The 57671-nt window shown below is 73.2% G+C and carries 45 protein-coding genes (1 of these 45 running past the window's edge); 35 read left to right on the plus strand and 10 right to left on the minus strand.

What is annotated here, in order from left to right:
- Positions 1-395 precede the first annotated feature (395 nt).
- A complete protein-coding gene (locus ACIRPK_RS24250; protein WP_403041516.1) occupies positions 396-1094 on the plus strand; it encodes a class III extradiol dioxygenase subunit B-like domain-containing protein in 699 nt (232 codons plus the stop codon).
- Between the two features lie 7 nt (positions 1095-1101).
- Here the strand turns inward: ACIRPK_RS24250 and ACIRPK_RS24255 are convergent, their stop codons facing one another.
- Positions 1102-1332, minus strand: a complete 231-nt coding sequence (locus ACIRPK_RS24255) for an antitoxin (protein WP_403041519.1) — start codon at positions 1330-1332, stop codon at positions 1102-1104.
- Positions 1333-1458: 126 nt separating this feature from the next.
- Here ACIRPK_RS24255 and miaA point away from each other — a divergent pair, with 126 nt between their 5' ends.
- The 5 genes from miaA (at position 1459) to hflX (ending at position 8102) form a co-directional block, all read left to right on the plus strand.
- Entirely contained in the window at positions 1459-2397 is a 939-nt protein-coding gene (gene miaA / locus ACIRPK_RS24260) for a tRNA (adenosine(37)-N6)-dimethylallyltransferase MiaA (protein WP_403041521.1), read from the plus strand.
- Positions 2398-2615: 218 nt separating this feature from the next.
- On the plus strand, positions 2616-3095 hold the full coding sequence (locus ACIRPK_RS24265; RefSeq protein ID WP_403041524.1) for a hypothetical protein: 480 nt from the start codon (positions 2616-2618) through the stop codon (positions 3093-3095).
- 27 nt (positions 3096-3122) lie between these two features.
- On the plus strand, positions 3123-3995 hold the full coding sequence (gene dapF, locus ACIRPK_RS24270) for a diaminopimelate epimerase (RefSeq protein WP_403041526.1): 873 nt from the start codon (positions 3123-3125) through the stop codon (positions 3993-3995).
- A gap of 291 nt (positions 3996-4286) precedes the next feature.
- A complete protein-coding gene (locus tag ACIRPK_RS24275; protein ID WP_403041529.1) occupies positions 4287-6506 on the plus strand; it encodes a RelA/SpoT family protein in 2220 nt (739 codons plus the stop codon).
- Between the two features lie 171 nt (positions 6507-6677).
- Positions 6678-8102 carry a GTPase HflX gene (gene hflX / locus ACIRPK_RS24280; protein WP_403041698.1) on the plus strand — a complete coding sequence of 475 codons (1425 nt, stop codon included), beginning with the start codon at positions 6678-6680 and terminating at the stop codon, positions 8100-8102.
- Between the two features lie 171 nt (positions 8103-8273).
- On the opposite strand, the gene ACIRPK_RS24285 is transcribed toward hflX, so the two are convergent.
- Positions 8274-9356, minus strand: coding sequence for a trypsin-like serine peptidase (locus ACIRPK_RS24285; RefSeq protein WP_403041532.1), 1083 nt, complete (start codon positions 9354-9356; stop codon positions 8274-8276).
- 177 nt (positions 9357-9533) lie between these two features.
- On the opposite strand from ACIRPK_RS24285, the gene ACIRPK_RS24290 reads away from it, so the two are divergent.
- The 5 genes from ACIRPK_RS24290 to ACIRPK_RS24310 are packed head-to-tail and all read left to right on the plus strand — an operon-like array spanning position 9534 to position 17198.
- The gene (locus tag ACIRPK_RS24290) at positions 9534-11366 is read left to right on the plus strand and encodes an IucA/IucC family protein (RefSeq protein WP_403041701.1); all 1833 of its coding nucleotides are present in this window, start codon (positions 9534-9536) and stop codon (positions 11364-11366) included.
- The gene (locus ACIRPK_RS24295) at positions 11258-11881 is read left to right on the plus strand and encodes a GNAT family N-acetyltransferase (protein ID WP_403041703.1); all 624 of its coding nucleotides are present in this window, start codon (positions 11258-11260) and stop codon (positions 11879-11881) included. Before ACIRPK_RS24290 ends, ACIRPK_RS24295 begins: the two co-directional genes overlap by 109 nt.
- A 6-nt stretch (positions 11882-11887) precedes the next feature.
- Positions 11888-13288: a lysine N(6)-hydroxylase/L-ornithine N(5)-oxygenase family protein gene (locus ACIRPK_RS24300; RefSeq protein WP_403041534.1), complete on the plus strand. Its 1401-nt coding sequence runs from the start codon at positions 11888-11890 to the stop codon at positions 13286-13288.
- Positions 13289-13307: 19 nt separating this feature from the next.
- Positions 13308-15086 (plus strand): IucA/IucC family protein, encoded by a 1779-nt coding sequence (locus ACIRPK_RS24305; RefSeq protein ID WP_403041536.1) that lies wholly within the window; start codon positions 13308-13310, stop codon positions 15084-15086.
- A gap of 12 nt (positions 15087-15098) precedes the next feature.
- Positions 15099-17198: an ATP-dependent DNA helicase gene (locus ACIRPK_RS24310; RefSeq protein WP_403041538.1), complete on the plus strand. Its 2100-nt coding sequence runs from the start codon at positions 15099-15101 to the stop codon at positions 17196-17198.
- Positions 17199-17267: 69 nt separating this feature from the next.
- Here ACIRPK_RS24310 and lexA read toward each other — a convergent pair whose 3' ends face one another.
- Positions 17268-18005 carry a transcriptional repressor LexA gene (lexA, locus tag ACIRPK_RS24315; RefSeq protein ID WP_403041705.1) on the minus strand — a complete coding sequence of 246 codons (738 nt, stop codon included), beginning with the start codon at positions 18003-18005 and terminating at the stop codon, positions 17268-17270.
- Positions 18006-18396: 391 nt separating this feature from the next.
- Here lexA and nrdR point away from each other — a divergent pair, with 391 nt between their 5' ends.
- Together nrdR and ACIRPK_RS24325 are read left to right on the plus strand one after the other, a co-directional pair.
- Positions 18397-18885, plus strand: a complete 489-nt coding sequence (nrdR, locus tag ACIRPK_RS24320) for a transcriptional regulator NrdR (RefSeq protein WP_403041540.1) — start codon at positions 18397-18399, stop codon at positions 18883-18885.
- A gap of 131 nt (positions 18886-19016) precedes the next feature.
- Positions 19017-21872: a vitamin B12-dependent ribonucleotide reductase gene (locus ACIRPK_RS24325; protein WP_403041542.1), complete on the plus strand. Its 2856-nt coding sequence runs from the start codon at positions 19017-19019 to the stop codon at positions 21870-21872.
- Positions 21873-21928: 56 nt separating this feature from the next.
- Here the strand turns inward: ACIRPK_RS24325 and ACIRPK_RS24330 are convergent, their stop codons facing one another.
- Positions 21929-22309, minus strand: a complete 381-nt coding sequence (locus tag ACIRPK_RS24330) for a winged helix-turn-helix transcriptional regulator (RefSeq protein WP_403041544.1) — start codon at positions 22307-22309, stop codon at positions 21929-21931.
- A gap of 70 nt (positions 22310-22379) precedes the next feature.
- Between ACIRPK_RS24330 and ACIRPK_RS24335 the strand changes: the two genes are divergently transcribed.
- Positions 22380-23018, plus strand: a complete 639-nt coding sequence (locus tag ACIRPK_RS24335; RefSeq protein ID WP_403041546.1) for a nitroreductase family protein — start codon at positions 22380-22382, stop codon at positions 23016-23018.
- Between the two features lie 155 nt (positions 23019-23173).
- Positions 23174-23605, plus strand: a complete 432-nt coding sequence (locus ACIRPK_RS24340) for a hypothetical protein (RefSeq protein ID WP_403041548.1) — start codon at positions 23174-23176, stop codon at positions 23603-23605.
- Positions 23606-23671: 66 nt separating this feature from the next.
- Here the strand turns inward: ACIRPK_RS24340 and ACIRPK_RS24345 are convergent, their stop codons facing one another.
- Positions 23672-24469, minus strand: a complete 798-nt coding sequence (locus ACIRPK_RS24345) for a helix-turn-helix domain-containing protein (RefSeq protein ID WP_403041550.1) — start codon at positions 24467-24469, stop codon at positions 23672-23674.
- A gap of 73 nt (positions 24470-24542) precedes the next feature.
- On the opposite strand from ACIRPK_RS24345, the gene ACIRPK_RS24350 reads away from it, so the two are divergent.
- From ACIRPK_RS24350 to ACIRPK_RS24420, 15 genes are all read left to right on the plus strand, one after another.
- On the plus strand, positions 24543-24782 hold the full coding sequence (locus ACIRPK_RS24350; RefSeq protein ID WP_403041552.1) for an RNA polymerase subunit sigma-70: 240 nt from the start codon (positions 24543-24545) through the stop codon (positions 24780-24782).
- A 3-nt stretch (positions 24783-24785) separates the two neighbouring features.
- Positions 24786-25340 carry a Clp protease N-terminal domain-containing protein gene (locus tag ACIRPK_RS24355; protein WP_403041554.1) on the plus strand — a complete coding sequence of 185 codons (555 nt, stop codon included), beginning with the start codon at positions 24786-24788 and terminating at the stop codon, positions 25338-25340.
- A 216-nt stretch (positions 25341-25556) separates the two neighbouring features.
- On the plus strand, positions 25557-27152 hold the full coding sequence (locus tag ACIRPK_RS24360; RefSeq protein WP_403041557.1) for a sensor histidine kinase: 1596 nt from the start codon (positions 25557-25559) through the stop codon (positions 27150-27152).
- Positions 27149-27550, plus strand: coding sequence for a roadblock/LC7 domain-containing protein (locus ACIRPK_RS24365; protein ID WP_403041559.1), 402 nt, complete (start codon positions 27149-27151; stop codon positions 27548-27550). The genes ACIRPK_RS24360 and ACIRPK_RS24365 overlap by 4 nt, the downstream gene beginning before the upstream one ends.
- Entirely contained in the window at positions 27547-27915 is a 369-nt protein-coding gene (locus ACIRPK_RS24370; RefSeq protein ID WP_403041562.1) for a DUF742 domain-containing protein, read from the plus strand. The genes ACIRPK_RS24365 and ACIRPK_RS24370 overlap by 4 nt, the downstream gene beginning before the upstream one ends.
- Positions 27896-28522, plus strand: coding sequence for a GTP-binding protein (locus ACIRPK_RS24375; RefSeq protein ID WP_403041564.1), 627 nt, complete (start codon positions 27896-27898; stop codon positions 28520-28522). The genes ACIRPK_RS24370 and ACIRPK_RS24375 overlap by 20 nt, the downstream gene beginning before the upstream one ends.
- Positions 28519-29766, plus strand: coding sequence for a cytochrome P450 (locus ACIRPK_RS24380; RefSeq protein WP_403041566.1), 1248 nt, complete (start codon positions 28519-28521; stop codon positions 29764-29766). Before ACIRPK_RS24375 ends, ACIRPK_RS24380 begins: the two co-directional genes overlap by 4 nt.
- A 261-nt stretch (positions 29767-30027) precedes the next feature.
- Positions 30028-31230, plus strand: a complete 1203-nt coding sequence (locus ACIRPK_RS24385) for a cytochrome P450 (RefSeq protein WP_403041568.1) — start codon at positions 30028-30030, stop codon at positions 31228-31230.
- Between the two features lie 246 nt (positions 31231-31476).
- Complete coding sequence (locus ACIRPK_RS24390) at positions 31477-32832, plus strand: ABC transporter substrate-binding protein (RefSeq protein ID WP_403041570.1); 1356 nt, start codon at positions 31477-31479, stop codon at positions 32830-32832.
- Between the two features lie 126 nt (positions 32833-32958).
- Positions 32959-33984: a carbohydrate ABC transporter permease gene (locus ACIRPK_RS24395; protein WP_403041573.1), complete on the plus strand. Its 1026-nt coding sequence runs from the start codon at positions 32959-32961 to the stop codon at positions 33982-33984.
- The gene (locus tag ACIRPK_RS24400) at positions 33981-34961 is read left to right on the plus strand and encodes a carbohydrate ABC transporter permease (RefSeq protein ID WP_403041575.1); all 981 of its coding nucleotides are present in this window, start codon (positions 33981-33983) and stop codon (positions 34959-34961) included. The genes ACIRPK_RS24395 and ACIRPK_RS24400 overlap by 4 nt, the downstream gene beginning before the upstream one ends.
- A 152-nt stretch (positions 34962-35113) precedes the next feature.
- Entirely contained in the window at positions 35114-38194 is a 3081-nt protein-coding gene (locus tag ACIRPK_RS24405) for an Ig-like domain-containing protein (protein ID WP_403041577.1), read from the plus strand.
- Between the two features lie 147 nt (positions 38195-38341).
- Positions 38342-39946 (plus strand): DUF4153 domain-containing protein, encoded by a 1605-nt coding sequence (locus ACIRPK_RS24410; protein ID WP_403041579.1) that lies wholly within the window; start codon positions 38342-38344, stop codon positions 39944-39946.
- Positions 39947-40072: 126 nt separating this feature from the next.
- Positions 40073-40756 (plus strand): ribonuclease HII, encoded by a 684-nt coding sequence (locus ACIRPK_RS24415; RefSeq protein WP_403041581.1) that lies wholly within the window; start codon positions 40073-40075, stop codon positions 40754-40756.
- A 339-nt stretch (positions 40757-41095) separates the two neighbouring features.
- Positions 41096-41491, plus strand: a complete 396-nt coding sequence (locus ACIRPK_RS24420) for a hypothetical protein (RefSeq protein ID WP_403041583.1) — start codon at positions 41096-41098, stop codon at positions 41489-41491.
- Between the two features lie 114 nt (positions 41492-41605).
- Here the strand turns inward: ACIRPK_RS24420 and ACIRPK_RS24425 are convergent, their stop codons facing one another.
- From ACIRPK_RS24425 to ACIRPK_RS24440, 4 genes are all read right to left on the minus strand, one after another.
- Positions 41606-44029 carry a PQQ-dependent sugar dehydrogenase gene (locus ACIRPK_RS24425; RefSeq protein ID WP_403041585.1) on the minus strand — a complete coding sequence of 808 codons (2424 nt, stop codon included), beginning with the start codon at positions 44027-44029 and terminating at the stop codon, positions 41606-41608.
- 11 nt (positions 44030-44040) lie between these two features.
- Positions 44041-45045 carry a chitinase gene (locus tag ACIRPK_RS24430; protein ID WP_403041588.1) on the minus strand — a complete coding sequence of 335 codons (1005 nt, stop codon included), beginning with the start codon at positions 45043-45045 and terminating at the stop codon, positions 44041-44043.
- 276 nt (positions 45046-45321) lie between these two features.
- The gene (locus tag ACIRPK_RS24435; protein ID WP_403041708.1) at positions 45322-45957 is read right to left on the minus strand and encodes a hypothetical protein; all 636 of its coding nucleotides are present in this window, start codon (positions 45955-45957) and stop codon (positions 45322-45324) included.
- Positions 45958-46377: 420 nt separating this feature from the next.
- On the minus strand, positions 46378-48588 hold the full coding sequence (locus ACIRPK_RS24440) for a DEAD/DEAH box helicase (RefSeq protein WP_403041591.1): 2211 nt from the start codon (positions 48586-48588) through the stop codon (positions 46378-46380).
- A gap of 221 nt (positions 48589-48809) precedes the next feature.
- On the opposite strand from ACIRPK_RS24440, the gene ACIRPK_RS24445 reads away from it, so the two are divergent.
- Positions 48810-50357: a DUF4192 domain-containing protein gene (locus tag ACIRPK_RS24445; RefSeq protein ID WP_403041594.1), complete on the plus strand. Its 1548-nt coding sequence runs from the start codon at positions 48810-48812 to the stop codon at positions 50355-50357.
- A 29-nt stretch (positions 50358-50386) separates the two neighbouring features.
- Here the strand turns inward: ACIRPK_RS24445 and ACIRPK_RS24450 are convergent, their stop codons facing one another.
- On the minus strand, positions 50387-51700 hold the full coding sequence (locus ACIRPK_RS24450; RefSeq protein ID WP_403041597.1) for an alpha/beta fold hydrolase: 1314 nt from the start codon (positions 51698-51700) through the stop codon (positions 50387-50389).
- A 525-nt stretch (positions 51701-52225) separates the two neighbouring features.
- Between ACIRPK_RS24450 and ACIRPK_RS24455 the strand changes: the two genes are divergently transcribed.
- From ACIRPK_RS24455 to ACIRPK_RS24470, 4 genes are all read left to right on the plus strand, one after another.
- Complete coding sequence (locus tag ACIRPK_RS24455; protein ID WP_403041600.1) at positions 52226-54613, plus strand: glycogen debranching N-terminal domain-containing protein; 2388 nt, start codon at positions 52226-52228, stop codon at positions 54611-54613.
- A 147-nt stretch (positions 54614-54760) separates the two neighbouring features.
- Positions 54761-55510: an NUDIX domain-containing protein gene (locus ACIRPK_RS24460; RefSeq protein ID WP_403041602.1), complete on the plus strand. Its 750-nt coding sequence runs from the start codon at positions 54761-54763 to the stop codon at positions 55508-55510.
- A gap of 245 nt (positions 55511-55755) precedes the next feature.
- Positions 55756-57045: an ATP-binding cassette domain-containing protein gene (locus tag ACIRPK_RS24465; protein ID WP_403041605.1), complete on the plus strand. Its 1290-nt coding sequence runs from the start codon at positions 55756-55758 to the stop codon at positions 57043-57045.
- 2 nt (positions 57046-57047) lie between these two features.
- Positions 57048-57671: the 5' portion of a hypothetical protein gene (locus tag ACIRPK_RS24470; RefSeq protein WP_403041606.1), read on the plus strand. It continues 180 nt past the right edge of the window; only the first 624 of its 804 coding nucleotides appear in the window; it begins with the start codon at positions 57048-57050; its stop codon lies off the right edge, out of view.

The raw sequence follows: 57671 nt of genomic DNA on the forward strand, positions 1-57671 counted from the left end.
CCGACCACTGCTCATCAGAAAGATCTCCACGCCCCACACCATGATCATCACAGCGCGAGGACTGGACCGGAACCCCGTTCTAAAACACGGCCTAGCCCTCCGGGACCGGGGCTCGGCCGCGTCGACCTTTTGCAGGTGGTTCGGAAGGCAGGGGCTCGGGGCTCTGCTGGTGTGCGGCTCCGCCGCGTGGGCGCCGCCGACCTTGGCAGGTGGCTCAGCACAGCAGGGGCTCGGGGAACTGCGACGCCGGCCTCGTAGAAGGTGATCGTCGCGTAGGTGGTCAGGCACGTTCGTCTGTGACCCCGGCGTCAGATCTCCTCGCCCACGCGGCGGAGCCGCACCTCAGCAGAGCTGAGCGTCCTGCCTCCCGAGGCGGATGTCCTAAGGTGAACGGCATGCTCGTAGCCGCTGCCGTCGCCCCCTGTCCGCCGTTGCTGGTGCCCGAGGTCGCCTCGGGTGCGGCGCCCGAACTGGAGTCGCTGCGGGCCGCCTGCCTGGCGGCGGTGCGGGAGTTGTCGGCCTCGGAGCCCGACCTGATCGTGCTGGTCGGCGGCGGTCCGGAGGGCGGGGTCTGGACCGAGGGCGGGGTCGGTTCGTTCCACCGGTACGGCGTCCCCCGGGTGGTGCGGCTGCCGTCGGGCGGAGTGGACGGGCCGGAGCTGGCGCCGTCGCTGGCCGTCGGGGCGTGGCTGCTGGAGCAGGCGGGGGTGACCACCCCCACCCATGCGTGTGCCGTCCCGGCCGACGCACCGACCGAGCGGCTGCTCGGCCTGGGCGGCGGGCTGGCCGAACTGGCCGACCGGGTCGGTCTGCTGGTGCTCGGCGGCGGGAGCGCCTGCCGCTCGGTCAAGGCGCCGGGCTACCTGGACGACCGGGCCGAGGGCTACGACACCGAGGCGGCCCGGGCTCTGGGTGCGGCGGACGTGGCCGCGCTCGCCGGGCTCGACCCGGTGGTCTCGGCGGAACTGCAGGCGGACGGACGGGCGCCCTGGCAGGTCCTCGCGGGAGCTGCTCAGGGCGCCGGGTTGAACGGGAGGCTGCGGTACGACGAGGCCCCGTACGGGGTCGGCTACTTCGTGGCCTCCTGGAGCTGACGCCCGGTCAGCTCCGACCCTCGTCCTTGGGCTTCGCGGCGAAGTGGTCCACCGCGCCCTTGGCCTTGCTGGTGCCGGTCTCGATCTTGTTGCTGTACTTGCCCTTGGTGGCCTTGTCCGCTGCGGCACCGGCCTTCTCGACCACCTGGTCGATCTTCTCGTTGTGCTTGCCCGCGAGCTCGCTGGCCTTGTCCTTGAGCTCCTCGGCCTTGCCCTTGAGGTTGTCCATCAGGCCCATGTCCGGTGCTCTCCTTCAGCTGGGTCCGCCCGGCGGACGGAGAAAATAGGTCATACCGCTCATATCTTTCCCCAGAGTGATCGCCTGAGACACGGCGCCACTCCCGTTCTTTGCGAGACTTGGCCCGTGAGCAGCTCTCCCGTCATCCAGCCCCGCGTCGTCTCCGTGGTCGGTGCGACCGCCGCGGGCAAGTCCGACCTGGCGGTCGCCATCGCCCGCAGCGTGGGCGGCGAGGTGATCAACACCGACTCGATGCAGCTCTACCGGGGCATGGACATCGGCACCGCGAAGCTCACCACCGCCGAGCGCGGTGGCGTCCCGCACCACCTGCTGGACATCTGGGACGTCACCGAGGCGGCCAGCGTGGCCGAGTTCCAGCGGCTGGCCAGGGCCGAGATGGACCGGCTGCTCGCCGAGGGCCGGACGCCGGTGCTGGTCGGCGGCTCCGGGCTGTACGTCCGGGCGGCGATCGACGAGATGGAGTTCCCGGGCACCGACCCGGTGGTCCGGGCCCGGCTGGAGGCCGAGTGCGAGCAGCTCGGCAGCGGCGCGCTGCACCGGCGGCTGGCCGAGCTGGACCCGGCCGCCGCCGAGGCGATCCTGCCCAGCAACGGCCGCCGGGTGGTCCGGGCCCTGGAGGTCATCGAGATCACCGGCCGCCCGTTCACCGCCAGCCTGCCGACCAACACCGCCGTCTACGACACCGTGCAGATCGGCGTCCAGGTGGAGCGCCCGGAGCTGGACCGCCGGATCGAGCTCCGGGTGGACCGGATGTGGGAGGCCGGCCTGCCGGCCGAGGTCCGCACGCTGGAGGCGCAGGGGCTGCGGGACGGTCTGACCGCCTCCCGGGCGCTCGGCTACCAGCAGGTGCTGGCGCACTTCGCGGGCGACTGCACCGAGCAGGAGGCGAAGGCCGAAACCGTCCGGGCGACCCGGCGGTTCGCCCGCCGCCAGGAGTCCTGGTTCCGCCGGGACGACCGCATCCACTGGCTGGCCCGCCCGGCCGGCGCCGACCCGACTGCGCTGCTGGCACGGGCCCTGGAGCTGATCGACCGTCAGATCTGAGCGGTTTCCGGCCATCCGGCCGGTGCAGCTGCAGGTGCACGACCAACTGAGGGTTACGGGCACATCACGTCATGGCCACGGATCACCCGACGGCCCGATGGGACCCGCGTCGGCGGCGCCGGACATGCCATTATCGAGAACAACCAGGGGTCGGCCGGGTGGCCGCTCCTACCGCCCGCGAGTCCGTTGGCTCGTGTCGAACCGTCAGGGGAGGCCGCGTGTCCACGGGTACCGGCCCCGAAACCGAGGAACTGCCGAGCAGCGTCAGTGCCGAACTGGTGCTGTCGGAGGCCCAGATGCCCACCTCGTACGCCTTGGCCCTGCCGGTCCTCGCCGACCTGGCCGCGCCCGGCGTGGTGCACGAGCGGGAGATCCGGCCGTTGCGCAGGCTGCGCTGGTGGCAGATCCTGCCGATCGTGCTGGTCGGTGCCGCCGGCGCCCTGATGTTCGCCTTCCCGCTCGCCTTCAGCTCCGGCGGCAGCGCCTCCGCGATGATCGGGATGCTCGGCCTGCTGCTCACCGCCGCCTCGGTCGGCTGGGGCGCGATGGCCGCCCGGGTGGCCGGGTACAAGTGGCCCGGCGTCCCGCGCCGGGGCAGTGGCCGGCGGGCCGGTCGCAAGGCGATCGTGCTCTACACCCTGGCCGCCGTGGTCGCGGTCGGTCTCGCCGTCTGGCGAGTGGTCCGCCTCGCCTCCTGACCGGTCGGTCTCAGTACCATCGGCTCTGTGAGCGCATCCAAGACCTTCGGCCTCCCCTTCCTCAAGGGGCACGGCACCCAGAACGACTTCGTGATCATCCCGGACCCGGACGGCCTGCTCGACCTCGGCCCGGCCGAGGTCGCCGCCCTGTGCGACCGCCGGGCCGGCATCGGCGGCGACGGCCTGATCCGGGTGGTCCGGGCGGCGGCCGATCCTGCGGCGGCCGGCATGGCCGACCGGGCCGAGTGGTTCATGGACTACCGCAACTCCGACGGCTCGATCGCCGAGATGTGCGGCAACGGCAGCCGGGTCTTCGCCCGCCACCTGGTCGAGGCCGGACTGGCGAAGCCGGGCCCGATCCCGATCGCCACCCGGGCCGGGGTGCTCACCGTCCGGGTCGCGGAGGACACCGCCGAGGGGCCCGGCCTGGTCACCGTCGAGATGGGCAAGGTCCGGCTGCCCGGCCCCGACGGCGTCGAGGTGACGGTCGGCGACCTGGTCTGGCCCGCGCTGAACGTCAACATGGGCAACCCGCACGCGGTCGCCTTCGTCGACGACCTGGCCCAGGCCGGCGACCTGCTCGCCGCCCCCGGCGTCACGGCCGGGGTGTACCCCGAGGGGGTCAACGTCGAGTTCGTAGTGGAGCGCGGACCGCGCCACGTCGCGATGCGGGTGCACGAGCGTGGTTCGGGCGAGACCCGCTCCTGCGGCACGGGCGCCTGCGCGGTGGCCGTCGCGGCGGCCCGCCGTCACCACCTCGACCCCTCGGTCACCGGCGAGCCGGTCACCTACACGGTCGACCTCCCCGGCGGCACCCTGGTGATCACCGAGCACCCGGACGCCCGGATCGAGATGGCCGGACCGGCGGAGATCGTCGCGAGCGGGACGCTCCGCTTCTAGGCAGGCGCTCCGGGTCTACGGTCCAGGGGCTCGGGGAACTGCGAGGAGATCTGGCGCCGGGGTCACAGACGAAAGTGCCTGACCGCCTACGCAACGGTGACCTTGTACGAGGCCGGCGTCGCAGTTCCCCGAGCCCCTGCCCTCCGGACCACCTACCAAAAGCGAGCGGCGCTTCCCCATCGGGTGCGGAGTGAATCCCCCCGTTCGGGTGGTGTTGGTGACGGTGTGGGAGCAGGGGGCCGCGGAACGTGCTCTGCTCGGTAGCATGGACCATCGCTGCCGGAGGTGCAGATGACCATCGAAGCCGAGGCTGGAAAGCGGTCCCGGAGCAGACTCAGCCGAGCCTCCCTGGGCCGGGCCGGCCGCGCCGCCCTGCTGGCCACCGGCCGCGCCCCGCTGCCGGACGCGATCGAGCCGATCGTCGAGGCGCACCGGCGCCACCACCCGCAGGCCGACCTGGCGCTGCTCGGCCGCGCGTACCGGACGGCGGAGGCCAGTCACCGGGGGCAGACCCGGAAGAGCGGTGAGCCGTTCATCACCCATCCGCTCGCGGTGACCATGATCCTGGCCCAACTCGGTGCCGGGACCACGACCCTGGTGGCGTCGCTGCTGCACGACACGGTCGAGGACACCGAGGTGACGCTGGATCAGGTGGCCGAGGAGTTCGGGCCCGAGGTGGCCTATCTGGTGGACGGCGTCACCAAGTTGGAGAAGGTGGACTTCGGTGCGGCGGCCGAGGCGGAGACCTTCCGGAAGATGCTGGTGGCCACCGGCGACGACGTCCGGGTGATGGTGATCAAGCTCGCCGACCGGCTGCACAACATGCGGACCATCCGGCACATGAAGCCCGCCAGCCGGATCAGGATCGCCAAGGTGACCAGGGACGTGCTGATCCCGCTCGCCGAGCGGCTCGGGATCCAGGTGCTGAAGGCCGAGTTGGAGGACATCGTGTTCGCCACTCTGCACCCGGAGGAGTACGCCCGCACCGGTGCGCTGATCGCCGCGTACGACGAGCGGCCGGAGGAGCTGCTGCAGCCGTTCGCCGACGGGCTGACCCGGCAGCTGGCCGAGACCGGGGTGCCGGCCACCGTCACCGTCCGGCCCCGGCACTGCGTGTCCGTGCACCGGGTGCTGCTCAAGCGGACCTCCGCGGCCGGGCCCGACGGGCTGCCGCAGGATCTCCAACCCGCCGACTTCGGGCGGCTGTTGGTGGTGGTGGAGGAGAACGCCGACTGCTATGCGGTGCTCGGTGAGCTGCACACCTGCTGGACGCCGCTGCCCGGGGAGTTCAAGGACTTCATCGCGGGGCCCAAGTTCAACCTGTACCAGTCGCTGCACACGGCGGTCGCGCTGCCGACCGGCGAGGTGGTCGAAGTGCTGGTCAGGACACGGGAGATGCACCGGGTGGCCGAGTTCGGCGTGGTCGCCCTGGGCGATCCGCACCAGGTCGGTCCGGAGGACCCGGAGCGGACCGACCCGGCCCGGCCGGGCTGGCTGAGCCGGCTGCTGGAGTGGCAGCAGGAGACCCCGGACCCGGACACCTTCTGGTCCGCGCTCACCTCGGACCTGTCCGACGACCGGGAGATCACCGCCGTCACGGAGCAGGGCGAGACGCTGCACCTGCCGGCCGGGGCGAGCTGCGTGGACGCCGCGTACCTGCTGGGCGAGGAGACCGGGCACCGCTGCCTCGGGGCCCGGGTGAACGGGCGACTGGTCGCGCTCTCCACCACGCTCGGGGACGGCGACGTGCTGGCGGTGCTGACCGAGCAGTCCCACGAGGCGTCCGGCCCGGCCGCCGAATGGCTGGAACACGTCCGCACCCCGGCGGCCAGGCTGGCGATCGAACGCTGGCTGGCCGAGCACCCGGCCCGGCTGCCGGAGCCGGACGCCGGGGCGGCCAAGCCGGCCCCCGCCGGCGTCCCGTCCGCCGGGCGGCGGCAGGCGCCGGTGACCGTGCCGGGCCGTTCGGGCGGGATCGTCCGGCTCTCCAGGTGCTGTACGCCGGTGCCGCCGGACGAGCTGACCGGGTACCTGATCAGGGGCGGCGCGGTGGCCGTGCACCGGACCGACTGTCCGGTGGGGGAGCTGCTGCGGGAGGCCGGCCGGGAGCCGGTCCGGCCCTGCTGGGTGCCGGGCGCGGCGCCCGCCGACGGCTTCCGGGTGACCCTGCGGGCCGAGGCGCTGAACCGTCCCCGGCTGCTGGCCGACCTGACGGCGGCGATCTCGGCCCAGGGCGTCGGCATCATCGCGGCCGAGGTGGAGCCGCCGCAGCAGCTCCGGGTCCGGCACAGCTACACCGTCGAACTGCCGGCGGCCGCCACCCTGCCGCTGCTGATGCGCGCGATGCTGCGGGTCTCCGGGGTCTACGACGTCTACCGGCCCGGCCCGGCGCGGGGAAATCGGGATGACCCCGTCGGGGCGGGCGTGCGACCATCGTGGGGAATTCGCGGCCGGTCCGTGGCGTTCACCGGACGTAGTGGTTCCGGTGCCGGCCACGGCCTGCAGGGGTAGCTCGGCTCGCCACCTGGTATCGGGGCGTCAGACGGGGCACACTCCCAGGTGCGCACGGCGCACCGGCCCTTCCCGATCTACCTAAGGATGAGATTGACCTCCACGTTCGAGAGCCGCAGCAATTCCGACAGCCAAGGCAACCGACTGTCGGACCTCCGGGCGGAAGCCCTGATGGACGAGGACCTCGCGGCGAACGACGAGGGCTTCGACCGATACGACGGGGAGCAGTACGACCGGAGCGAGCGCGCCGCGCTGCGCCGGGTCGCCGGTCTCTCCACCGAACTGCAGGACGTCACCGAGGTCGAGTACCGCCAGCTCCGCCTGGAGCGCGTGGTGCTCGTCGGCGTCTGGACCGACGGCACGGTCGAGGAGGCGGAGAACTCGATGGCCGAGCTCGCCGCCCTGGCCGAGACCGCCGGCTCCGAGGTGCTGGACGGCGTGATCCAGCGCCGTGACAAGCCCGACCCCGCGACCTACATCGGCTCGGGCAAGGCGCGGGAGCTGCGCGACATCGTCGCCGCCACCGGCGCCGACACCGTGGTCTGCGACGGTGAGCTGACCCCTGGTCAGCTGATCCAGCTGGAGGACGTGGTCAAGGTCAAGGTGGTCGACCGGACGGCCCTGATCCTGGACATCTTCGCCCAGCACGCCAAGTCCCGGGAGGGCAAGGCGCAGGTCTCGCTCGCGCAGATGCAGTACATGCTGCCGCGGCTGCGTGGCTGGGGGGCGTCGCTGTCCCGGCAGATGGGTGGTGGCGGCGCCGGCTCCTCCGGTGGCGGCATGGCCACCCGTGGTCCCGGTGAGACCAAGATCGAGACCGACCGTCGGCGGATCCGCGAGAAGATGGCGAAGCTCCGCCGGGAGATCGCCGACATGAAGAAGGGCCGCGACACCAAGCGCCAGGAGCGCCGTCGCAACCAGGTCCCCTCGGTCGCCATCGCGGGCTACACCAACGCGGGCAAGTCCTCGCTGCTCAACCGCCTGACCGGGGCCGGTGTCCTGGTGGAGAACTCGCTGTTCGCCACCCTGGACCCGACGGTCCGCCGGGCGCAGACCCCGAGCGGCCGGGTCTACACCCTGGCCGACACGGTCGGCTTCGTCCGGCACCTGCCGCACCACCTGGTCGAGGCGTTCCGCTCGACCATGGAGGAGGTCGCCGAGGCGGACCTCATCCTGCACGTGGTGGACGGTTCGCACCCCGAGCCGGAGACCCAGCTGGCCGCCGTCCGGGAGGTGATCGTCTCGGTCGAGGCACAGAACGTGCCGGAGATCGTGGTGATCAACAAGGCCGACGCCGCCGATCCGCTGGTGCTCCAGCGCCTGCTCCGCCGTGAGCCGCACGCCATCGTGGTGTCGGCCCGCACGGGCCAGGGCATGGAGGAGCTGCTCCAGCTGATCGACGGTGAGCTGCCGCGGCCGGCCGTCGAGGTGCAGGCGCTGATCCCGTACACCCGTGGCGACCTGGTCTCCCGGGTGCACGCCGAGGGTGAGCCGATCTCCACCGAGCACACCGGCGAGGGCACGCTGCTGCACGCCAAGGTGGCGGCGGAGCTGGCGGCCGAGCTCGAGCAGTTCGCGGTCGTGACGCAGGGCTGAGGTTTTTGCAGGACCCGAGGCTGCACCATCAGGGGCTCGGGGAACGGCGACGATGTCCGGCGTGCGGGTCACAGGCGAAAGTGCCTGACCGTGCCCGCGGGAGAGACCTTGTACGAGGTCGGCGTCGCTGTTCCCCGAGCCCCTGGGTGCGTTCGTGAGCCCCTGGTGGGTTCACTCCTTGCGGGAGAAGTAGCTCAGCGCCTGTCGGGCGACGTCCTCCAGGTACGGGCCGTTCAGGGCGGTGTGGGCGAGGTTGCCGATCGAGGTGTTGCTGACCAGCGCCTCGCGGCCGTCCGGCATGGTGGCGAACCAGCCGCCGCCGCTGGAGCCGGCCGTCATGGTGCAGCCGGCCGAGAGCATCGGCGGGCGGCTCGGGTCGAAGGAGAGCCGGGTGGGGCGGCCGCTGTCGCAGCGGTAGAGCTCGCGGCCGTCGAACGGCTTGACGGAGGGGTAGCCCCAGACCGACACGGCCAGCCGGTCGCGCGGGGCGTCGAACCAGACCGGGACGGCGGTGCCCACGGTCTCCTCCAGCGACCGGCCGCTGCCGTCCGGGTTGTGCACCTTGAGCACGGCGAAGTCGTACTGGTTGGCGGCGTTCCCGCCGTGGCCGCCCTCGGCGATCCACTGCGGTGAGCTGATCACGTTGTCGGCCCACCACTGTCCGAGCGGGGCGACCTCGGCCAGGGTGGGCTTCCGGTCGGCGGGGGTGCCGGCGCTGTTGTAGGCCGGCACGAAGATCAGGTTCTTGAACCAGCCGCCGCCGCTGCCCTCGTGCACGCAGTGCCCTGCCGTCCAGACCAGGTTGCTCCGCCCCGGGTGGGCCGGGTCCGCCACCACGGTGGCCGAGCACTGGCCGGTGCCGCCGCCCGGCGCGGTGGAGAACACCTTCCCCGAGGCCGGGTGGCTGGTGTACGGCCGGGGCACCGGGACGGCCTGCACCGGGCCCGGCTCCGGGTCGGCGGCGGCGGGGGACGCGGCCGGCACCACCGGCTGCTGCGGTGGGGCGTCGACCATCCGCTCCGGGTCCCAGAGGTCCCGGACCACCGGGTTCTCGTACAGGTGCTGCCGGGCCCAGCGGTCCCAGTCCTCGTCCCGCCAGGTCTTCAACTCCTGCCAGCGCTGCGCGAGTTCACCCCGCCACTGGGTCGGTACGGCGGTCGGCAGCCGCCAGTCGTCGGACGCCGTGCCGGTGCACCCCGAGAGCAGCACCAGTCCGAGCAGTGCCGCCGTCGTGCCCTTTGATATCGACCGCATGATTCTCCAGCCCCCCGTGTCGAACGCCGATTCTCCCACCGAGGGGCGCGGCGGGTGGCTCCGCGGTGCCCGGGTCGGTCCTGACCTGACCACTCCAACGGGTGAGTGATCGACGGGGATTCACCACAACGAGTGAGCTGATCTTGTGATCACCCGTCAGTGGCCAGTTCCCTTGGCCTGTCGGCGCCCTCGGTCCCACGAGCCTCGGCCGTCCCCCCCAACTCCCGGCGCCCGCACCATCGCTCGCCCCAAGGAGCAGCCTTGAGCATCGTCGCACTCGCTGGAGTACCGCCTGTCGTCCATCCACGGCCCCAGGACGCACTGCTCGACGCCGATCCGGCGGTGGCCGCCGAACAGGCGGGGGTGGAGAGCCTGTTGCGGTGCTGGGCGAGAGAGACCGGGGCCCGGCCGCGCCCGGACGGGACGCTCCGGGTGCCGGTGCTCGGCGGTGCGGTCGAGCTGGTCGCGGCGGTCCGGTACTGGTCGCCGACCGGCTGGCACCGGTTCGGCGAGGTCGCCCTGGCCGGGCTGCCGGTGGACGTGGTGACGGTGGCCACCCTGGTCGCGGGCGCCACCGCCGAACGGCCCGAGGCGGGCCAGCTGACCGACCTGGCCGCCCGGGTGGCCGACTCGGTGCTGCGGACCACCGAGGTGCTGGAGCGCCGCCGCTCCGGCGGCGGCCCCGACTGGCCGTTCCTGGCCGCCGAGCAGGCCCTGCTGCTGGGCCACCCGCTGCACCCCACCCCGAAGAGCCGGGACGGCCTGGGTCCGGCGCAGAGCGCGGCGTACTCGCCCGAACTGCACGGGTCCTTCCGGCTGCACTGGTACGCCGTGGACCGGGATCTGCTGGCCTCCGGTTCGGCGGTCGGCGTCCCGGCCGAGCAGCTGACCGCCCGGCTGCTCGGCGACCGGGCGGTGCTGCCGCCCGGCACCGCCGCGCTCCCGCTGCACCCCTGGCAGGCCGGGGAGCTGGCGCTCCGGCCCGAGGTGGCCGGGCTGCTGGCGGACGGTGCGCTGCACGACCTGGGCGAGCACGGCGAGGAGTGGCACCCGACCTCCTCGGTGCGCACGGTCTGCCGGCCCGGCACACCCTGGATGCTCAAGCTCTCGCTCGGCCTGCGGATCACCAACTCCCGCCGGGAGAACCTGCGCAAGGAGCTGCACCGGGGGCTGGAGGTGCACCGGCTGCTGGAGGCCGGGCTGAGCGCCGAGTGGCGGGCCGCCCACCCCGGCTTCGACATCGTCCGCGACCCGGCCTGGATCGGTGTCGACCTGCCGGGCGGCGCCGACCCGAACGGCCTGGACACCGTGCTCCGGCAGCAGCCGTTCGGCCTGCGCGAACGCGCGCTCTGCGTGGCGGGACTGGTCGCCGAGCAGCCGTTCGGCGAGCGGGTGGACTCGATGCTCGGCCGGACCGTCCGGTCCCTCGCCGAGCAGTGCGGCCGCCCGGTGCACACCGTCGCCACCGAGTGGTTCCTGCGCTACCTGGACGCCGTGGTGCTCCCGGTGCTCTGGCTGGACGGCCGGGCCGGGATCGCACTGGAGGCGCACCAGCAGAACAGCCTGGTGCTGCTGGACCGGGAGGGCTGGCCGGTCGGCGGCCGGTACCGGGACAACCAGGGCTACTACTTCCGCAGTTCGTTCGCCGACCGGCTGGACGCCCGGCTGCCCGGGGTCGGCCGGGTCAGCGACACCTTCGTCGCCGACCGGGTGATCGACAAGCACTTCGCCTACTACCTCGGCATCAACCACGTGCTCGGCCTGATCGGCGCCTTCGGCTCCCAGCGGCTGGCCGACGAGAGCGTCCTGCTGGCCGCGCTGCGCGGCTTCCTCGGCGGCCGGCCGGCCGCCGCCACCGGCTCCGGGCTGCCCACCCTGCTGCTCGACAGCCCCGACCTGCACTGCAAGGCCAACCTGCTGACCCGGCTGAACGGGATGGACGAGCTGGTCGGCCCGGTCGCCACCCAGTCGGTGTACGTGGACATCCGCAACCCGGTGGTGGCCGGGTGAGGACCGCGGCGGGTGAGTTCGAGCTCCGCGAGGTCGACCTGGCCACCGACCTGCCGCTGCTGGCCGGGTGGATGAACGATCCGGCGGTGGCCGCGTACTGGGAGCTGGCCGGGCCGCCGGAGACCACCGAACGGCACGTCGCGCCGCAGCTCGGCCCGGACAGCCACAGCTGTCCGCTGATCGGGCTGCTGGACGGCACCCCGATGAGCTACTGGGAGCTCTACCGGGCCGACGTGGACCGGCTCGCCGACCACTACCCCGCCGGGCCGGGCGACCTCGGGGTGCACCTGCTGCTGGGCCCGCCAGGTCACCGCGGCCGGGGGCTCGGCACCCTGCTGCTGACCGCGCTGGCCGACCGGCTGCTGGCCGATCCCGACTGCCGGCGGCTGGTCGCCGAGCCCGACCTGCGCAACGCCCCCTCGCTGCGGGCCTTCCGGCGGGCCGGCTTCGACCCGGTCGCCGAGCTGGAGCTGCCCGAGAAGCGGGCCGCCCTGATGATCCGTCAACGCGACTAGGACGACATGGACAACCCGCAGCCCCACGCGCACGACGGACCGGCCGAGCAGCCCGAGGCGTACGACCTGCTGGGCGTCGGTCTGGGGCCCTTCAACCTGTCGCTGGCCGCGCTGGCCGACCGGGTCGGCGGGCTGGACTCGCTGTTCTGCGAGGCCAGGCCGGAGTTCCGCTGGCACCCGGGGATGCTGGTGGACGGGGCCCGGATGCAGGTGCCGTTCCTGGCCGACCTGGTCTCGCTGGTCGACCCGACCAACCCCTGGTCCTTCCTCAACTACCTGCGCGACCAGGACCGGCTGTTCCCGTTCTACTTCGCCGAGCGGTTCCAGCTGGCCCGCCGGGAGTACGACCACTACTGCCGCTGGGCGGCCGAACGGCTGGTCAACTGCCGGTTCGGCGCCGCCGTGACCGAGCTGCACTGGCATCCGGGGCACCGGCTGTTCCGGGCGCTGGCCGGCGGCGCCGAGCTCTGGGCCCGGAACGTGGTGCTCGGCGTCGGGACGACCCCGGTGCACCCGGAGGCGTTCGCCGGGCTGCGCGGGCATCCGCAGGTCTGGCACTCCGCCGAGTACCTGGACCGCCGGGCGAGCCTGGACCGGGCCAGGGACATCACCGTGGTCGGGTCCGGGCAGTCCGGCGCCGAGATCTTCCTCGACCTGCTGCGCGGCCGGGGCGGTGACGGCACCCGGCTGCGCTGGCTGACCAGGACCAGGGCGCTGGCGCCGATGGAGTACTCCAAGCTCGGCCTGGAGCACTTCACCCCCGACTACACCCGCCACTTCCACGGCCTGCCGCCCGCCACCCGGGACCGGCTGGTGCGCGAGCAGTGGCAGCTGCACAAGGCGGCCAGTGCCGAGACGCTGGCCGAGATCCACGACCTGCTGTACGAGCGGACCATCGGCCGGCCGCTGGACGCCGACCCGGTGGAGATCCGGCCCGGCACCGCCGTCACCGAGGCGCTGGCCGGGCCCTGCGGCGGGTTCGAGCTGATCTGCCGTCAGGTCGACTCGGGTGTAGAGCAGGTGCTCCGCACCGACGCCGTGGTGCTGGCCACCGGCTACCGGGCGGTCCGCCCGGCGCTGCTCGACCCGCTCGCCGAGCTGGTGGACTGGGACGAGCAGGGCCGGTTCCGGGTCGGCCTGGACCACCGGGTGGCCACCCGGCCCGAGCTGACCGGCGGCCTCTACGTGCAGAACGCCGAACTGCACACGCACGGCGTCGGCACCCCCGACCTCGGGCTCGGCGCCCACCGGGCCGCCGTGATCCTGAACGCGGTGACCGGCCGGACGGTCCACCGGCTGCCCACCAGGACCGCCTGGACCAGCTTCGCCCCGCCCGTGCCCACCGCTCCCGCTCCGGCCCTCCCGCGCCCGCAGGAGGGCCACCGTGCCGCCCCAGTCACCCGCTGAACTCCTCCGGAGGGCCACCGTGCCGCAGCCTCCCGCCGAGCTCCACCTGCCACCCCAGCTCACGGCCGCGCACTGGCGGCGGGCCCGCCGGGCGATGCTCGCCAAGATGCTCGGCGAGTTCGCCTACGAGCAGCTGCTCACTCCGGTGCCGGACGGTGCCGGCTACCGGCTCGACCTGCCCGAGGCGGTCTACCGGTTCACCGCCCGCCGGGGGGCGTACGGGAGTTGGCAGGTCGACCCGGACTCGGTGGACTGCCCGGCGGACCCGGAGGGGGACCCGCTGCGGCTGCTCCAGCTGGCCCGCGCGGTGCTCGGGCTGCCCGGCGACACCCTGGGCCACCTGATCCGCGAGCTGACCGCCACCCTGCTCGCCGACGTCCGGCAGCTGGCCACCGAGCTGACCGCCGCCGAGCTGGCCGACCTGGACCACGTCCGGCTGGAGGGACGGCAGACCGGCCACCCGTGGATCGTCCCGAACAAGGGCCGGCTCGGCCTGTCCGCCCGCGACCTGGCCGCCTGGGCCCCCGAGGCGCGCAGCCCGCAGCGGCTGCCGTGGCTCGCGGTGCACCGGCGGCTGGCCGAGTTCCGGGGCCAACCTGATCTGTACGAGCAGGAGTTGAGCCCGGAGTTCCGGGCCGGGGTGGGGGAGGACTACCTGCTGCTGCCGGTGCACCCGTGGCAGTGGGACGAGGTGATCCTGCCGCTGTTCGCCCCCTGGATCGCCTCCGGCGAGATCGTCCCGCTGCCCAGCGACGGCGACCTGCGGCTGCCGCAGCAGTCGGTCCGCAGCTTCTTCAACCTCAGCCGGCCCGAGCGCTGCACCGTCAAACTGCCGCTCTCGATGCTCAACACCCTGGTCTGGCGCGGCCTGCCGACCGACCGCACGCTGGCCGCCCCCGCCGTCACCGCCTGGATCCACGGCCTGCGGGACGGCGACGAGTTCCTCCGGGACGAGTGCCGGGTGATCCTGCTCGGCGAGATCGCCTCGGTCACGGTGGACCACCCGGTCTACCGCGACCTGCCGGAAGTGCCCTACCAGTACAAGGAGTTGCTCGGCGCGATCTGGCGCGAGCCGCTCGGCAGGCACCTCGCCCCGCACGAGCGGGCCCGCACCCTGGCCTCGCTGCTCCAGGTCGGCTCGGACGGCCGCGCGCTGGCCGCCGAGCTGGTCGCCCGCTCCGGCCTGCCCGCCCGGGACTGGCTGCGCCGGCTGTTCGCGGTGATGCTGCCGCCGCTGCTGCACTTCCTCTACCGGTACGGCACGGTCTTCTCCCCGCACGGTGAGAACGCCATCGTGGTGTTCGACCAGCACGACGCGCCTGCCCGGCTCGCGGTCAAGGACTTCGTCGACGACGTCAACATCAGCGACCGCGAGCTGCCCGAACTCGACGACCTCCCGGCCGAGGTGCGCGAGGTGCTGCTGCGCGAGCCGCCCGAGTACCTCTGCCAGTTCCTGCACTCCGGCCTGTTCGTCGGGGTGTTCCGCTACCTGGCGCCGCTCTTCGACGCCCAGCTCGGCGTCTCCGAGGCCGAGTTCTGGGAGCTGCTGCGCGAACGGATCACCGCCTACCAGCGGCGCTTCCCCGAGCTCGGCGAACGCTTCAAGCTCTTCGACCTCTTCACCCCCCGGATCGACCGGCTCTGCCTGAACCGCAACCGGCTGCTGCTGGACGGCTACCGGGACCGCCCCGAGCGCCCGCACGCCGCCGTGCACGGCGAGGTGGACAACCCGCTGCACTACGGCGGGACGGTCGCACTGCCCCCGCAGCAGAGCCGGATTGTCACCCCCACGTCGTAGGCTGGGTGGGCCATGACGAACGACTCCGAACCCCAGGCCCTGCCCGGCGCCGACGAAGCCCCGGCACCCGTCTCCCGCGCCGCGCTCCCCGAGCTGCTGCACGCCGCCGTGACGGCTGTCGGGGGTGTCGAGCGCCCCGGCCAGGTCGCCATGGCCGCCGCCGTCGCCGACGCGGTCGGCAGCGGCGAGCACCTGCTGGTGCAGGCCGGCACCGGCACCGGCAAGTCCCTCGCCTACCTGGTCCCCGCGCTCGCGCACGGGGACCGGGTGGTGGTGGCCACCGCCACCCTGGCCCTCCAACGCCAGCTGGTGGAGCGGGACTTGCCCCGGACGGTGGAGGCGCTGCACCCGGTGCTGCGCCGCCGCCCGCAGTTCGCGATGCTCAAGGGCCGGTCCAACTACCTCTGCCTGCACCGCGCCCACGAGGGCACCCCGAGCGAGGAGGGCGAGGGCCTGTTCGACCCGGTGGACGCGCTCGGCGGCCCGACCGGCAAGCTCGGCCAGGACGTGCTCCGGCTGCGCGAGTGGGCCGACGAGACCGAGACCGGCGACCGCGACGACCTCTCGCCCGGTGTCTCGGACAAGGCCTGGGCCCAGCTCGCGGTCACCTCCCGGGAGTGCCTGGGCGCGAGCAAGTGCACGTACGGGCAGGAGTGCTTCGCCGAGGCGGCCCGGGAGCGGGCCAAGCTGGCCGACGTGGTGGTCACCAACCACGCGATGCTGGCGATCGACGCGATCGAGGGCGCCCCGGTGCTGCCCGACCACGGCCTGCTGATCGTCGACGAGGCGCACGAGCTGGTGAACCGGGTGACCGGCGCCGCCACCGGCGAGCTCACCGTCGGCGCGGTGAACCGAGCGGTCAAGCGGGCGGCCCGGCTGGCCAACGAGAAGGCGGTGGACGCCCTCCAGGCCGCCGCCGAGAACTACCACGGCCTGATGGAGACCGCCCAGCCCGGCCGGGTCGAGGGCGAGCTGCCCGAGTACCTGGCCTACGCGGTCACCGCGATCCGGGACGCGGCCCGCCTGGTGATCACCTCGCTCGGCGAGACCAGGGACAAGGCGCTCACCGACGAGGACGCGGTCCGCAAGCAGGCGATGGCCTCGGCCGAGTCGCTGCACGAGACCGCCGACCGGCTGCTCTCCGACTCCGCGTACGACGTGATCTGGATCGAGCGCAGCGACCGGTTCGGCCCCGGCACCGCCTCGCTCCGGGTCGCCCCGTTGAGCGTCTCGGGGCTGCTGCGGGAGAAGCTCTACAAGGAGCGCTCGGTGGTGCTCACCTCGGCCACCCTCAAGCTCGGCGGCGACTTCACCGGCGTGGCCGCCTCGGTCGGCCTGCCGGGCGAGGGCCGGCTGCCGGACGAGCGCTCGCCCGAGGATCCCGAGCTGGTGCACGGCGAGGACACCCCGCCGTACTGGCGCGGGATCGACGTCGGCTCGCCGTTCTCCTACCCCAAGCAGGGCATCCTCTACGTCGCCCGGCACCTGCCCGATCCGGGCCGGGATCCGGAGCGCCCGGAGATGCTGGACGAGCTCACCGAGCTGATCGGCGCGGCCGGCGGCCGCACGCTGGGCCTGTTCTCCTCGATGCGCGGGGCGAAGGCAGCGGCCGAGGCGCTGCGCGAGCGGCTGGACCACAAGATCCTGCTCCAGGGCGAGGACACCCTGGGCGAGTTGATCCGGGAGTTCGCCTCGGACGCCACCACCTGCCTGTTCGGCACCCTGTCGCTCTGGCAGGGCGTGGACGTCCCCGGTTCGGCCTGCCAGCTGGTGGTGATGGACCGGATCCCGTTCCCGCGCCCGGACGACCCGCTGATGAGCGCCCGGCAGAAGGACGTCGAGGAGCGCGGCGGCAACGGCTTCATGGCGGTGGCGGCCACCCACGCCGCCCTGCTGATGGCCCAGGGCGCGGGCCGGCTGGTCCGCGCGGCCGACGACCGGGGCGTGGTCGCGGTGCTCGACCCCCGGGTGGCCACCAAGCGGTACGGGAGCTTCTTCAAGTCCTCGATGCCGGACTTCTGGTACACCGACGACCGCAACCAGGTGCGCCGTTCGCTGGCCGCGATCGACGCCTCGGCGCAGCCGGTCCGCCCGGTGGCCAAGCGCGGCTGACGACCCGTCGGCGGGCACGGAAAGGGCCACCCCTCGGGGCGGCCCTTTCCCGTGTGTCCGTTCGGTGCGTCAGAGGCGGCGGAGCACCGCGACGACCTTGCCCAGGATGGTCGCGTTGTCGCCCGGGATCGGGTCGTAGGCCGGGTTGTGCGGCATCAGCCAGATCTTGCCGTCCTCGCGCTTGAGGCGCTTGACGGTGGCCTCGCCGTCGATCATCGCGGCCACGATGTCGCCGTTCTCGGCCACCGGCTGGCGGCGGACGGTGACCCAGTCGCCGTCGCAGATGGCCGCCTCGATCATCGAGTCACCGCGCACGGTGAGCGCGAACAGCTCGCCCTCGCCGACCAGCTGACGGGGCAACGGGAAGACGTCCTCCACCGTCTGCTCGGCCAGGATCGGCCCACCGGCGGCGATCCGGCCGACCAGCGGCACGTACGAGGTGGAGGGCCGACCGGCGGCCTCGGCCGTGTTCGGCCGGGCCACCTCGACGCCGCGCACCTCGTAGGCGCGCGGGCGGTGCGGGTCGCGGCGGAGGAAGCCCTTGCGCTCCAGCGCCATCAGCTGGTGCGCGACCGAGGAGGTCGAGCTGAGGCCGACGGCCTGGCCGATCTCCCGCATCGACGGCGGGTAACCCCGGCGCTGCACCGAGTCCCTGATGACCTCGATGACCCGGCGCTGGCGCTCCGTCAGCCCGGCCTCGTCGGTGCGGATGCCCGGCGGACGCCCGGCGAGCGAGCGCGTCGGGGTCGGCTGGCCGAGGACGTCGTCCTGGGCGGCGGAGTGCTCGATGGGCTGGCTCCGGCTCATGGTGGGGTCCACGCTCTCCTGCTCAGCGGTGCGCGCGGGGCGCTCCTGCACCGGGATGGAGGTCTTGGCTTCGACGGTGTTCACGGCATTCCTTCCGACAGGTCTCCCTTTGCCCAGCTCAACTGGTGCCCCTATCGAAAGGTTGCGCCAAACACACGTTCGAGTGAATTTATTCGAGTCGGGCTGACTCGATCAAGGCCTTGGGTGTACATCGCTTAAGTGTTCGACTTGCGCAGTCTATTTCACGGGTCGGAGAAATTTCACCCCGTCGCGGCGCGTCGGGCTCCCACCACTACATGTGGGGGCCTAGGTTCTCCGTTGGGCCCACCCCTAGTGGTCCGTGTAGAGTGTGCGAGTCCGTTGCGATGTTGTCAGAGAGGGAGTCCCCCCGGTGCACTGCCCCTTCTGCCGACACCCGGACAGCCGCGTGGTCGACTCCCGGGCCAGCGACGACGGAAGCTCGATCCGCCGCCGCCGTCAGTGCCCCGACTGCGGCCGTCGATTCACCACGGTCGAGACCGCCACCCTGATGGTCATCAAGCGCAGCGGTGTGACCGAGCCGTTCTCCCGGTCGAAGGTGATCAGCGGTGTCCGCAAGGCCTGTCAGGGCCGCCCGGTCACCGAGGACGCCCTCGCCCAGCTCGGCCAGCGGGTCGAGGAGTGCGTGCGGGCCTCGGGCAGTGCCGAGCTCTCGACACACGACGTGGGTCTGGCCATACTCGGCCCACTCAAGGAACTGGATCTGGTCGCGTACCTGAGGTTCGCCTCGGTGTACCGCGCCTTCGACGATCTCGAAGACTTCGAGGCCGCCATCGCGGAACTCCGCGGTGAGCGCGCCCACCCCACCGAGGACGTCGCCGTCCTCTCCACCGCCCCCTGACCGACTGATCCATGCCGGTCGTCCGGGGCGGTCCGGCGTGCCCGAAAACGGCCCGCTGAACACTGTCGTCCACCCTCAGTGCCCACGCATACTGGGATATTGGGGGATTTGCCCAAGAGGAGAAGCGAGAAGTGACCGACACCACGAGCGGGTCTGCACGCGGGTCGAAGGCTGCCAAGGGGGCCGGCAAGGCGCCCAAGGGCGGCCTGCGGATCGAACGCATCCACACCACTCCGGGCGTGCACCCCTACGACCAGGTCAGCTGGGAACGCCGCGACGTGGTGATGACCAACTGGCGCGACGGCTCGATCAACTTCGAGCAGCGCGGCGTCGAGTTCCCCGACTCCTGGTCGGTGAACGCGGTCAACATCGTCACCTCGAAGTACTTCCGCGGCGCGGTGGGCACCCCGCAGCGTGAGTGGAGCCTCAAGCAGATCATCGACCGGGTGGTGCTGACCTACCGCGCCGCCGGCGAGAAGAACGGTTACTTCGCCGGTCCGGACGACGCCGAGGTCTTCGAGCACGAGCTGACCTACGCCCTGCTCCACCAGGTGTTCAGCTTCAACTCCCCGGTCTGGTTCAACGTCGGCACCAAGCAGCCGCAGCAGGTCTCCGCCTGCTTCATCCTGGCCGTCGACGACTCGATGGACTCGATCCTGGACTGGTACAAGGAAGAGGGGATGATCTTCAAGGGCGGCTCCGGCGCCGGCCTGAACCTCTCCCGGATCCGCTCCTCCAAGGAGCTGCTCTCCTCCGGCGGCAACGCCAGCGGCCCGGTCTCCTTCATGCGCGGCGCGGACGCCTCGGCCGGCACCATCAAGTCCGGTGGCGCCACCCGCCGGGCGGCCAAGATGGTCGTGCTGGACGTGGACCACCCGGACGTCGAGGCCTTTATCGAGACCAAGGTCAAGGAGGAGGAGAAGATCCGCGCCCTCCGTGACGCGGGCTTCGACATGGACCTCGGTGGCGACGACATCACCTCGGTCCAGTACCAGAACGCCAACAACTCGGTCCGGGTCTCCGACGAGTTCATGACGGCGGTCGAGAACCGCACCGAGTTCGGCCTGAAGGCCCGGATGACCGGTGAGGTGATCGAGACCGTCGACGCCAAGAAGCTGTTCCGCAAGATGGCCGAGGCGGCCTGGGCCTGCGCCGACCCGGGCATCCAGTACGACGACACCATCAACCACTGGCACACCTGCCCGGAGTCGGGCCGGATCAACGCGTCCAACCCCTGCTCCGAGTACATGCACCTGGACAACTCCAGCTGCAACCTCGCCTCGCTCAACCTGATGAAGTTCCTCCGCGACGACGACTCGTTCGACGCCGAGCGCTTCGCCAAGGTGGTCGAGCTGGTCATCACCGCGATGGACATCTCGATCTGCTTCGCCGACTTCCCGACCGAGAAGATCGGCGAGACCACCCGCGCCTACCGCCAGCTCGGCATCGGCTACGCCAACCTCGGCGCCCTGCTGATGGCCACCGGCCACGCCTACGACTCCGACGGCGGCCGCGCGCTGGCCGGCTCCATCACCTCGCTGATGACCGGCACCGCCTACCGCCGCGGCGCCGAACTGGCCGGCGTGGTCGGCCCGTACGACGGCTACGCCCGCAACGCGGCCCCGCACCAGCGGGTCATGAAGCAGCACGCGGACGCCAACGCGGTCGCCGTCTCCTACGACGACCTGGACGCCCCGATCTGGGCCGCGGCCACCTCCACCTGGGCCGACGTGCTGGCGCTCGGCGCCCAGAACGGCTTCCGCAACGCGCAGGCCTCGGTGCTCGCCCCGACCGGCACCATCGGCCTGATGATGGACTGCGACACCACCGGCGTCGAGCCCGACCTCGCCCTGGTCAAGTTCAAGAAGCTGGTCGGCGGCGGCTCGATGCAGATCGTCAACGGCACCGTGCCGCGCGCCCTCAAGCGCCTCGGCTACCAGCAGGAGCAGATCGAGGCGGTCGTCGCCCACATCGCCGACCACGGCAACGTGGTGGACGCCCCCGGCCTGAAGCCCGCGCACTACTCGGTATTCGACTGCGCGATGGGCGAGCGGGTCATCTCCGCGATGGGGCACGTGCGGATGATGGCGGCGATCCAGCCGTGGATCTCGGGCGCGATCTCGAAGACGGTCAACATGCCGTCCGTGGCCACCGTCGAAGAGGTCGAGGAGATCTACTTCGAGGCGTGGAAGCTCGGCGTCAAGGCGCTGGCCATCTACCGCGAGAACTCGAAGGTCGGCCAGCCGCTCTCGGCGAAGAAGACCAAGGAGGAGGAGAAAGCCGCGGCCGCTCCGGCTCCCGTGGTCGAGTACCGCCCGGTCCGCAAGCGCCTCCCGAAGGGCCGTCCCGGCATCACCACCTCCTTCACGGTGGGCGGCGCCGAGGGCTACATGACCGCCAACTCCTACCCGGACGACGGTCTCGGCGAGGTCTTCCTGAAGATGTCCAAGCAGGGTTCCACCCTCGCGGGCATGATGGACGCCTTCTCGATCGCGGTCTCGGTCGGCATGCAGTACGGCGTCCCGCTGGAGACGTACGTCTCCAAGTTCACGAACATGCGCTTCGAGCCGGCCGGTCTGACCGACGACCCGGACGTGCGGATGGCGCAGTCGATCGTCGACTACATCTTCCGCCGCCTGGCGCTGGACTTCCTGCCCTTCGAGACCCGCTCGGCGCTCGGTATCCACTCGGTCGAGGAGCGCCAGCGCCACCTGGACACCGGCTCCTACGAGCCGATCGAGGCCGAGGACGCGGACGTGGACGTGCAGTCGTTCGCGCAGTCCGCCCCGATCGCCAGCCCCAAGCCCGCCCCGGTGGAGGCCCCCAAGGCCGCCCCGGCCCAGGCGCACAACTCCACCGAACTGATGGAGATCCAGCTCGGCCTCAACGCCGACGCCCCGCTCTGCTTCTCCTGCGGCACCAAGATGCGCCGCGCGGGCAGCTGCTACCTCTGCGAGGGCTGCGGCTCCACCAGCGGCTGCAGCTGATGACAGCCTGAGCCGGTGAACGGAGCGGGGAGCCGACGTGTCGGCTCCCCGCTCCGTCATGTCGCCGTGCTCTGCCGACGGGCCTGCTCGATCTCGTTGATGTGGGTCTCGGTCCACTGCCGGAGGGCGGCGATCGGCCCGGCCAGGCTGCGGCCGAGCTCCGTGAGGTCGTACTCGACCCGGGGCGGGACGGTCGGGTGGACGGTGCGGGTGACGAAGCCGTCGGCCGCCAGGGCGCGCAGGGTCTGCGTGAGCATCTTCTGCGAGACGCCCTCGATCCGCCGGCTCAGGTCGGTGTACCGCATGGTGCCCTGGAGCAGTGCGTCCACGACCAGGATCGTCCACTTGCCGGAGATGTGGTCGAGCACCTGACGGGTCGGGCACTTTGCGGAGTAGACGTCGGCCGGCAGGCCGGAGGATTCCACGACGGTCTTCATGCCGGGGGAGAGTAACGCACCTTTTAGTGCTCTCTTCCTGATGGAGCGTCACTCTCCAATAGTTAGCCGCATGACACTCTCCGTCGCGGACGCCATCCGCACCCGCCGTACGATCCGCCACTACCGGCCCGACCCGGTGCCTGCGGCCACCCTCGCCGCCCTGCTGGACCTCGCCGTCGAGGCACCCAGCAGCTGGAACCTCCAGGACCGTTCGATCGTGGTGGTGTCGGACGCCGAGGGCCGCGCCCGGCTGGCCCGCGCCACCGGCGGACAGCCCCAGCCGCAGGAGGCCCCGGTCGTGCTGGTCTTCGTCGCGGAGCCGCGGGCCTGGCGCGACGACCGCCTGGACGTCTACGACCGGGCCCGTCGCAACGGCGCATGGAGCGAGGAGTTCGTCGCCGGGTTCGCCGCCGAGTCGACGGCTTTTCAGGAGGGCCTGGAGAGGCGGGGGTTGCTGCGCGAGTACGCGGTCAAGGACGCGATGATCGCGGCCTCCTTCCTGATGCTCGCCGCCACCGAACTCGGCCTGGCCACCTCCCCGATGAACGGCTGGGACGAGGCGGCGGTCAAGCGGGCGATCGGCATCGGGGACCGTGACGACCTCGCGATCGCCCTCCTGGTCTCCCTCGGCCACCCGGCGGAGCACCGTCCCCACCCGGGCCGCCGCGCCCCGGAGCGCAACATCTTCCACGGACGCTACGGCGGGTAGCGGCCGTGGATCAGGCGGAACCCGTGGGTGACCCGGACCGCCCGGGCCGCATTACCTGGCGGGTAATCGACCCCGGGGCGCTCGCCCGGCAGGCTGGGTGCAGGCCGCCGGGGAGCACCCCGGGAGGGCCGCCGACCACTCGGAGGATGTTCGTCATGGCTGTGAACTCGCTTGCTGCTACTGCTGTTCGTTCGACCGACGCCGGGCCGGGGTGGCTGCGGAAGGTGCTGGCGCTGGACGCCGTGGTGACCGGGGGGAACGGGCTGGCCTACCTGGCGTTCTCGGGGCCGCTCGGGGAGTTGCTCGGGATCGACCGGATGGTGCTGTTGGACATCGGTGCGTTCCTGCTGCTGTTCGGTGCCGGGGTGGGGTTCCTGGCGAGCCGGCGCCGGCCGTCGGAGTTGGCGGTGAAGGCGCTGGTGGACGCGAACCTGGTGTGGGCGGTGCTGAGCATCGTGTCGCTGGTGGTGTGGTTCGAGCCGAGCACCGCCGGGACGGTGTGGATTCCGATGCAGGCCGCCACCGTCGCGGGGTTCGCGGCGCTGCAGTGGTGGGCGCTGCGCTCGACGGCGCGGTCAGCGCGCTAGCTGACGGTCCGTACCACCGCGCACCCCGGGGCCGAGCCGTTGCTCCCCGGGGTGCGCGGTGGTGTTTCAGGGCAGCACCTCGCGCAGGTAGGACGCGGTCTCCGGGTCGGCCGGGAGGAAGGTCTCGATGGCCAGCTCGGAGACGGTCACGTCCATGGGGGTGTTGAAGGTGGAGATGGTGGAGAGGAAGGACAGCACCCGCCCGTCGCGCTCGAACAGGAGCGGGAGGGCGAACGGGAACAGTGCGGAGGCGTCCTGCACCTCGTCCTCGGCGGACGTGGGGTAGGCCCGGACCTCCTGGTAGAGCGCGCGCAGCGGCTCGGAGCGGACCAGGGCGATCTGACGCTCCATCTGCTCCAGCAGGTGGGAACGCCACTGCCGCAGGTTGCGGATCCGGGGCGCCAGGCCGCCGGGGTGCAGGGTGATCCGCATGGCGTTCATCGGCTGGGTGAGCAGTGCGGGGTCGACGTCCTCCAGCAGCAGGGCGATGCCCCGGTTGGCGGCGAGCACCCGGTAGGTGCCGTCGACGATCAGGGCGGGGTAGGGATCGTGCGCGGCGAGCAGCTGCTCCATGCCGGCGCGCAGCGCGTCCAGCGAGGGGTCGTCGAGCGGGGTCTCGGCGTAGTGCGGGGCGTAACCGGCGGCGAGCAGCAGGGAGTTGCGCTCCCGGACCGGGATGTCGAGGTGCTCGGCGAGTCGGAGCAGCAGGTCCTGGCCGGGGCGGGCCCGGCCGGTCTCGACGAAGCTGATGTGCCGGGCCGAGGAGTCGGCGCCCAGGGCGAGTTGGAGCTGGCTGAGGCCACGCCGCTCGCGCCAGTCGCGTAGCAGGGTCCCGGCGCCGGCCTCGGAGGACGTGGTGGTCATGGCACGACGGTAGCCGGTCCGCCGGACGTCAACCTTGGTTGACAGCCGCGCATCGTCAACCTATGTTGACACCATGAGTGAAACCAAGCAGCTCGCGGCAGCCGCGAGCAGTCGGGATCCGGGGGTCGGTCTGCGCGCCGTCCGGGCCCTGCGCGATCTGGCGGACCGGCTGGAGGACCTCCAGGTCGGCAATGCCCGCGGCCAGGGCTGGTCCTGGCAGGACATCGCGGTCTGCCTGGGCGTCAGCAGGCAGGCGGTGCACAAGAAGTACGCGAAGCGCGGCTTCGGCGGCGACGGCAAGGACGGAGGCTGAGGGATGTTCGAGCGATTCACGAAGGCGGCGCGGCAGGTGGTCGTGCAGGCCCAGGCCGAGGCGGCGGAGCTGCGGCACGGGTACATCGGTACGGAGCACCTGCTGCTCGCCGCGCTGGCCGACCCGGCGGAGCCGGCGGCGGCGCTGCTGGTGGCCCGGGGGCTGGACCACGACACCGTGCGGGCGGCGGTGGTCCGGCTGATCGGCCCGGCCGAGGGTCACGACGCGGAGGTGCTGGCCGCGATCGGGGTCGACCTGGACGCGGTCCGGGAGGCGGTCGAGGCGGAGTTCGGCGCGGGGGCGCTGGACGCACGGGGGGAGGAGCCGCGCCGGCGTGGCTGGTTCAAGAGCGACCACCGGCCGTTCACCCCCCGGTCGAAGAAGGTGCTGGAGCTCGCGCTGCGGGAGGCGCTGCGGCTCGGCGACAAGCAGATCGCGGTCCGGCACCTTTTGCTCGGACTGCTCCGCGACGGCGACGGACTGGCCGTCCGGGTGATCGCCGACCAGGGGGTCGACCCGGCCGGGCTGCGGCAGGAGTTGGAGGCGGTGGCGGGCTGACGACAGCTGTCCGGGGCGCGGTTTCCGGCCATTCACGCTGGGTGTGCAGATATCGAACGGATCGTCAGTTGTCCGCTTGAGTACAACTGGTGAATGGATATGATCTGCTGACCGCGTGTACTGATCAACCGCACGGAGCGTGTCCGAGGGCGCGCCCGTGCGGTGGTGCGCTGTCGTCCGCCCTCCCGCAGCCGTCCGCCCCCGAGGATCAGACTGATGAGAGCTCGCACGCGCCCCGACCCGGGCGCGGCCGTCCGCCGTCCGAACGGCAGCGCCGCCTGGTGGGCCGCGGCCGGCCTGCTGGTCGGGGCCGGAGCCGGAGCGGCCGCCGTGGTGCTGACCCCGACCGCGCAGCAGCCGGCCGTGGCCGGCACCGTGAGCGGGGCGCTGCTGCTGTGGTGCGGACTGCTCGCGCTGGCCTGCCGGCAGCTCGGCCGGGCCGACCGGAGCGCCGCCGAACTCGACGCCGTCCGGGACGAACTGACCGTCAGCACCGGCCGAGCCGCCACCCTGCACGCCGAGCTGAGCGCCGCGCACTACGCGGCCGCCGAGCTGCGCGCCGCGCTGGCGACCACCCGGGCCGAGGCCGACGCCGCACACGCCGGACTCCGGGCCGCCGAGGTCGGACAGGCCGCCCTCCGGGCCCAGGCCGGGGACCTGCGCGAGCGGGCCGGACAGGCGGCTGCCGACCGCGACGCCCTCGACCGGCTCACCGCCGAGGTGCTGCCCGAGGTGGTCGGCCGGCTGCGCTCCGGCAGCTCGGTGGAGACCGCGCTGGCCCCGCACCGGGCGCTCCCGCACGCCGGGTTGCTGCGCACCGTGGCGACCGAGATCGGCCGGGGAGAGCGGCAGCGGGCCGCCGCGCTGGCGGTCTGCGCGACCGCCGCCGGCCGTGTCCAGGCACTCGCCACCAGCATGCACGCGGAGCTGCGCGAGATGCAGCACCGGCACGGCGAGGAGGTGCTCGGCGACCTGCTGACGCTCGATCACGCCACCGCCCAGGCGGGCAGGATGGCCGACTCGATCGCGGTGCTGACCGGCGCCCGCTCCGGCCGCCGGTGGACCAGGCCGATCGCGGTGGAGTCGGTCCTGCGCGGCGCGCTCGGCCGGATCGGCGCCTACCAGCGGGTCCGGCTGCACTCGGCCAGCAGCGCCGCGGTGGCCGGGTACGCCGCCGAGGGCGTGATGCACGTGCTGGCCGAACTGCTGGACAACGCCGCCAACTTCTCCGCCCCGCCGGCCGAGGTGCACGTCTACGTCGAGGAGGTGCACTCCGGTCTGGTGATCACGGTCGAGGACGGTGGGCTCGGCCTCGGCGAGAGCTGGCTGAAGCGGGCCGAGGCCGCGGTCTCCGCCGATCCGCTGGACCTCACCGCGCTCTCGGCCGGCACCCGGCTCGGGCTGGCCGTGGTCGGGGTGCTGGCCCGCAAGCACGGGCTGCAGATCTCGTTCCGGCCGTCCGCCCGGGGCGGCACCGGCGTGGTGGTGCTGATCCCCGAGCAGCTGGTCAGCCACCCGGCCCCGGTCCGGGCCGACGCCTCGGAGCCCGCCCCCGTGCACGAGCGGCCGGCGGCCCCACCGGTCGCCGAGCGGGCCGCGACCACCGAGAACGGCCTGCCGCAGCGCCGCCGCGGCCAGACCCTGAGCACGGCCCCCGGCGCCGCCGGAGCGGCCACTCCCGGGCCCGCCGCGCCGCCCGCCCGGACCGACGCGGCGGTGGCCGCCGCCCGGTTCGGCGCGTTCCGTCGCGCCCTCCAGGCCGGTCCCGGCGCGAGCCCCGACGACGCCTCCCGGAAGGACGACTCCCGATGAGCAGCACCGACCGCGATCTCGACTGGCTGTTGGAGAACCTGCTGGCCGCCACCCCGGGCGCCCGGCACGCCCTGGTGCTGTCGGCCGATGGCCTCAAGCTCTGCCACACCGCCGGGCTGACCACCGATCAGGCCGACCAGCTGGCCGCGATCGCCTCCGGGATGCAGAGCCTGGCGCACGGTGCCTCGGTCGAGTTCGGCGACCGTACCGGCGGGGTCCGGCAGTCGATGACCGAGTTCCACGGCGGCATCCTGTGCATCGTCGCGGCCGGCGAGGGCGCGCACCTCGCGGTGGTCACCGACGAGAGCGCCGACGTGGGCGTGGTGGGCCACAACATGTACGGGCTGGTCGAGCAGATCGGCGCCTACCTGACCGCACCGGCGCGAGAGCCGGCATGAGCACCCGCCGGGGCACCCCGGGTCCGGACGACTCGCCGGACCGGCTCTACACTGTCACCCAGGGGCGCAGCCGCCCGCCGGAGCAGGCCTTCGACCTGGTGACCCTGATCGTCGCCGAGCAGGAGCCGACGCCCGGCATGCAGTCGGAGCACGCCCGGATCCTGGAGATCTGCGCCGACCCCACCGCCGTGGTCGAGCTGGCGGCCGAACTGGCCCTGCCGGTCAGCGTGGTGAAGATCCTGCTGGGCGATCTGCTGGAGTCCGGCCGGGTCACCGCCCGGCACCCGCGGTTCGCCCCCAGCAAGGCCCGGCTGCCCGACCTCGACACGCTGAAGCAGGTGCTGAGTGGACTCGAACGGCTCTGACACCGCCGTGCTCCGGGCCCGGTCGGCCGCCCCGCTGCGCAGCACCGCCTCGGACGGCCTGAAGATCGTGGTGGTCGGCGGTTTCGGGGTCGGCAAGACCACCCTGGTCGCCTCGGTGAGCGAGATCCGTCCGCTCAACACCGAGGAGACCATGACCCGGGCGGGCGAGGGCGTCGACGACCTCACCGGGGTGGCCGGGAAGCGCTCCACCACGGTGGCCTTCGACTTCGGCCGGATCACCCTGGACGACCGGCACGTGCTCTACCTGTTCGGCGCGCCCGGCCAGGAGCGGTTCTGGTTCCTCTGGGACCGGCTGTTCGCCGGGGCGCTCGGCGCGGTGGTGCTGGTGGACACCCGGCGGCTGGCCGAGTCCTGGTACGCGATCGACCGGCTGGAGCAGCACGGCACGCCGTTCGTGGTGGCCAGGAACGTTTTCGGCGGCCCCGAGCACAGCCTGGCCGAGGTGCGCGCCGCCCTCGACCTGCCCGACCACGTGCCGCTGATCGACTGCGACGCCCGGGACCGCGAGTCCGGCAAGCAGGTGCTGATCGGACTGGTCCGGCACATCCAGCAGTTGGCCCTGAGAGACCCAGAGGTGACCCCGTGACCGAGCCCGCGACCTCCCCGCCGCCGGGCTGCCCGGCGCACGCGGGTGCCACCCCGCTGTACGGGCCCCGGTTCCAGACCGACCCGGGCCAGCTCTACCAGGAGCTGCGCCGCACCCACGGCCCGGTGGCGCCGGTGGAGCTGGCCGGTGGCGTGCCGGCCTGGCTGGTGATCGGCTACCGCGAGCTCCAGCTGATGACCGGTCAGCCCAAGCTGTTCGGCCGGGACTCGACCCGGTGGAACCAGTGGCCGGAGATCCCGGCGGACTGGCCGCTCAAGCCGATGATGGCCCCCGTCCCGTCGATCCTGTACGCCGAGGGCGCCGAGCACCAGCGCCGGAAGGCGGCGGTCACCGAGGCGCTGGCCGGGGTGGACCAGTACGAGCTGAAGCAGCACTGCGAGGAGGTCGCCGACCGGCTGATCGACGGGTTCGCCGGCAAGGGCGAGGCGGAGCTGGTCACCGACTACGCGCACCGGCTGCCGCTGCTGGTGCTCGGCCGGCTGCTCGGCCTGGACGAGGACGAGGCGCCGGTGCTGATCGCCGGCCTGGTGGCGATGCTGGACGGCGGCGCGGACGCCCAGGCCGGGGCGCAGCGGCTGCTGGACGTGATGCTCGGGCTGGTGCACCGCAAGCGCGCGGAGCCGGGCCCCGACGTCACCTCCCGGCTGCTCGGGCACGAGGCCGGGCTGACCGACGAGGAGGTGATGCGCGACCTGCGGGTGATCCTGATCGCGGGTCACCAGCCGTGCGCGTACTGGATCTCCAACGCGCTGCGGCTGATGCTCACCGACGACCGGTTCGCCGCCTCGCTCTCCGGCGGCCGGCGGAGCGTCGCCCAGGCGCTCGCCGAGGCGCTCTGGGAGGACACCCCGACCCAGATCTTCGCGGGCCGCTGGGCGACCAGGGACACCCAGCTCGGCGGGCAGCGGATCGCCGCGGGCGACCTGCTGCTGCTCGGCCTGGCCGGGGCCAACACCGACCCCTCGGTCCGGCAGCCGGACGGGACCCCGGCCGAGGGCAACCGGGCCCACCTGGCGTACTCGTACGGACCGCACAGCTGCCCGTTCCCGGCTCAGGAGACCGCGGAGGTGATCGCCGCGACGGCGATCGAGGTGCTGCTGGACCGGCTGCCCGACCTGCGGCTGGCGGTGGCCGAGCACGCTCTGGTCTGGCGGCCGTCGGCCTGGGTCCGCGCACTGGTGGCGCTACCGGTCGCCTTCACGCCGGGCTACCAGGCCGGCTGACCGCGCTTCTGGCAGGTGCTCAGCCGTCCACGGAGTCAGGGGCCCGGGGCCCTGCTGGTGTGCGGCTCCGCCGCGCGGGCGACGCCGGCCCTTGCAAGGTGATCCGTTCCGGGGTGGTCAGGCCCTTTCGCAGTGACCCGCACGCCGGATCTCCTCGCCCACCCGGCGGAGCCGCACACCAGCAGAGCCCCGGGCCCCTGGACCGTGGACGGCTGAGCACCTGCCAAAGGCTGAAGCCGCCACTCAACCGAAGGAGTACGTATGCCCGCACCGATCCTGCTGGACCCGCTGGCCACCGACAGCGCCGCCGAGGGTGCGGTGCTGCGCGGGGCCGGGCCGGTGGTCGAGGTCGAGCTGATGGGGGGCGTCCGGGCGTGGGCGATCACCCGGCACGCTGCGGCCAGGGCGCTGCTCAACGACGAGCGGTTGGTGAAGAACGCCGAGCACTGGGCGGCCTACCAGCGGGGTGAGATACCCCGGACCTGGCCGCTGATCGGTCTGGCGGTGCCGGGGCCGAGCATGGTCACCACGGACGGTTCGGAGCACCGAAGGCTGCGCTCGATCGTGGCGCAGGCGTTCACCCCGCGCCGGGTGGAGGCGATGCGTCCCGGCATCGAGGCGATCACCGCGACGCTGCTGGACCGGGTGGCGGCGGCCGGGCCCGAGCTGGACCTCAAGACGGTCTTCGCCTTCCCGCTGCCGATGTCGGTGATCGGGTCCCTGCTCGGCCTGCCGGAGCGGGACCACGCCCGGATCCGGGACCTGTACGAGCGGTTCTTCAGCAGTGTGAAGGACCCGGCCGAGGTCCCGGCGATCATCGCGGCGCTGAACGCCTTCGTGCAGGACCTGGTGGCCCAGCGCCGGGCCGCGCCGGGCGAGGACCTGATCAGCGCACTGCTGGCGGCCGACGTCGAGGGCGGCGCGCTGACCGACGCCGAGGCGGCGGCCACCGTACGGGTGATCATCGCGGCCGGGCACGAGACCACGGTCAACCTGATCACCAACGCCGTCCGGGCCCTGCTCACCCACCCCGACCAGCTGGCGCTGGTGCGCAGGGGTGAGGTGCCGTGGTCGTCGGTGGTCGAGGAGTCGCTCCGCTGGACCCCGCCGACCAGCAACTTCCTGTTCCGGTTCGCCGCCGAGGACGTGCCGTACGGCGACGCGGTGATCCCGGCCGGGGACGCGGTGCTGGTCTCCTACAACGCGATCGGCCGGGACCCGGCCCAGCACGGCGTCACCGCCGAGGTGTTCGACGTCACCCGGGAGCCGTCCAGACTGCTCTCGTTCGGGCACGGCCCGCACATCTGTCCGGGGGCGTCGCTGGCGCGGATGGAGGGGCAGATCGCGCTGCCCGCGCTGTTCGAGCGCTTCCCCGGGCTTCGGCTCGCGGTGCCGGACGCGGAGCTGCGGCCGAGCCCGTCGATGGTGGTCAACAGCCTGAAGGCGTTGCCGGTCCGGCTCTGATCCGGCGCGCGGGTGCCCCGCCCGCGCAGCACGGCCAGGTCACGACTACGGCACCGGCCGATGAAGGTCGAACGCACACCTTGGCGCCGGATCACGACTGGGTTAACGTCTTCGAGCCAGCCCGACGGGTTGGGACACCCCCTTCTCTGGTTCAGCGCCTGTTGTTCCGTCTTAACTGCTGGCATGTCATGCCCTGGCAAGGAGGACCTCGTTGACCACCGTCCTGCTCGTGATCGAAGGCCGCCGATGACCTTTCGCCCCCGGCTGCTGGCCGTACCCGCCGTGCTCGCGTTGACCCTCACGGCGGCCTGCTCCAACTCCTCGGACAGCAACGGCGGTGGTGGCGGCTCGGCTGCCCCGCTGACCGGCGACTGCGTCAAGTACCAGCCCTACGCGGGGAGCTCGGGGAAGACGGTGACGATGTTCGCCTCGATCCGCAGCCCCGAGTCGGACTCGCTGGAGAAGTCCTGGGCCGAGTTCAGTTCTTGTACGGGGATCAAGATCTCGTACGAGGGCTCGCCGGACTTCGAGTCGCAGATCCAGGTCCGGGTGACCGGTGGCAACGCCCCTGATCTGGCGATCATCCCGCAGCCCGGGGTGCTGGCCCAGATGGTGAAGACCGGCAAGGTGGTGAAGCCGCCGGCCCGGACCGAGGCCAACCAGGCCAAGTGGAGCCCGATCTGGAAGACCTACGGGTCGGTGAACGGGACCTTCTACGCGGCGCCGATGAGCGCCAACATGAAGTCGCTGGTCTGGTACTCGCCGAAGGCCTTCAAGGCGGCCGGCTACCAGGTGCCGAAGACCTGGGCCGAGCTGATGGCGCTGAGCGGGAAGATCGCCGCCACCGGCTCGACCAAGCCCTGGTGCGGCGGCATCGGCTCCGGCACCGCGACCGGCTGGCCGGCCACCGACTGGCTGGAGGAGATCGTGCTCGGCACCCACGGCGGTGACGTGTACGACCAGTGGGTGAGCCACCAGGTGAAGTTCGGCGATCCGAAGATCGCGGCCGCGATGCAGACGGTGGCGGGCTGGATGCAGAACCCGGCCTGGGTGAACGGCGGCATCGGCGACGTGAAGTCGATCGCCACCACCACCTTCCAGGACGCCGGGGCGCCGATCCTGACCGACAAGTGCGCGATGCTCCAGCAGGCGTCGTTCTACGCGGCGCAGTGGCCCAAGGGCACCAAGATCGGCGCGGACGGCGACATCTTCGCCTTCCAGCTCCCGGCGGTGAACCCCTCGGTGCCCAACCCGGTCGAGGGCGGCGGCGAGTTCGTGGCGGCGTTCTCCGCGCGCCCCGAGGTGCAGGCGGTGCAGAACTACCTGTCCAGCTCGGAGTGGGCGAGCAGCCGGGTCAAGGTCACCAGCGGCTGGGTCTCCGCCAACCAGGGCGTGGACAAGAGCCTCTACACCGACCCGATCGACCAGCTCTCCGCCGCCGCGCTGACCGACCCGGCCGCGACCTTCCGGTTCGACGCCTCCGACCTGATGCCCGCCGCCGTCGGCGCGGGTGCCGAGTGGAAGGCGCTGACCGCCTGGTTCGCCGAGGGACAGGCCATCCCGAAGGTGGCGGCTGACATCGACGCGGCCTGGCCGCAGTAGCCGCCACGGGCGGCGCGGGTCCACCCGCCCGCGCCGCCCCCTCCGGCCGGTCCGCCACGCAACGTCGGACCGGCCCTCGGGCCCGGACCTCCGGGCCCGAACCGTCTTGCCGGGAAGGACACCTGAATGCCCGCCACCCTCCATGTGGCCGCCTCCGCAGGGCCGCTGGCCGCCTCGGCGTGGACCGACGCCGGGGTGAAGTTCGGCAACAGCCTCGGTGCGATCGCCGGGTTCCTGGGCATCCTGCTGCTGATCTTCTTCGCGGCCGGCCGGGCCACCGGCCGGTTCGCCAAGCCGCTCGCGGTCCTGGTGATGCTCGGCCCGGCCGTCCTGCTGCTGCTGGTCGGCCTGGTCGCACCGCTGGTCCGGACGGTCTTCCTGAGCTTCTACAACGCCGACAGCGACCGCTCGGTGGGCCTGCGCAACTACGGCTGGGCCTTCACCACCGACTCGATCCACACCGTGCTGCTGAACACCGCGCTCTGGCTGGTGGTGGCACCGCTCACGGCGACCGGCCTGGGGCTGGCGCTGGCGCTGCTGGTGGAGCGGATGCGCTGGCAGGGGCTGTACAAGTCGCTGATCTTCCTGCCGATGGCGGTCTCGCTGGTCGGCGCCGGGATCATCTGGAAGTTCGTCTACGAGTCCCGCGGCGCCGGCCAGCCGCAGATCGGCCTGCTCAGCCAACTGGCCGTCAGCCTCGGCTGGGACGACCCGCCGAACTGGATCCTCACCCAGCCGCTGAACAACTTCCTGCTGATCGCGGTGATGGTCTGGGTGCAGACCGGCTTCGCCATGGTGGTGCTGTCGGCCGCGATCAAGGCGATCCCGGACGAGGTGACCGAGGCGGCCCGGCTGGACGGTGCGCGCGGCGTGCGGCTGTTCTGGTTCATCACGGTGCCGATGATCAGGACCACCCTGGTGGTGGTGCTCACCACCGTCATGATCACCACGCTGAAGGCCTTCGACATCGTCCGCACCATGACCGGCGGCAACTTCGGCACCCAGGTGCTGGCCAACGAGATGTACGCGCAGTCCTTCACCCAGTTCGACGTGGGCCGGGGGAGCACCCTCGCGGTGATCCTCTTCCTCGCGGTGCTGCCGCTGGTGGCCTACAACATCGTCCAGCTGCGCAAGGAGCGTGAGACCCGATGAGCGGTGCGAAGGACGTGACGGACGCGACGGCCACGACGGACGGGGCGGACGGGGCGGACACCACGGGGCCGACCGGGGCGAGGGCGGTCCGACGGTCCTTCAGCGGGCCGCTCGGCTCGCTGTTCGTGATCGTGGTGACGGTGCTCTGGACCATCCCCACCTTCGGCCTGCTGGCCACCTCGCTGCGCCCCAAGCAGGAGGTGGCGACCAGCGGTTGGTGGGAGGTGTTCACCCACCCCGAGCTGATCCTCTCCAACTACCACACGGTGCTGTTCGAGGGCGGCTTCGGCGTCAGCGCGGGGATGATGCCGTTCCTGGTCAACTCGCTGGCGATCAGCCTGCCGGCCACCGTCTTCCCGCTGGTGATCGCGGCGATGGCGGCGTACGCGCTGGCCTGGGTGCGGTTCCGGGGCAGCGACACGGTCTTCTTCGTGATCTTCGCGCTCCAGGTGGTGCCGCTGCAGATGGCGCTGATCCCGCTGCTCCAGCTGTTCTCCGGCGGGGCCCACCTGGGCGGCCTGACCATCATCCCGGCGGTGAACCTGAGCGGGACGTACGCCCCGGTCTGGCTGGCGCACACGATGTTCGCGCTGCCGCTGGCCACCTTCCTGCTGCACAACTTCATCTCGCAGCTGCCGCGCGACCTGATGGAGGCGGCGATCATGGACGGGGCCTCGCACTTCAAGATCTTCCGCTCCATCGTGCTGCCGCTCTGCACCCCGGCGCTGGCCTCGTTCGCGATCTTCGAGTTCCTCTGGGTCTGGAACGACCTGCTGGTCGCCCTGACCTTCGCGGGCGGCACTCCCGAGGTGGCCCCGATGACCGTCCGACTGGCCCAGCTCTCCGGCTCGTTCGGCGGCCGCTGGGAGCTGCTGACGGCCGGCGCCTTCCTCTCGCTGATCATCCCGCTGATCGTCTTCTTCGCGCTCCAGCGGTACTTCGTCCGAGGACTGCTTGCCGGTTCCGTCAAGGGCTAGGCGTCAGTCGGGGTGTCATGCCCCGGGAATGTGTGGATTCTGCGTACGTGGGCTGTCCCCAACCGGTACACCGGTAACGGCATTTCGCCAAAGATGTTGTTATCAGACACTTGGGGATGGGTGTGGGGTACAGAGAACGACTCTCGGGGCTGATGGTGGCCCTGCTCGCGGCAACGGCGCTGTCCGCCGGGCCCGCGAGCGCGGCCGAAACGGCCAAGCTGGGCAACAGCACGATCGGCACCGCCACCGACTCCGGCGACTCCAACCACCTCAACGCCTCCCGGTTCGTCACCGGAGCCAAGGGGGGCCAGGTCAGCAGCATCAGTGCGTACGTCGGCCCGGTCGGGACGGCGCCGAACAACCAGTACCAGCTGGCGGTCTACCAGGACGCCAGCGGCAAGCCCGGCGCCCTGCTGGCCAACAGCACGGCCGGCACGCTGACCGCGAACAGCTGGAACACCCTGCCGGTGGCGGCCACCCTTGCGCCCAACACGCCGTACTGGCTGGCGTACAACAGCAACGGCGTGACCGGGGCGGTCAACAACCTGAAGTACAACACCGGAGGGAAGGGGATCTACAGCAACGCCGGTACGCCGTACGGCAGCTGGCCCGCGAGCTTCGGTGCGTCGACGAACACCTCGCTGGAGTTCTCGATCTACGCGACCTACACCCCGACCGGTGGCGGAGCCGCCACCCCGGGGGCCGGGCCGGGCGGTTCGGGGCCGGTGCTGCTGGTCACCACCGCGGGCAACCCGTACAGCAGGTACTACACCGAGATCCTGAAGGCCGAGGGGCTGAACCACTACCAGGTGGTCGACCTCGCGCAGGTCACCCCGGCGCTGCTGGCCCAGCACGACCTGGTGCTGCTCGGCGAGACGGCGCTGACGGACAGTCAGGTCACCGTGCTGACCAACTGGACCAACGGCGGCGGGCGGCTGGTCGCGATGCGGCCTGACAAGAAGCTCGCCCCGCTGCTCGGCCTGACCGCCACGGCGGGCACCCAGGCCGACGCCTACCTGCGGATCGACACCTCGGCGGCGCCCGGCGCGGGCCTGACCGGGGACACCATGGGCTACCACGGCACCGCCGACCGCTACACGCTGAACGGCGCGACCGCGGTCGCCACCCTGTACAGCGACGCCTCCACCGCGACCGTCAACCCGGCGGTCTCGGTCCGCGCGGCCGGCTCGGGCCAGGCCGCCGCCTTCACCTTCGACCTGGCCAGGTCGGTGGTGCAGACCCGGCAGGGCAACGCGGCCTGGGCCGGGCAGCAGCGCGACGGCACCGACGGGTACGAGGCCAGCGAGATGTTCTTCGGCCTGAGCGGGCAGTCGAACTGGAACGACCTGGACAAGGCGCTGATCCCGATCGCCGACGAGCAGCAGCGGCTGCTGGCCAACCTGGTCACCCGGATGGACCTGGCGAAGACCCCGCTGCCCCGGTTCTGGTACTTCCCCCGGGACGTCAAGGCGGTGGTGGTGATGACCGGTGACGACCACGGCGTCGGCGGCACCTCGGGCCGCTGGGACTACTACATCACGCAGAGCCCGCCCGGCTGCGTGGTGGCCGACTGGGAGTGCGTGCGCGGCTCCTCGTACCTGTACACCGGCGGTCCGATGACCGCCTCGCAGGCGCAGGCCTACTCGGACGAGGGCTTCGAGGTGGGCGTGCACATCACCACCGACTGCCGCCCCTGGGGCACCCCGGCCGACCTGCAGGCCGTGTACGCGAGCCAGTTGAGCGCCTGGAAGGCCAAGTACCCGGCGCTGCCCACGCCTTCGGGCAGCCGCACGCACTGCGTGGAGTGGGACGACTGGGCCACCCAGGCCAAGACCAAGCTGGCCAACGGCATCCGGCTGGACCACGACTACTACTTCTACCCGTCCTCCTTCGTGCAGAACCGGCCCGGCTACTTCAACGGCACCGGGATGCCGATGAAGTTCGCCGACACCGACGGCAGCCTGATCGACGTCTACCAGGCGACCACCCAGCTGACCGACGAGTCCGGCCAGTCCTACCCGGGCACGGTCAACACCCTGCTGAACGCGGCCTACGGCCCGGAGGGTTACTACGCCGCGCTGACCGCCAACATCCACACCGACTTCGCCGCCTCCCAGACCTCCGACCAGGTGATCGCGGCGGCCAAGGCGAAGGGGGTGCCGGTGGTCTCCGGCCGCCAGCTGCTGACCTGGCTGGACGGGCGGAACGGCTCGGCCTTCACCGGGCTGTCCTGGAACGGGAGTTCGCTCAGCTTCGGGATCACCGGCGGGACGAACGGGCTGCGCGCGATGCTCCCGGTGCAGTCCGCCACCGGGACACTGACCGGCGTCAGCCGGGGCGGCCAGTCGCTGCCGTACCGGGTGGAGACGGTCAAGGGCGTCGCCTACGCCTTCTTCGACGGCGCGGTCGGCAGCTACACCGCGACCTACGGCCAGGACACCACCGCGCCCACGGTGACCGGCACTTCGCCGGTGGCGGGCGCCCCGGCCGCCCCGGCCGGGAACCCGGTCCGGTTCTCGTTCAGCGAGCCGCTGGACGGGGCCACCGTGAACGGCGCGGCCGTCACCCTGCGGCCCACCGCCGGCGGTGCCGCGGTGGCGGGCACGGTCTCGTACGACTCCACCACCAGCGGGGTGGTGTTCACCCCGACCGCGCCGCTGGCGCTGACCACCGGGTACACCGCGACCGTGCAGGGCGTCCGGGACGTGGCGGGCAACCAGCTGGCGGCGCCGTACGTCCTGACCTTCAGTACGGCCGGTCCGCCGCCGCTGACCATCGGCAACAACGAGATCGGCACCCAGATCGACGACAACGACGCCAACCACCTGAACGGCAGCCGGATCGTCACCGGCGCCGCCCCGGTGACGCTGAACCAGCTGAGCGTGCACGTCGGCGCGGTCAGCCCGGCGCCGAACAACCAGTACCAGCTGGCGGTCTACAGCGACCTCGGCGGCGCTCCGGGCACCCTGGTGGCCACCACGGCGCCGGGCACGCTGACCGCCAACGCCTGGAACGCACTGCCGATCAACCTGACCCTGAACGCGGGGACCAGCTACTGGCTGGTCTACAACAGCAACGGGGCGAGCGCCACGCTGAACAACATGCACTTCAGCACCGGCGTGTACGGGGACGGCGCGTACCAGGGGGCGGCGGTGCCGTTCGGGACCTGGCCGAACAGCTTCGGCACGGCGACCAAGACGGTGCTGTCGTACTCGCTGTTCGGGTCCTACTGATCGGTCAGGTTCTGTCACAGCTCTGCGACAAGGGGGTCGCGGGGGTGTTTTGAACCTGTTCAGAAGTGCCGTCCGAGCCCTAGGGTCACGAGCGGCGCGGCTTCCCCGTCCGGAACCGCGCTGCTCGTCGATCTCTGAGGGGGCGTCATGTCCAGTCCTTCCGTGCCCGGTCCGCCGATACCCGGGGGTGCCGCCGGTGCCCGCGCCGGTGCCCCGACCGGCCCGACCGGCGGCCCCTGGCGGCCGCCGCCGGCGCCGCCCAAGCCAGCCTGGGTGATCGCGACCGAGCCCCGGGTGCCGGTCACGCCCCCGCTGCGGGTGCTGGGTGCGGCGATCGGGGCCGGACTGTTCTCGGCGGTACTGATGAGCCACGGCCTCGGCCTCAACCTGCTGCTGTTCGCCCTGGCCGCCGGTGCCGCCGCGGCGCTCGCCGCCCGGGCGGGCGGCCGCCGGGCCCGGCCGTGGACCGTGCTGTGGATCGTGTCCGCGCTGGTGCTGGCCGCCGTCCCCGCCTTCACCGACGCGGGCTGGCCGGTCTTCCTGGCGGTCGCGGCCGCGCTCGGCGTCGCCTCGCTGGCCCTGCACGGCGGGACCAGGTGGGCCGGGGTGCTGCTCGGCCCGCTGGGCGTCTGGGCGCACGTCCTGCCCTCGCTGTTCTGGGCGGCCGGATCGGCCCGGGGCAGGTCGTACCCCGCCAGGGCGAAGGTGCTCCCGGTGCTCAAGGCGGTCCTGGTCGCCGTGGTGCTGCTGGTGGTCTTCGGCGCCCTGTTCGCCAGCGCCGACGCGGCGGTCGCCGACCTGCTCGACGGACTGACCCCGGGCGCTGACCTGTCCGACCTGCCGGCCCGGTTGATCTTCTTCTGGGGCGGCCTGCTGGTGGCGCTGGGTGCCGCGCACACCGCCGCCGCCCCGCGCCGCTGGGACCGACTGCCCGTCAAGCCCGCCCGGGAGCGCGGCCGGACGGAGTGGGCCATCCCGATGGTCGCGCTCAACCTGCTGTTCGGCGGCTTCGTGGCGATCCAGGCCGTGGTGCTGTTCGGCGGCTACGAGGCGGTGATGAGCAAGCCCGGGCTGGTCCCCGCCGAGTACGCCCGGCAGGGCTTCTGGCAGCTGCTCTGGGTCACCGTCCTCACCCTGGCCGTGGTCGCCCTGGCCCAGCGCTGGGCGCCCCGGCGGACCGCCGCCGACCGGCTGCTGGCCAAGAGCCTGATCGGCCTGCTCTGCGCGCTGACCCTGGTGGTGGTCGCCACCGCGTACTACCGGATGCAGCGCTACGTGGACGCCTTCGGGCTGACCCGGCTGCGGATATCGGTCACCGCCGTCGAACTCTGGCTCGGCGTCGTCCTGCTGCTGGTGCTGGTCGGCGTGCTGCTCGGGGCCCGGCACCGGCTGCCCCGCGCGGTCGTGCTGAGCGCGGTGGTCGGGGTCGCGGTCTTCGGGCTGATCCGCCCGGACGCGCTGATCGCCGAGCAGAACGTGGCCCGTTTCGAGGCCGGCGGCAGCATCGACCTGGACTACCTGCGCGGCCTCTCCGCCGACGCGGTGCCCGCCCTGGACCGGCTGCCGGGCGACCGGCGCACCTGCGCGCTCCAGGAGATCGCCGCCGCGCTGACGCCGGACCGGGACCGGTCCTGGTATGCGACCAGCCTGGCCCAGGCGCGGGCGGCCGAGATCCTGCGGGCCCGGCCGGTGCCGGTGGACCGGGACGCCTGTGCCGGGTTCACCCACCCCGGCGCGTCCACCCCTCGATAACGGCCTCCGGGCCGGGGACTTGGCGGTCGTGGGCGTGCCGGGGGGCACGTCCACGACCGTCGGGACAGCCACCGGGGTTGTCGTAGGCTGAAGGCGTCAGACCTTCGTTGCCGGAATGGACCCCCGATGCCGTACGAGCCACCCACCCACTCGGTCGAGCGGTCGCTGCGCCGGGCGGGAGCCCAGCTGGTGGCCGGGCTGGACGAGGTCGGCCGGGGCGCCTGGGCCGGGCCGGTCACGGTCGGCGCGGCGGTGACCGGGCTGCGCAGGCCGCCGGAGGGGCTGACCGACTCCAAGCTGTTGACCGAGAAGCGCCGGACCGAGCTGGCTCCGGTACTGGCCGACTGGGTCACCGCGTACGCGCTCGGCCACGCCTCGCCGGAGGAGTGCGACGAGCTGGGGATGACCGCCGCGCTGCGGCTGGCCGCGACCCGGGCCCTGGAGGCGCTGCCGGTCCGCCCGGACGCGGTGATCCTGGACGGCAAGCACGACTACCTCGGCGGCCCCTGGCGGGTCCGGACGGTGATCAAGGGCGACCAGTCCTGCGTCTGCGTCTCGGCCGCCTCGGTGCTCGCCAAGGTGAAGCGGGACGCGATGATGGCCGAGATCGGCCTGGAGCACCCGGAGTTCGGCTTCGGTGACAACGCGGGCTACCCCTCGCCGGTGCACCGCGCGGCGCTGGAGGAGTACGGCCCGACCGGGCAGCACCGGCTCTCCTGGTCCTACCTGGACGCGCTGCCGAAGTGGAGCCACCTCAAACGCAGCCGGTTCGACGAATCCGCCGACGAGCAGCTCTCGTTGGGTTTCTGACCCCGTCGGCCTGCCGTTGGCCGGGGGTTGGCCCGCTGTTGGGACGTGCGGCGACCGTTCGGGTTCCAATGATTGCCGGTCGGTTCCAACTGGTGGGGCGCCCGTGCGCATTCGACCGGCATTTGATAGACATCGGGCATGCCTGTCTTCCCCGAGGAGCCGGAGATTCACGAGAGCAACCCGGGCCCCGGCGTTCCCTTTCCGCGAGAGTCGGACGCACGAGCCCCCCGTACACCTGTCCCCGCCGGAGCCGCCCGCACGGTGCCGGGCCCGCGCCCGGCCGCACCCAGGCCCGGGCCCCGTCCCGGTCCGCCGCCCGCCCGACGGCCCGTCACCCCGGTGCAGTTGGTCCCCTCGACCACCCGCGGCGCGGTGGACCGGGCCGACGACACCGTCGACCGGCTGCTGGAGTCCGGCCGCCGTCCGGACACCGTCCTGGTCCTGACGGTCGGTGAGCCGCACCCCTGGCAGCAGCACGAGATCGGCTTCGGCGAGGAGCGCTACTGGGCGCAGCTCACCGAGGGCGGCGACGTCTTCTACGCGGACGCCACCGCGACCCGGACGGTCGGCCGCGAGGTGGTCGTGCTGGTGGTCAACTCCCCGGTCTCCACGCAGGGGTTGACCAAGGCCGCCCGGGCCGCGCACGCGCTGGCCGGGGAGCTGCTGCTGGTCTGCGGCGACGTCGACACGGTGGCGCCGCTGTTCCCGGGAGCCGGGGCGCCGGTCCCGGCCTGACCGGACGGTGGCGGTCCCGCGCCGAGGTGCGGTGGCCGTCTCGAGCCGACGCGCTGTGGCGACCCCGACCGGGGTCGCCACAGGCTCGGGCCCGAGGGCCCAACTCCCTTCGCGTCAGCCGATGCTGATCCGGAACAGCTTGTCCGCTCCGTCGGCCGCCCCGCCGTTGTTGTCGGCGTTGGTGGTGGTCAGCCAGAGCTGGTCGGCGCCGGGCACCTTGCTGACCGTGCGCAGCCGGCCGTAGCTGCCGACGTAGTAGGAGGTCGGCGTACCGACGGTCTCGGTGTCACCGTTGATCGGGATCCGCCACATCCGCTCGCCGCGCAGCGCCGCCATGTAGACCACGTTGCGGACGATCGCGATCCCGCTGGGGGAGGCGACGTTGACCGCCCAGCTGGCCTTCGGGTTGGTCATCCCGGCCGTGCTGCAGGTGCCCTCGCAGGTCGGCCAGCCGTAGTTGGCGCCGGGCTTGATCAGGTTGAGCTCGTCGAACTTGGAGTCGCCGAACTCCGCCTCCCAGAGCCGCCCGTTCCGGTCGAAGGCCAGGCCCTGCGGGTTGCGGTGGCCGTAGCTGTAGACGTAGTTGTTGAACGGGTTGCCGGGGGCCGGCTTGCCGTCGGTGGTGAGCCGCAGGACCTTGCCGTTCAGCGAGTTCTTGTTCTGCGCGTTGGACGAGGTCTGGGCGTCCCCGGTGGTGGCGTACAGGAACCCGTCCGGGCCGAACGCCAGCCGACCGCCGTTGTGGTAGCGGTTCTTCTGGATGCCCTGGAGCAGCACGGTGTACCCGCCGAGGGTGCTGCCGTCGTAGGTCATCCGGACGATCCGGTTGCCCTCGGCGGCGGTGTGCATGAAGTAGACCCGGTGGTTGGTCGACCAGTTGGGGTCGACGGCGACCCCGAGCAGCCCGCCCTCGCCGTCGGTGGTGACGGCGTTGGGGACGGTGCCGACCTGGGTGCGGGCCCCGGCGGTGGTGGTCCTGAACACCTTGAAGCTGTCCCGCTCGGTCACCAGCGCGGTCTTGCCGTCGGGCAGCCAGTAGACGCCCCACGGGATGGTCCAGCCGCTGGAGAGGGTGGCGGGGGAGCCGGGCACGCCGCCGTCGGCGGAGCAGGCCCCGGTGGTGAAGGAGACCGTCCCGGACGGTGCCGAGTAGCCGCCCGCGGTGTCCTGGGCCACCACGGTCAGGGTGAACGGTGCGTCACAGGCCAGGCCGGTCACGGCGGTCGAGGTGACCGGCGGCGTACCGGTCACGGTCTTGACCACGGCGCTGCCGCTGCGGATCTCGTACGCCACCACGCCCTTGTCGTCGGTCGAGGCGGCCCAGGTCAGCGTCGCGCCGGTGGAGCCGACGCCCGAGACGGTGGGCGTGCCGGGGGTGCTGGGCAGCGGGTCGCTGCCGGCCGGCGTGGTGCAGTCGATCGCGACGCTGGCCGGCGAGGCGTTGCCGGAGGCGTCCCGGGCGATCACGGTGAGGTTGTAGGTGGTGCTCGGGGTGAGACCGGTCAGCTGCTTGGCGGTGACGTCGCCGGCCGCCTCCGCGAGCTTGTTGCCGTGCTCGTAGATGTCGTAGGCGCTGACCCCGACGTTGTCGGTGGAGGCGCCCCAGGACAGCGTGAGGCCGTTCGCCGTGACGGCCGAACAGCTGGGCGTGCCGGGCCTGCCGGGCGCGCTGGTGTCGGCACCGGCGCCGACCTGGAGCCGGTCCAGGTTGGGGCCGCCGTTGGCGGTGGTGGCGGTGGCCCGCACCGTGTTGGTCCCGACGTTCAGGGTGGCGTTGACCGTCCGGGTGGCCCAGGTGTCCCAGTTCGCGGTGGGCGGGAAGCTCACCCCGGCGGCGACCACGGTGCCGTTCACCGTGATGTCCATCGGCCGGTCGGCCGTCCCGGCGTTGGCGTACCGGAAGGCCAGTGCGGCGCTGCCGGCCGTGGCGGCGCTGACCGTGAACTCGACATGGCTGCCGGCGACGTTGGTGTAGTCGACGAAGCCGGTGCCGGTGTAGCCGGTGTGGTTGGTGGCCACCGCGGCCTGGCCGGTCGCCGCGTCCTCGGCCTGGTAGTCGGCGGTCGGCGCGGTGACGTCGAGGTCGAGCGCGTCGAGGTTGGGCAGGCCGGTGGCACTGGTCGAGGTGAGCCGGATCCGGTTGGACCCGACGTTGACCTGGGCGGTGACGGTGGAGGTGGCCCAGTCGTCCCAGGTCCCGGTGGAGGGGAAGGAGCGGGCGGCGGAGACCACCGTGCCGTTCACGGCCAGGTCGCCGGGCCGGTCGACGGTGGTGCCGTTGGCGTACCGGATCGTGACGGTTGCGGTGCCCGCCGTGGCGGCGTTCACCGTGAACTCGACCCAACTGCCCGCCACGTTGTCGCCGTTGACGAAGCCGGTGCCCGAGTAGCCGGTGTGGTTGGCCTCCACCACACCGAGTGTCCGGGCCGCGCTCTCGGCCTCGTACCGGGTCGGGGCGGCCGAGGCGGCCGGTACGGTGACCACCCCGACGAGCAGGGCCGCGACGGCCAGGCCGCCGACTGCCTTGAGTGGGCGCATGGTTGGTCTCCTCAGCCCTGGTACTGGACGACGATCTTGGTGAAGTCGTACGCCTTCTGGGAGATGCTGCTGCACGCGTCGGCATCGGTGCCGCTGCCGCAGGGGCGGTCCCGGTTGACGGACCAGAACGAGAACCGCGCGAGGTGGTGCTGGTTGGCGTACGCCAGGATGGTCCTGAAGTCGCCGGTGGTGACGGTCTCGCCGGGCTCGTCGGTGACGCCGTTCATCGAGGAGACCCCGATGTGCCGGTAGGCGGCGTCGTCGCTGTAGCCGTAGGCGCTCTTCACCGCGGCCTTCAGGCCCTGCAGGGCGCTGACCGTGGCCTGGCCCATGGTGCCGCTGTGGCCGCCGAAGTCGAACGGCATGATGATCCAGCCGTCGTTGGCCAGGCCGGCCGCCGCGCCCCGCTTGATCAGGTCCTTGCCGGTGGAGTCCGGACCGCTCGGGGTGGTGCCCATGGTCACGTAGGTGACGATGCCGGGGTTCTTGGTCTTGACGATCTTCAGCGCGTCGACCACCCGCTGACGGACCGTCGCGTTGGAGAACTCGGTGTCCTCGATGTCGATGTCCAGCGCCTTCAGGCCGTAGGCGTTGATCACCTTTTGGTACGCACCCGCCAGCGCGGTGGCGCTGGAACACTTCTCGCCGAGCTTGTTGCCGCTCCAACCGCCGACCGAGACGACGATGTCGCCGCCGGCCGCCCGGATCGACTTGATCGCGGCCTCGTCCGAGCCGCCGGTCAGTGTCCGGCTGCCGTCCCACTTCGGGTTGCACGAGCCGTCGGACAGGATGAACGCCAGCGTGAACCACTTCACCCCGGTCGCGGCCATCACGTCCGTGGGCTTCTGCGGGCTGCCCCAGCCCAGGTACTCGTACGGGGCGGCGGCCATCGCGCCCGGGCTTGCGGCGGTCGCGGTGGTGTCGGCGGTGGCGGTCGGGGCCAGCAGCAGGGCGGTGCCACCTAGGGCGGCGGCCAGCAGCACGCCGGCGGTGCGACGGGGAGCGGAACTGGGCATGTCTGCTCGCTTCTCGGGTCTGGTGCGGGGGTAGTGCCAGGCGTGAAGCCGGACTTGATGGGCACCGTTCAGAATCGAGCCGCCGGAGCGAGGGGTCAAGAGTTTGGTTAGGAAAGTTTCCGATCAGTCTTTCGGGGTAACTCGGTGTGGGAGTCGGGCTCATGGGTCTCCGGTCGCCGGCCCTGGGCCTCTGACCTTGGGCCCGGGCCCGGGCTTGGGCTCCGGTCCCGGGCTCCGGCGGCCGGGGTGGCCTGCGGGCCGTGCCGTGACGCCCGGTCAGCCCGTGGCGAACCGGTGCAGCGGGCGGACCGGGGCCACCAGGTCGGCCGAGCTCGCCTGCGCGGTCTGCGGGCGGGACGGACGCGCCGGACGCGGGGTGAGCTCGGTGACCGTGTGCACCGGGCCGTCGGCCCAGGAGCCGGAGTGCGGGTTGCGCCCGCTGCGTCCGTCGCCGAGCGACTGCCAGCCGCTCGGGGTCAGCGCGATGTACGAGCCGCAGCGCAGCCCGTGCAGCGCGGCCGCGTCCCGCAGGGCCCACATCCAGGCGCCGTCCTGGTGCGTCCAGCCCGGCGCACCGTCCCGGCAGCGCAGCAGCACGGCCGTCCGCCTCGGCTGCGCCAGCCGGAGGTCGTGCGGGGTGACCTGGCGCAGGTGGGTGAGGATCTCGTGCCGGTGCTGCCAGCCGTCCTCGCCGTGCGGGCGGGTGGCGAACGAGGCGGAGGCGGTCACCTGGTGCAGCGCGTCCAGCACCGCGACCACCGTGGTGCCCGGCTGCGGGAGGTGCCGTTGGTGCAGTTCGGCGACGAATTCGCGCGGGTCGCGCAGCAGGGGGACGTCGGAGCTGTGCCAGCTCTCCAGGTCGAGAACGCGTCTTCCGGAGAACCGGTTTCGGTCGCTGCCGTTGATCACGATCCTCCTCCCGGTCCGCCGCCCGTGACGTGCTGGGCGGCAGGTGTCTGCGTACGCCGATGGCCGGGTCCGTCGGACCGGGCGCTGGGTACCTCCCAATTCTCAGGTCAGATGGGGACGAGCGGCAACGATGAAATGACGAACGCCGCCCGAATGCCGATGGTCTGCCGGATATATTCCACCGCGAGTCGACTGCCATTCGACTGACGGAGGGTCGGCTGTGTCAGGTCGGTGGGGTGGCCCTCCCACCGGGGTGGCCGGGGCGGGCCACTCCGGGGGTCGGGCCGGGGCAGGCCAGGGGTGGTCGGGGCGGGCCGCCCGTGGTCGGCTCCTGGCGGCTTCGGCCCTGGACGGGGTGCGGCGGCCGGCGGTCAGGCCTGGACGGGGTGCGGCGGTCGGCGGTCGGCGGTCGGCGGTCGGCGGTCAGGCCTGGACGGCGAGGGTGAGCGGGAGCACCGGACCGGCACCGGCCTGGCGGAGCAGGCGCGCCGCCACGGTGACCGTCCAGCCGGAGTCGACCAGGTCGTCGACCAGCAGCACCGGGCCGGGGGCGGCGGCGATCGCCGCCTGCAGCGCGGGTGGCACCAGCAGGGCGCCGGCCAGCGAGTGCAGGCGCTGGGCGCTGTTGCTCCGGGCGCCGCGCGGAGCTTCGCCGCCGACGTACTCCAACTGCCCGAGCAGCGGGAGCCGGCCGACCTCGGCCAGCCGGGCGCCGAGGCTGCCGACCAGCTGCGGACGGCGGGCCGAGGCCATCGTGACCACCCCGACCGGGCGGGCTGCCCGCTTGCCCTCGGCATCCGCCGGGCCGGCCCAGCCGCCCGGGCCGCGCGCCCAGTCGGCCAGCACGGTGACCATCGCGTCCAGCACCTCGGCCGGGACCTGGGTGTCCGGGGCGTCGTCGGCGAGCAGGGCGCGCAGCCGGGTGCCCCAGCCGATGTCGGAGAGCCGCCCGAGCGCCCGGCCTGTCTCGGCCTGCTCGCCCGCCGGGATCCGGCCCTTGAGCGGGACGCCGATCGCCTCCATGCCGGTCGGCCAGAGCCGGCGCGGCTCGAAACTGACGCCGGGTCGGCCGAGCGCGGCCCGGGCCGCCGCATCGGCCGCCGCCGAGATCTCGGCGGTCGGCCGGGTGCCCGCGCAGTTGTCGCAGCGGCCGCAGGGGGCGGCCTGCTCGTCGTCCAGCTGGCGGCGGAGGAACTCCATCCGGCAGCCGGTGGTGGTGGCGTACTCGCGCATCGCCCGCTGCTCGGCCTCCCGGGACTCGGCCACCTTGGCGTAGCGCGCCGCGTCGTACGCCCAGGACTCCCCGGTGGCCGTCCAGCCGCCGCGCACCCGGCGGACCGCGCCGTCCACGTCGAGCACCTTGAGCATGGTCTCCAGCCGGGCCCGGCGGAGGTCGACCCTCGGCTCCAGGGCGGCGGTGGAGAGCGGCCGGCCGGCCTCGGCGAGGGCGTCCAGCGTCCGCCTGACCTGCTCCTCGGCGGGGAAGCCGAGCGAGGCGAAGTACCGCCAGATCGCCTCGTCCTCGCGGCCGGGCAGCAGCAGCACCTCGGCCCGGTCCACCCCGCGCCCCGCCCGGCCGACCTGCTGGTAGTACGCGATCGGGGAGCCGGGCGAACCGAGGTGCACCACGAAGCCGAGGTCGGGCTTGTCGAAGCCCATGCCGAGCGCTGAGGTGGCGACCAGGGCCTTCACCCGATTCGCCAGCAGGTCGGCCTCGGCGGTGCGGCGCTCGGCGTCCTCGGTGCGGCCGGAGTAGGAGGCGACCGGGTAGCCGCGCTCGCGGAGGAAGGCGGTCACCTCCTCGGCGGCGGCCACGGTGAGGGTGTAGACGATGCCGGAGCCGGGGAGCTCGGCCAGGTGGTCGGCCAGCCAGGCCAGCCGCTGCGCAGGGTCGGGCAGCTGGAGCACGCTCAGGCTCAGGCTCTCCCGGTCCAGCGGGCCGCGCAGGACCAGTGCGCCCGCTTCGCTGTCGGCGCGGTCGCCCGAGCCGGTGCCGAGCTGGTCGGCGACGTCGGCGGTGACCCGGGCGTTGGCCGTCGCGGTGGTGGCCAGCACCGGGACGCCGGGGGAGAGCTCGGCCAGCATGGTGCGCAGGCGGCGGTAGTCGGGGCGGAAGTCGTGGCCCCAGTCGGAGATGCAGTGCGCCTCGTCGACCACCAGCAGGCCGGTGGAGGCGGCGAGCTTCGGCAGCACCTGGTCGCGGAAGTCGGGGTTGTTCAGCCGCTCGGGGCTGACCAGCAGCACGTCCACCCGGCCGGCCGCCACCTCGGCCTGGATCTCGTCCCACTCCTCGGGGTTGGCCGAGTTGATGGTGCGGGCGTGGATGCCCGCCTTGGCGGCGGAGTCCACCTGATTGCGCATCAGGGCGAGCAGCGGGGAGACGATCACGGTGGGGCCCGCGCCCCGGGCCCGGAGCAGTGCGGTGGAGATGAAGTAGACGGCGGACTTGCCCCACCCGGTGCGCTGCACCACCAGGGCCCGGCGGTGGTCGACCACCAGGGCCTCGATGGCCAGCCACTGGTCCTCCCGCAGCACGGCGGTCGGGCCGGCCAGCTCACGGAGCACGGCCTCGGCCTGCGCCCGGACGGCGGCGCGGTCGGGGGTGGGAGCGGGGTGGTGCAGCGGCTGGGTCATGGCTCATGGATACAGGCTGGGGACGACAGAGGGCGAACTTCGGACGGTGAGCGGGGGAGGCCGGTTGGTCATTAGATCATCTGAATGGGTGTCATTTGTCACGATCTGCACCCATCTCGCGGCTGCTCCGAACGGGTGTACAGATGCTGGACCCCGGTAGTTGTCCACAGGCTCGGGGAGGGCTCCGGACGGCGAAGGGCTGCGGCGGGACCCTTCTCGGCATGAACGGCAACGAGGAACACCTGGTCCAGTCCGTCACCGGTCCGCTCTCCGGGCAGGTTCCGCTCCAGCTGCGCGGCCCGGCCGACATGGCCGAGATGCTGCCCTACCTGCTCGGCTTCTTCCCCGACGACAGCATCGTCGCGGTGGGCCTGCAGGGGCCGATGCTCCAGCAGGGCGGCGTCATCCGGCTCGACATCCCCACCGACCCGGCCGACTGGCCCTCGGTCGCGGCCGACACCGCCCGGCTGCTCGTCAGGCTCTCCGGGCAGCGGGACAGGCCGCCCGAGCAGGTGCTGCTCTACCTCTGCCGGGATGCGGTCGCCCCGGCCCCCGGAGCCGGGGGTGAGGCCGACGACGGGGCGGGCGGTGGGGTGGCCGGCGGCCCGGGGGTGCTGGCCGGGCTCCGGCCGCTGGCGGAGCAGCTGGCTCAGGCGTTCCGGGCCACCGGGGTGCTGGTGAAGGAGTCCCTGCTGGTCTCGGGCGGCCGCTGGTGGTCCTTCCTGTGCGGCGGCGAGAGCTGCTGCGACCCGGCCGGGGTGCCGATCCGCTCGGTCCGGCTGCCCAGTCCGGTCGCCGCCGCTGCCGCCTTCGCGGGGGTGGCGCCGCGCGGTAGCCGGAAGGCGATCGCCGCCGGGCTGTTCCCGGTCGGGCCGCCGGAGGACGCCCCGGCTCGGGAGGCGATCGAGCGGGCCGGGCCGCAGCTGGTCCACGAGCTCTCCGGCCCCGGCGGCCGGTCGGCGACGCTGGAGCGGACGGCCGTGCTGCTCGCCGAGGTGCTGGCCGAGTTCGGCGCCGGGGCCCGAGAGCTCGACCGGGGCCGGACGGCCCGCCTGCTGGTCGGTCTCCAGGACAAGCTGGCCCGCGACCGCGCCGCCGAGTACGCCGAGCCGGACGAGCTGGTCCCGGCCCAGCGGCTCTGGCGCTACCTCGCCCGGCAGTGCGTCCCGCCGTTCGAGCACTACGCGGCACCCCCGCTGACCCTGCTCGCCTGGACGTCCTGGCTGGCGGGGGACACCGCGACGGCCCGGGTGGTGCTCTCCCGGGTGCTCGACCTGGATCAGGGGTACACGCTGGCCCAGCTGCTGTACGAGTCCCTCAACGGCGGCCTGCACCCGAGCGAGCTGCACGACCGGGTCCGCCAGGAGCGCCGGGCCCGCGAGCGGTTGGCGGTCCGCCGGCCGGCGGATGTGGTGGTGCCTCCGGACGACCCCGCGCCGCCCGCCGCGCCGCCCGCGCCCGGAGGCCCGGCGGTGCCGACGCCGCGTCAGCACCGTGCGACACCGGAGCAGCCCGCAGACCCGTCAGGTGGGGCGAATCAGCCCGACCGGCCCGAGCAGCCCCGGATGCCCCGTCAGGCCGGTGACCCGGGGAGCTCCGGCCGGCCGCCCTCGTCCCGGCAGAGCCGTCGGAAGGCTCGCCGCTCGGGCCGGGCGGGCGGTGGCGGCCCGGCGTTCGGCCTTCCGGAGGAGGCGGGCCCGCTCACCGTCCGGGCCGCCAGACGGGCCCACCGTCCGCACCGGGCCCACCGGGCCAGGCGGGCCCGGTGACGGGCCCGCCCGGCTCCGGACGGCGCGTCCTAGACCTCGCCGCGTGCCATCCGGATCAGCCGGTCGAGGACGGCGCCGCCACCGGCCCGCAGCCCGTCGTGCTCCCACTCGTTGGTGACCCACACCCGGGTGCCCCGGACGGCGTCCGCCGTGGCCAGCGAGTCGGCGGTGTCGACGTACATGTCGTCGTGGTAGACCGCTGCCACCACCGGGACTTGATTGGCCGCCAGCCGCTCCGGGGAGTACAGGTCCGGCCAGTCGGTCCGCTCCGCGAGCAACTGGGCGGTCTCCCGCAGTGGCCGCAGCGCGGGGTCGTTCTCGAACAGCGCGGGGTAGATCATCTCCCCGGTGAGGAGCACCGGCCGCCCCTCCCGTACCGCCGCCTCGGCGTCGAACTCGGGGAACTCCTTGCGGACGCGCTCCGCCGCCCACTCGGTCCCGGCCGGGTCCACCGACCGCTGGCCGTAGATGGCTTCGTGCAGCACCGCGTACAGCGGCCCCTGGGCGAACGAGAGGTGGGCCTGCACCTCGGCCAGGAAGGTGTCGGAGAGCTCGGGCCCGGCGACACCCTCGACCCAGGCGTCCTCCAGCAGGTAGTGCAGCACGTGCGAGCCGCTCCCGGTGCCGAGCAGCATGCCCAGCCCCTGGAACGCCTGCACCGTGAGCAGGCCGCCGTCCGGCAGCTCGGCCGGCCGCTCCAGCAGGTGCGCGGCGATCCGCTGAACGGCCGTCACATCGCCCGGGTAGCGCGCGTAGTGCCCGGCGTTCTTCCGGGCCACCCGGGGGTAGGCGGCCCGGTAGACGTCCTCGGCCGAGCTGCGCAGGCCCGCCAGACCACCGGTCACGAAGGCTTCGCGGACGCCCTCCGGAGCGATCGAGAGGTAGCTGAGGACGCAGAAGCCGCCGAAGCTCTGGCCGAGCAGGCTCCACCGGTCGGAGCCCCCGAGCAGCTGACGGCGGATCAGCTCCGCGTCCCGGACGATCGAGTCGGCCCGGAAGTGCGCCAGGTAGTCGGCCTGCTGCCGGGGGGTGCCACGGCGGGCCAGGGTCTGCCGGGTGGCGGGGGTGGACCGGCCGGTGCCGCGCTGGTCGAGCAGCAGCACCCGGTAGTCGTCCAGGGCCCGGGCCAACCAGCCGTCCCGGCCGATCGGGCGGTTCGCCCGGCCGCCGGGGCCGCCCTGCAGGAAGAGCAGCCACGGCAGGTGGTCGCCCTCCCGGCCGGAGGCGACCACCTCCCGGGCGTACACCTCGATCTGCTCGCCCGCCGGGGTCCGGTGGTCGAGCGGCAGGTGGAAGACGTGGTCGGTGGTGACAATCCCGGGCAGCCGGCTGGCGGTGGACATACAACTCCTCGGTACACGCTGGTCACAGGCGCTGAGCGGTGGCCACCCACGGAGTTCCCGGTGCGCCCGCCGCCGCCACCGCACCGTATCCTGGCGCGGGCGAAGCAGCCGCAGGGCCGGGATCCGGTCGGGGCACTCCGGCCGCGAACGACTCGGGGGAGCCGTCGCCGAGCGCCGCCGACAGCGGCTGTTCGAGGTGGTGCGACAACTGGTGCGGCGGCCGAGCGGTCCGCCGATGGCCGCCGGATCGGCGTGACCTGGGGGAGGTGCGGTGCGTTCAACCTGCGAGTCATCTGCGCCGACCGATCGAACGACGTCCGGGCGGCGGGTGTCCGGGTGCCGGGGCAGCGCGGCCCACGCCACGGCCGGCCCGGCCGCCCGGCACCACACCCCGGGCGTGGGCCCGGTCCCACGCCCCATGAGCGGTGCGCCCGCCGCCGCTGCCCAGCCGTACCCGCCCGTGATCGACCACGAGCCCGGCCGACCGGCAGTCCAGCCGTCGACCGGCCGAAGAAGGAGAGCCTGGTGACCGACCCAAGGCCGCCCCGGGCCACGCCGCCCCCCACCGGGTCTGCCGCACCGTCAGGTCCCGCCGGGCCCGCTCTGCATCCCGCCCCCGGCGCCGCCTCCACCGGCCCGGGCCCCGCCTGGTCCGGCGTCGTCCCGGCGGCCCCGCCGCACTCCGTGCCCCAGCCTGCGGGCAGCCCCGCCGGGCAGTTCGCGCCCCCGCGCCCGCCGTACGCACCGGCCGGCGGCGGCCCGTCCGCTGACGTACCGTCCAGGGCCGGCGTCCCGCGCCCCGAGCAGGCGCCTGGCGCCAACCCCGCCCCGCATCCTGCCCCGGTGGCCGGGGCGCCCGGCCAGCCGCCGCGCCCGCCCGTCCAGGCGCGCCCGCAGCCCGTCGCCACGCACGCCACCGTGCTGTGCGTCAGCGCCCCGGCGATGGCCGCCTCCGGCCCGGACGGCCAGCTGCGCGGGCACGGCCTGCACGGCTTCTACCGCGCGGGCGTCCGCACCCTGGCCAGGATGGAGATCCGGCTCGGCGGGATGGAGCCGATGCCGCTCCAGGGCACGCTCACCTCGGCGGCCGAGGCCCGTTTCGTCGGCGCCGTCCGGCTGCCCGGCGACCCCGATCCGGATCCGACCCTGACGGTCGAACGCCTCCGCCACGCCAACGGCGTGGAGACCGTGACGGTCCGGAACACCGGCAGCCGTCCGGCCCGGATACCGCTGGAGATCGCGCTCGGCACGGATCTGGGTCTGCTGGCCGAGATCGCCGCGGGCCAGCGCTCGGCGGACCTGCCCGGGCAGGTCCAGTCGGCCGGGCTGCGCTGGGCCGGTCCGCAGCACAGTGCCACCGCCACCGCCCGGCCCTCGCCGCACGCCGTGCTGGCCGGTGCCGGCGTCCTGCGCTGGGACTTGGAGGTGCAGCCCGGCGCCCGCTGGTCGGTCGAGCTGAGCACCGCCCTGGAGACCGCCACCCCGGTGGGCGTCCGTCCGCCGACCGGGCGCGGCGCGGGCGTGCCGCTGCCCTGGTCCGAGCCCGAGGTCAGGTGCGACGACTCCCGGGTGGCGCTCCTGGTGCCGCGCTCGCTGGACGCGCTCGGCAGCCTGCTGGTCGCCGACGCGGACCGGCCGACCGATCTCTACCCCGTCTCCGGCGCGCCCTGGCGGTTCGGCCTGACCGCCGCCGACGCGCTCTGGGCGGCCAGGCTGGTGCTGCCGCTCGGCACCCGGCTGGCGGTCGGTACGTTGCGCGCGCTGGCCCGTCGCCAGCCGACCTCGGGGCCGCAGTCCGGAGTGATCCCCGGGGTGCTCCGGCACGCCGGGCCCGAGCTGCCGCCGTCCTGCACGGCCACCGAGGCGACCCTGCTGTTCGTCACCGTGCTGGCGGAGGCATGGCGTTGGGGCCTGCCCCGCCAGGAGGTCGCCGACCTGCTGCCCGCCGCCGAGCGGGCACTCGCCGCCCTGCACGCCAACGTCTCCGACGACCGGCCGGCGGCCGAGGGCGGCCCCGAGGGCCCGGTCGGCTTCGTCACCGACCTCGGCCGTTCCGCCGAGGAGCGGGCCGCCCGGCCGGTGCCGGCCCGCTGCGAGGTACAGGCCCAGGCCCACCGCGCCGCGCTGCACGGGGCCGAGCTGCTGGAGGCGTTCGGCCGCCCCGGCGCCCCGGAGTGGCGGGCCTGGGCGGCCGGTCTGCGCGACCGCTTCCGGGATCAGTTCTGGATCGACGACCTGTCAGGTGGCCGCCCCGCCGGGGCACTTGTCGGCCCGGGGCGCCCGCTGCCCGCCGTCGCGTCCTCCTTCGTGCACCTGCTGGATCTCGGCCTGGCCGGAGGCGGCGCCCAGCACGAGGGCCTGCTCGACCGGGAGCAGACCAGGATCCTGGCGCAGCGCCTGGTGGCCCCGGAGTTCGACTGCGGCTGGGGCCTGCGGACCCTCAGCGCCAAATCGCCCCGGTTCAACCCGCTCGGCCACCGCAGTGGCGCCAGCCGGGTGCACGAGACGGTGCTCGCCGTCACGGGCCTGGCCGAGGCCGGGTTCGAGCGGGAGGCCCGGATCCTGCTGGACGGCCTGCTGGACGCGGCCGCCCACTTCGAGGGCAGGTTGCCCGAGATGTACGCGGGGGAGCAGCGGGTGACGGGCTGTCCGCCGGTGCCGCACCCGGCGGCCTGCCGGCCGGCGGCGCTCTCCTCGGCCGCCGTGGTCCACCTGGTGACCGCGCTGGCCGGCGTCCGGCCCGACGTGCCCGCCGGGCGGGTCACCGTCCGCCCGGCCAGCACCGCACCGCTGGGGGAGCTGGAGCTCGGTGGCCTGCGGGTGGCGGGCGAGCCGTTCTCGGTCCGGGTCAGCCGGATCGGTGTGGCCGTCGTGGAGGAGGCGTCACCGGAGCTCCAGCTCGGCGCACGCTGAGCCCGCCGGGCGGGCCGCGCCGCTTCGGGCGGGCCGCCCGGCTGGCTGCGCGGGCCGGCAGGCGGCGCAGGAGCCGTCCGGCAGGCCGGCTGACCAGGTCGGCCGACGGCTGTGCTTATCGTCAGAGAGACGACTATGATCGGCGCCATGTCGCGTTATGACCCGTCGGCCTTCCCCCCGTTCGCAGTCACGGTCGACCTGGTGGTGCTGACGGTGCGGGAGCACGCGCTCTGTGCACTGCTGGTCCGACGGGGCGAATCCCCGTTCCAGGGCTACTGGGCGCTGCCCGGTGGTTTCGTCCGGCCCGGCGAGGGCCTCGCCGAGGCGGCCTCCAGAGAGCTGGCCGAGGAGACCGGCCTGCGCGCCCACTCCGCACCGGGCCCGGGCCCGAGCGCGGTCGGTGCCCACCTGGAGCAGCTGGCCACCTACGGCCACCCCCAGCGCGACCCCCGGATGCGGGTGGTCAGCGTGGCCCACCTGGTGCTGGCTCCCGACCTGCCCACCCCGCAGCCCGGCGGCGACGCCAGCAGCGCCCGGTGGGCCCCGGTCGGCGATCTGCTCGGCCCCGCCCCGGTCGAGGGAGTGCCACTCGCCTTCGACCACGGCAGGATCCTCACCGACGGCGTGGAGCGGGCCCGCTCCAAGATCGAGTACTCCTCGCTGGCCACAGCGTTCTGCCCGCCCGAGTTCACCGTCGGCGAGCTGCGCCAGGTCTACGAGGCGGTCTGGGGCGTCGTCCTCGACCCCCGGAACTTCCACCGGAAGGTCACCGGCACCCCGGGCTTCCTGCTGCCCACCGGCGGGACGACGACCCGTCAGGGCGGCCGCCCCGCCCAGCTCTTCAAGGCGGGCGGCGCCACCGTGCTCAACCCGCCGATGCTCCGCCCCGAGGCCTGACCCGAGTCCTGACCCGAGCCGTGACGCAGGTCAGCCCCCGGGGTCGCCCCGGCCGGCCCCGGCCGGTGCTCGCCGACTGCCACGTCCGGCCCCGCCGCTGTCCCCTGATCGGGTGAGCTGGACGGGCACACCGTCCCAGCTGCGTCCGTAATGCCCGGTTTCTCGCCTTGCTCGCCCTACTGTGCAGGCTCGGGGCCAGCGGTGCTCCGTGGCCCCGGTCGGCCGAGACATGGGAGCAGGCAGCGATGATCCAGATCACCGGACTGACCAAGGTCTACCGCCGGGGCCGCGCACCGGCCCTGCTCGACCTGAGCTTCGACGCCCGCCCCGGCGTGGTCACCGCCCTGCTGGGCGCGGAGGGCGCGGGCAAGACCACCGCCCTGCGGCTGATGGTCGAACTGGAGCGTGGCCAGGGCATCACCCTGTTCGACGGCCGGACGTACCGCAGGCTCCGCCGTCCCGAGCGCCACGTGGGCGTGCTGCTCCCCGGCGCCGACGGCGACGTCGCCGCCAGCGGCGGCCACCCGGGTCTGAAGGCCCGCGCACACCTGCGGATGCTCGCGGGCGCGGTCGGCGTCCCCGCCTCCCGGGCCGACGAACTGCTGGAGCAGACCAGGCTGGCGGGAGTCGCCGGACACCGGCTGCGCTCGTTCTCGCCCGGAATGCACCGCCGGCTGGCCCTGGCGGTCGCGCTGCTCGGTTCGCCCGGGACGCTGCTGCTGGACGCCCCGACCGAGGGTCTGTCCCCGCGCAACGTCGAGTGGTTCCACTCCTTCCTGCGCTCCTTCGCGGTCTCCGGCGGCACCGTCCTGGTCACCACCCGCACACCGCGTGAGGCCGCGCTGCTGGCGGACCGGGTGGTCACGCTGGACCAGGGGCGGCTGGTGGCCGACCAGCCGGTGGTCGAGTTCCGTCGCACCAGGCTGCACCCCGAGGTGTCGGTCCGGGGCCCGCAGATGGCCCGGCTGGCCGACCTGCTGACCGAGCAGGGCCACCAGGTCCGCCGGGACGGCGGGGTGGGCATCGCGGTGAGCGGTCTCGGCCGCACCGAGATCGGCGAACTCGCCTACCGCCACGGCATCCTGCTGCACGAGCTGGCCGACCGGGTGGTCGAGCAGCCCGTCCCGTACCCCGCCCTGCCCACCGCCTCCGGTCGCTCCGGCCACGTCCTGCCGATCCCGCCGGACGCCCCGGGGGCCCAGCGTGGCGACGCCCAGCCGCCGCAGCAGACCGCCCAGTCCGGCCTGCCCGGGCAGGCCGACCAGTCGGCGCACCCCGGCCACGCCGCCGAGCACCCCGGCCACACCACCGAGCGCGCCAGGCAGCCCGCCGAGCACCCCGAGCGTCCCGAGGAGCAGACCGCCACCCTGGTCCCGCAGCTCGCCGCCGCCGGTGCCGGTGCCGGCGCCGAACAGCCGCCGCACAACACCGGCTTGACCGGTCGTCAGCTGTTCCGTGACGAGGCCCCGGCCCCCCACCCCACCCGCCGTCCCACCCCCTGGCCCGTCGCCGGGCCCGACCACCGGAGCGAGTGACCGTGCGCGTACTGGCATACGAGGTGCGCCGGCTGCGCGGCCTCCGGTCCACCTGGCTGATCCTGGCCGCCGTCCTGCTGACCGACGCCGCCGTGGCGGCGGTGCTGGCCCGCCAGCTCCCCGCCGGAGAGCTCGGCACGGCCGCCGCGGTCCGCTGCGTGACGGCCGTCGTCCCGCTGCTGCCGCTCCCGATCGCCGCGCTCGGCGCCGGGGCGATCGGTGCGATGTCGTACGGCCACGAGGTCCGGTACCCGGGACTGCCGGCCGGCCGGGTCTCGTACCGCCGCCGGCTCGGGCTGCTGGTCGCCAAGCTGGCCGTGACCGGCGTCCTGGCGGTGCTGGTCGCGGCCGCCACCGTGCTGCTGGACGCGGCCGTGCTGCGGCTGCTGCACGCCCCGGGGGCGCAGGTCGCCGCCCTGTTCGACCCGGCCTCGGCCGAATTCGCCGACCCGCTCCGCCCGTTGGTCTTCTTCGTCGGTCTGACCGCGCTGGCGGGCTGGGCCGGGCTGCTGGTCACCTCGCTGGTGCGCAGCGCCGCGGCCGGTCTGCTGATCCTGTGCGCCGTCCCCGCCCTGCTCGAACCGGTGCTGTCGCTGCTGCTCCGACAGAGCGGCCGGGTCTGGCCG

It is taken from the genome of Kitasatospora sp. NPDC101801, from assembly GCF_044766665.1.
In the GTDB taxonomy this organism is placed as follows: domain Bacteria; phylum Actinomycetota; class Actinomycetes; order Streptomycetales; family Streptomycetaceae; genus Kitasatospora.

Bases quoted from the DNA above. Each gene is read 5' to 3' on its own strand.
- ACIRPK_RS24275 (WP_403041529.1), top strand. From the start codon at position 4,287: ATGACCATCGAAGCCGAGGCTGGAAAGCGGTCCCGGAGCAGACTCAGC.
- ACIRPK_RS24395 (WP_403041573.1), top strand. From the start codon at position 32,959: ATGCCCGCCACCCTCCATGTGGCCGCCTCCGCAGGGCCGCTGGCCGCC.
- ACIRPK_RS24310 (WP_403041538.1), top strand. From the start codon at position 15,099: ATGACGAACGACTCCGAACCCCAGGCCCTGCCCGGCGCCGACGAAGCC.
- ACIRPK_RS24460 (WP_403041602.1), top strand. From the start codon at position 54,761: ATGTCGCGTTATGACCCGTCGGCCTTCCCCCCGTTCGCAGTCACGGTC.
- ACIRPK_RS24340 (WP_403041548.1), top strand. From the start codon at position 23,174: ATGGCTGTGAACTCGCTTGCTGCTACTGCTGTTCGTTCGACCGACGCC.
- ACIRPK_RS24415 (WP_403041581.1), top strand. From the start codon at position 40,073: ATGCCGTACGAGCCACCCACCCACTCGGTCGAGCGGTCGCTGCGCCGG.
- ACIRPK_RS24360 (WP_403041557.1), top strand. From the start codon at position 25,557: ATGAGAGCTCGCACGCGCCCCGACCCGGGCGCGGCCGTCCGCCGTCCG.
- ACIRPK_RS24385 (WP_403041568.1), top strand. From the start codon at position 30,028: ATGCCCGCACCGATCCTGCTGGACCCGCTGGCCACCGACAGCGCCGCC.
- ACIRPK_RS24425 (WP_403041585.1), bottom strand. From the start codon at position 44,029: ATGCGCCCACTCAAGGCAGTCGGCGGCCTGGCCGTCGCGGCCCTGCTC.
- ACIRPK_RS24445 (WP_403041594.1), top strand. From the start codon at position 48,810: ATGAACGGCAACGAGGAACACCTGGTCCAGTCCGTCACCGGTCCGCTC.
- ACIRPK_RS24335 (WP_403041546.1), top strand. From the start codon at position 22,380: ATGACACTCTCCGTCGCGGACGCCATCCGCACCCGCCGTACGATCCGC.
- ACIRPK_RS24390 (WP_403041570.1), top strand. From the start codon at position 31,477: ATGACCTTTCGCCCCCGGCTGCTGGCCGTACCCGCCGTGCTCGCGTTG.
- ACIRPK_RS24450 (WP_403041597.1), bottom strand. From the start codon at position 51,700: ATGTCCACCGCCAGCCGGCTGCCCGGGATTGTCACCACCGACCACGTC.
- ACIRPK_RS24255 (WP_403041519.1), bottom strand. From the start codon at position 1,332: ATGGGCCTGATGGACAACCTCAAGGGCAAGGCCGAGGAGCTCAAGGAC.
- hflX (WP_403041698.1), top strand. From the start codon at position 6,678: ATGGACGAGGACCTCGCGGCGAACGACGAGGGCTTCGACCGATACGAC.
- ACIRPK_RS24405 (WP_403041577.1), top strand. From the start codon at position 35,114: ATGGTGGCCCTGCTCGCGGCAACGGCGCTGTCCGCCGGGCCCGCGAGC.
- ACIRPK_RS24285 (WP_403041532.1), bottom strand. From the start codon at position 9,356: ATGCGGTCGATATCAAAGGGCACGACGGCGGCACTGCTCGGACTGGTG.
- lexA (WP_403041705.1), bottom strand. From the start codon at position 18,005: ATGAGCCGGAGCCAGCCCATCGAGCACTCCGCCGCCCAGGACGACGTC.
- ACIRPK_RS24330 (WP_403041544.1), bottom strand. From the start codon at position 22,309: ATGAAGACCGTCGTGGAATCCTCCGGCCTGCCGGCCGACGTCTACTCC.
- ACIRPK_RS24350 (WP_403041552.1), top strand. From the start codon at position 24,543: ATGAGTGAAACCAAGCAGCTCGCGGCAGCCGCGAGCAGTCGGGATCCG.
- ACIRPK_RS24355 (WP_403041554.1), top strand. From the start codon at position 24,786: ATGTTCGAGCGATTCACGAAGGCGGCGCGGCAGGTGGTCGTGCAGGCC.
- ACIRPK_RS24410 (WP_403041579.1), top strand. From the start codon at position 38,342: ATGTCCAGTCCTTCCGTGCCCGGTCCGCCGATACCCGGGGGTGCCGCC.
- ACIRPK_RS24400 (WP_403041575.1), top strand. From the start codon at position 33,981: ATGAGCGGTGCGAAGGACGTGACGGACGCGACGGCCACGACGGACGGG.
- ACIRPK_RS24440 (WP_403041591.1), bottom strand. From the start codon at position 48,588: ATGACCCAGCCGCTGCACCACCCCGCTCCCACCCCCGACCGCGCCGCC.
- ACIRPK_RS24430 (WP_403041588.1), bottom strand. From the start codon at position 45,045: ATGCCCAGTTCCGCTCCCCGTCGCACCGCCGGCGTGCTGCTGGCCGCC.
- ACIRPK_RS24345 (WP_403041550.1), bottom strand. From the start codon at position 24,469: ATGACCACCACGTCCTCCGAGGCCGGCGCCGGGACCCTGCTACGCGAC.
- ACIRPK_RS24300 (WP_403041534.1), top strand. From the start codon at position 11,888: ATGGACAACCCGCAGCCCCACGCGCACGACGGACCGGCCGAGCAGCCC.
- ACIRPK_RS24250 (WP_403041516.1), top strand. From the start codon at position 396: ATGCTCGTAGCCGCTGCCGTCGCCCCCTGTCCGCCGTTGCTGGTGCCC.
- ACIRPK_RS24365 (WP_403041559.1), top strand. From the start codon at position 27,149: ATGAGCAGCACCGACCGCGATCTCGACTGGCTGTTGGAGAACCTGCTG.
- ACIRPK_RS24465 (WP_403041605.1), top strand. From the start codon at position 55,756: ATGATCCAGATCACCGGACTGACCAAGGTCTACCGCCGGGGCCGCGCA.
- ACIRPK_RS24370 (WP_403041562.1), top strand. From the start codon at position 27,547: ATGAGCACCCGCCGGGGCACCCCGGGTCCGGACGACTCGCCGGACCGG.